This window comes from Pseudomonas sp. TJI-51, from assembly GCF_000190455.2.
GTDB classification, from domain to species: Bacteria; Pseudomonadota; Gammaproteobacteria; order Pseudomonadales; family Pseudomonadaceae; genus Aquipseudomonas; species Aquipseudomonas juntendi.
This window is the reverse complement of record NZ_AEWE02000046.1, coordinates 69456-124019: the sequence shown is the minus strand read 5'-3', so window position 1 is coordinate 124019 and position 54564 is coordinate 69456. Positions and strand designations below refer to the sequence as shown.

General features: G+C 61.8%; 52 protein-coding genes, 1 tRNA gene and 5 pseudogenes (1 of these 58 cut by a window edge). 28 read left to right on the top strand and 30 right to left on the bottom strand.

The genetic code is table 11. The features are described from left to right. The coding region (locus G1E_RS11240) for a DUF4880 domain-containing protein (protein ID WP_256220439.1) at positions 1 to 349 on the top strand (349 nt) is incomplete at its 5' end. 57 nt (positions 350 to 406) lie between these two features. Here the strand turns inward: G1E_RS11240 and G1E_RS11235 are convergent. From G1E_RS11235 to G1E_RS11220, 4 genes are read right to left on the bottom strand one after another with little or no spacing between them, the layout of a single operon-like run. Further along, the gene (locus tag G1E_RS11235; protein WP_009686366.1) at positions 407 to 1138 is read right to left on the bottom strand and encodes an amino acid ABC transporter ATP-binding protein; all 732 of its coding nucleotides are present in this window, start codon (positions 1136 to 1138) and stop codon (positions 407 to 409) included. Next, positions 1125 to 1772, bottom strand: a complete 648-nt coding sequence (locus G1E_RS11230; protein ID WP_009686365.1) for an amino acid ABC transporter permease — start codon at positions 1770 to 1772, stop codon at positions 1125 to 1127. The genes G1E_RS11235 and G1E_RS11230 overlap by 14 nt, the downstream gene beginning before the upstream one ends. Then, positions 1773 to 2438, bottom strand: coding sequence for an amino acid ABC transporter permease (locus tag G1E_RS11225; protein WP_009686364.1), 666 nt, complete (start codon positions 2436 to 2438; stop codon positions 1773 to 1775). A 23-nt stretch (positions 2439 to 2461) separates the two neighbouring features. Continuing rightward, entirely contained in the window at positions 2462 to 3247 is a 786-nt protein-coding gene (locus G1E_RS11220) for a transporter substrate-binding domain-containing protein (protein WP_009686363.1), read from the bottom strand. Between the two features lie 259 nt (positions 3248 to 3506). Between G1E_RS11220 and G1E_RS11215 the strand changes: the two genes are divergently transcribed. After that, a complete protein-coding gene (locus G1E_RS11215) occupies positions 3507 to 4199 on the top strand; it encodes a FadR/GntR family transcriptional regulator (protein ID WP_029887434.1) in 693 nt (230 codons plus the stop codon). Between the two features lie 15 nt (positions 4200 to 4214). Here the strand turns inward: G1E_RS11215 and G1E_RS11210 are convergent, their stop codons facing one another. From G1E_RS11210 to G1E_RS30195, 4 genes and pseudogenes are all read right to left on the bottom strand, one after another. Further along, complete coding sequence (locus G1E_RS11210) at positions 4215 to 4943, bottom strand: PA1136 family autoinducer-binding transcriptional regulator (RefSeq protein ID WP_009686361.1); 729 nt, start codon at positions 4941 to 4943, stop codon at positions 4215 to 4217. Further along, positions 4940 to 5812, bottom strand: coding sequence for a glyoxalase III HchA (gene hchA, locus G1E_RS11205; protein WP_009686360.1), 873 nt, complete (start codon positions 5810 to 5812; stop codon positions 4940 to 4942). Before hchA ends, G1E_RS11210 begins: the two co-directional genes overlap by 4 nt. A gap of 103 nt (positions 5813 to 5915) precedes the next feature. Next, positions 5916 to 6629, bottom strand: a complete 714-nt coding sequence (locus tag G1E_RS30200; protein ID WP_370593751.1) for a methyl-accepting chemotaxis protein — start codon at positions 6627 to 6629, stop codon at positions 5916 to 5918. Between the two features lie 141 nt (positions 6630 to 6770). Then, positions 6771 to 7790 (bottom strand): annotated as a pseudogene (locus G1E_RS30195) (methyl-accepting chemotaxis protein); the annotation flags it as partial. Between the two features lie 369 nt (positions 7791 to 8159). On the opposite strand from G1E_RS30195, the gene G1E_RS11195 reads away from it, so the two are divergent. Continuing rightward, positions 8160 to 9131: a GlxA family transcriptional regulator gene (locus G1E_RS11195; protein WP_256220438.1), complete on the top strand. Its 972-nt coding sequence runs from the start codon at positions 8160 to 8162 to the stop codon at positions 9129 to 9131. 22 nt (positions 9132 to 9153) lie between these two features. Here G1E_RS11195 and G1E_RS11190 read toward each other — a convergent pair whose 3' ends face one another. The 9 genes and pseudogenes from G1E_RS11190 to vasI form a co-directional block, all read right to left on the bottom strand. Continuing rightward, a complete protein-coding gene (locus tag G1E_RS11190) occupies positions 9154 to 10080 on the bottom strand; it encodes a dienelactone hydrolase family protein (protein WP_009686357.1) in 927 nt (308 codons plus the stop codon). 66 nt (positions 10081 to 10146) lie between these two features. After that, positions 10147 to 10374 carry a hypothetical protein gene (locus G1E_RS11185; RefSeq protein WP_009686356.1) on the bottom strand — a complete coding sequence of 76 codons (228 nt, stop codon included), beginning with the start codon at positions 10372 to 10374 and terminating at the stop codon, positions 10147 to 10149. Continuing rightward, complete coding sequence (locus G1E_RS11180) at positions 10367 to 11617, bottom strand: aminotransferase class I/II-fold pyridoxal phosphate-dependent enzyme (protein ID WP_047149823.1); 1251 nt, start codon at positions 11615 to 11617, stop codon at positions 10367 to 10369. Before G1E_RS11180 ends, G1E_RS11185 begins: the two co-directional genes overlap by 8 nt. A 46-nt stretch (positions 11618 to 11663) precedes the next feature. After that, a complete protein-coding gene (locus G1E_RS11175) occupies positions 11664 to 12893 on the bottom strand; it encodes an MFS transporter (protein WP_029887442.1) in 1230 nt (409 codons plus the stop codon). Positions 12894 to 12915: 22 nt separating this feature from the next. After that, a complete protein-coding gene (locus G1E_RS11170; protein ID WP_009686353.1) occupies positions 12916 to 13638 on the bottom strand; it encodes a TenA family transcriptional regulator in 723 nt (240 codons plus the stop codon). A gap of 71 nt (positions 13639 to 13709) precedes the next feature. Further along, positions 13710 to 14288, bottom strand: coding sequence for an N-acetyltransferase (locus G1E_RS11165; protein ID WP_009686352.1), 579 nt, complete (start codon positions 14286 to 14288; stop codon positions 13710 to 13712). 227 nt (positions 14289 to 14515) lie between these two features. Continuing rightward, a complete protein-coding gene (gene tssM, locus G1E_RS11160; protein WP_047149822.1) occupies positions 14516 to 18103 on the bottom strand; it encodes a type VI secretion system membrane subunit TssM in 3588 nt (1195 codons plus the stop codon). A gap of 8 nt (positions 18104 to 18111) precedes the next feature. After that, positions 18112 to 19562 (bottom strand): annotated as a pseudogene (gene tssA / locus G1E_RS11155) (type VI secretion system protein TssA). Next, positions 19550 to 20131 (bottom strand): type VI secretion system-associated protein VasI, encoded by a 582-nt coding sequence (vasI, locus tag G1E_RS11150; RefSeq protein WP_009686348.1) that lies wholly within the window; start codon positions 20129 to 20131, stop codon positions 19550 to 19552. The pseudogene tssA and the gene vasI overlap by 13 nt, the downstream one beginning before the upstream one ends. 369 nt (positions 20132 to 20500) lie before the next feature. Here vasI and tssB point away from each other — a divergent pair, with 369 nt between their 5' ends. The 17 genes and pseudogenes from tssB to G1E_RS29415 form a co-directional block, all read left to right on the top strand. After that, entirely contained in the window at positions 20501 to 21004 is a 504-nt protein-coding gene (gene tssB / locus G1E_RS11145; protein WP_009686347.1) for a type VI secretion system contractile sheath small subunit, read from the top strand. A 16-nt stretch (positions 21005 to 21020) separates the two neighbouring features. Continuing rightward, a complete protein-coding gene (gene tssC / locus G1E_RS11140; RefSeq protein ID WP_033691085.1) occupies positions 21021 to 22511 on the top strand; it encodes a type VI secretion system contractile sheath large subunit in 1491 nt (496 codons plus the stop codon). Then, entirely contained in the window at positions 22508 to 22918 is a 411-nt protein-coding gene (gene tssE / locus G1E_RS11135; RefSeq protein WP_009686345.1) for a type VI secretion system baseplate subunit TssE, read from the top strand. Before tssC ends, tssE begins: the two co-directional genes overlap by 4 nt. Before the next feature lie 3 nt (positions 22919 to 22921). Further along, entirely contained in the window at positions 22922 to 24688 is a 1767-nt protein-coding gene (tssF, locus tag G1E_RS11130) for a type VI secretion system baseplate subunit TssF (protein WP_009686344.1), read from the top strand. Then, entirely contained in the window at positions 24652 to 25668 is a 1017-nt protein-coding gene (gene tssG, locus G1E_RS11125) for a type VI secretion system baseplate subunit TssG (protein WP_009686343.1), read from the top strand. The genes tssF and tssG overlap by 37 nt, the downstream gene beginning before the upstream one ends. After that, positions 25665 to 26219, top strand: coding sequence for an FHA domain-containing protein (locus G1E_RS11120; protein WP_009686342.1), 555 nt, complete (start codon positions 25665 to 25667; stop codon positions 26217 to 26219). Before tssG ends, G1E_RS11120 begins: the two co-directional genes overlap by 4 nt. Next, positions 26216 to 27010, top strand: a complete 795-nt coding sequence (tssJ, locus tag G1E_RS11115) for a type VI secretion system lipoprotein TssJ (protein WP_009686341.1) — start codon at positions 26216 to 26218, stop codon at positions 27008 to 27010. Before G1E_RS11120 ends, tssJ begins: the two co-directional genes overlap by 4 nt. A 52-nt stretch (positions 27011 to 27062) precedes the next feature. Beyond that, positions 27063 to 28400 (top strand): type VI secretion system baseplate subunit TssK, encoded by a 1338-nt coding sequence (gene tssK / locus G1E_RS11110; RefSeq protein WP_009686340.1) that lies wholly within the window; start codon positions 27063 to 27065, stop codon positions 28398 to 28400. A gap of 64 nt (positions 28401 to 28464) precedes the next feature. Next, on the top strand, positions 28465 to 29256 hold the full coding sequence (icmH, locus tag G1E_RS11105; RefSeq protein ID WP_232961630.1) for a type IVB secretion system protein IcmH/DotU: 792 nt from the start codon (positions 28465 to 28467) through the stop codon (positions 29254 to 29256). 132 nt (positions 29257 to 29388) lie between these two features. Further along, entirely contained in the window at positions 29389 to 29910 is a 522-nt protein-coding gene (locus G1E_RS11100; protein ID WP_009686338.1) for an Hcp family type VI secretion system effector, read from the top strand. Positions 29911 to 29981: 71 nt separating this feature from the next. Next, positions 29982 to 32024, top strand: a complete 2043-nt coding sequence (locus G1E_RS11095; protein WP_009686337.1) for a type VI secretion system Vgr family protein — start codon at positions 29982 to 29984, stop codon at positions 32022 to 32024. Positions 32025 to 32038: 14 nt separating this feature from the next. Then, a complete protein-coding gene (locus G1E_RS11090; protein WP_033691084.1) occupies positions 32039 to 33394 on the top strand; it encodes a DUF2169 domain-containing protein in 1356 nt (451 codons plus the stop codon). A 1-nt stretch (position 33395) separates the two neighbouring features. After that, complete coding sequence (locus tag G1E_RS11085; protein WP_009686334.1) at positions 33396 to 33752, top strand: DUF4150 domain-containing protein; 357 nt, start codon at positions 33396 to 33398, stop codon at positions 33750 to 33752. 4 nt (positions 33753 to 33756) lie between these two features. Beyond that, entirely contained in the window at positions 33757 to 34881 is a 1125-nt protein-coding gene (locus G1E_RS11080; RefSeq protein WP_009686333.1) for a hypothetical protein, read from the top strand. Next, positions 34878 to 35267: an SMI1/KNR4 family protein gene (locus G1E_RS11075; RefSeq protein ID WP_009686332.1), complete on the top strand. Its 390-nt coding sequence runs from the start codon at positions 34878 to 34880 to the stop codon at positions 35265 to 35267. Before G1E_RS11080 ends, G1E_RS11075 begins: the two co-directional genes overlap by 4 nt. A 677-nt stretch (positions 35268 to 35944) precedes the next feature. Continuing rightward, positions 35945 to 36462 (top strand): annotated as a pseudogene (locus tag G1E_RS27505) (ParA family protein); the annotation flags it as partial. Then, positions 36458 to 36776: pseudogene (locus tag G1E_RS29415) on the top strand (type VI secretion system tip protein VgrG); the annotation flags it as partial. The pseudogenes G1E_RS27505 and G1E_RS29415, both read left to right, overlap by 5 nt. Here the strand turns inward: G1E_RS29415 and G1E_RS28300 are convergent. Further along, positions 36751 to 36919 (bottom strand): annotated as a pseudogene (locus G1E_RS28300) (IS66 family transposase); the annotation flags it as partial. The pseudogenes G1E_RS29415 and G1E_RS28300 overlap by 26 nt on opposite strands. Before the next feature lie 310 nt (positions 36920 to 37229). Between G1E_RS28300 and G1E_RS11055 the strand changes: the two are divergent. Then, positions 37230 to 37745 carry an autoinducer binding domain-containing protein gene (locus G1E_RS11055; RefSeq protein ID WP_047149821.1) on the top strand — a complete coding sequence of 172 codons (516 nt, stop codon included), beginning with the start codon at positions 37230 to 37232 and terminating at the stop codon, positions 37743 to 37745. Between the two features lie 102 nt (positions 37746 to 37847). On the opposite strand, the gene G1E_RS11050 is transcribed toward G1E_RS11055, so the two are convergent. From G1E_RS11050 to G1E_RS11005, 10 genes are all read right to left on the bottom strand, one after another. Then, positions 37848 to 37923 (bottom strand) — tRNA-Gly (locus G1E_RS11050). A gap of 64 nt (positions 37924 to 37987) precedes the next feature. Then, positions 37988 to 38548 carry a CDP-diacylglycerol--glycerol-3-phosphate 3-phosphatidyltransferase gene (gene pgsA / locus G1E_RS11045; RefSeq protein WP_029885978.1) on the bottom strand — a complete coding sequence of 187 codons (561 nt, stop codon included), beginning with the start codon at positions 38546 to 38548 and terminating at the stop codon, positions 37988 to 37990. A gap of 32 nt (positions 38549 to 38580) precedes the next feature. Next, the gene (gene uvrC / locus G1E_RS11040; protein WP_009686324.1) at positions 38581 to 40404 is read right to left on the bottom strand and encodes an excinuclease ABC subunit UvrC; all 1824 of its coding nucleotides are present in this window, start codon (positions 40402 to 40404) and stop codon (positions 38581 to 38583) included. A gap of 5 nt (positions 40405 to 40409) precedes the next feature. Then, a complete protein-coding gene (gene uvrY / locus G1E_RS11035; RefSeq protein ID WP_003251380.1) occupies positions 40410 to 41048 on the bottom strand; it encodes a UvrY/SirA/GacA family response regulator transcription factor in 639 nt (212 codons plus the stop codon). 239 nt (positions 41049 to 41287) lie between these two features. After that, the gene (locus G1E_RS11030) at positions 41288 to 41719 is read right to left on the bottom strand and encodes a GNAT family N-acetyltransferase (RefSeq protein ID WP_009686323.1); all 432 of its coding nucleotides are present in this window, start codon (positions 41717 to 41719) and stop codon (positions 41288 to 41290) included. A 117-nt stretch (positions 41720 to 41836) separates the two neighbouring features. Next, on the bottom strand, positions 41837 to 42346 hold the full coding sequence (locus G1E_RS11025; RefSeq protein ID WP_009686322.1) for a ProQ/FinO family protein: 510 nt from the start codon (positions 42344 to 42346) through the stop codon (positions 41837 to 41839). Positions 42347 to 42429: 83 nt separating this feature from the next. Further along, a complete protein-coding gene (locus tag G1E_RS11020) occupies positions 42430 to 42984 on the bottom strand; it encodes a helix-turn-helix domain-containing protein (protein ID WP_009686321.1) in 555 nt (184 codons plus the stop codon). 144 nt (positions 42985 to 43128) lie between these two features. Next, entirely contained in the window at positions 43129 to 44487 is a 1359-nt protein-coding gene (locus G1E_RS11015) for an aspartate aminotransferase family protein (protein WP_009686320.1), read from the bottom strand. A 13-nt stretch (positions 44488 to 44500) separates the two neighbouring features. Then, complete coding sequence (locus G1E_RS11010) at positions 44501 to 45295, bottom strand: gamma-glutamyl-gamma-aminobutyrate hydrolase family protein (RefSeq protein WP_009686319.1); 795 nt, start codon at positions 45293 to 45295, stop codon at positions 44501 to 44503. A gap of 67 nt (positions 45296 to 45362) precedes the next feature. Continuing rightward, on the bottom strand, positions 45363 to 46709 hold the full coding sequence (locus G1E_RS11005; RefSeq protein WP_009686318.1) for a glutamine synthetase family protein: 1347 nt from the start codon (positions 46707 to 46709) through the stop codon (positions 45363 to 45365). Positions 46710 to 47048: 339 nt separating this feature from the next. On the opposite strand from G1E_RS11005, the gene G1E_RS11000 reads away from it, so the two are divergent. Beyond that, on the top strand, positions 47049 to 47753 hold the full coding sequence (locus G1E_RS11000; protein WP_009686317.1) for an SDR family oxidoreductase: 705 nt from the start codon (positions 47049 to 47051) through the stop codon (positions 47751 to 47753). 27 nt (positions 47754 to 47780) lie between these two features. Here G1E_RS11000 and G1E_RS10995 read toward each other — a convergent pair whose 3' ends face one another. Continuing rightward, positions 47781 to 48488, bottom strand: a complete 708-nt coding sequence (locus G1E_RS10995; protein WP_009686316.1) for a murein L,D-transpeptidase catalytic domain family protein — start codon at positions 48486 to 48488, stop codon at positions 47781 to 47783. A 335-nt stretch (positions 48489 to 48823) separates the two neighbouring features. Between G1E_RS10995 and G1E_RS10990 the strand changes: the two genes are divergently transcribed. The 5 genes from G1E_RS10990 (at position 48824) to G1E_RS10970 (ending at position 52954) form a co-directional block, all read left to right on the top strand. After that, positions 48824 to 50344, top strand: a complete 1521-nt coding sequence (locus G1E_RS10990) for an NCS1 family nucleobase:cation symporter-1 (protein ID WP_009686315.1) — start codon at positions 48824 to 48826, stop codon at positions 50342 to 50344. Positions 50345 to 50582: 238 nt separating this feature from the next. Further along, a complete protein-coding gene (locus tag G1E_RS10985) occupies positions 50583 to 51110 on the top strand; it encodes a DUF3455 domain-containing protein (protein WP_009686314.1) in 528 nt (175 codons plus the stop codon). Positions 51111 to 51213: 103 nt separating this feature from the next. Continuing rightward, positions 51214 to 51762, top strand: a complete 549-nt coding sequence (locus G1E_RS10980; RefSeq protein WP_009686313.1) for a sigma-70 family RNA polymerase sigma factor — start codon at positions 51214 to 51216, stop codon at positions 51760 to 51762. Next, on the top strand, positions 51759 to 52457 hold the full coding sequence (locus G1E_RS10975; protein ID WP_009686312.1) for an anti-sigma factor domain-containing protein: 699 nt from the start codon (positions 51759 to 51761) through the stop codon (positions 52455 to 52457). Before G1E_RS10980 ends, G1E_RS10975 begins: the two co-directional genes overlap by 4 nt. 188 nt (positions 52458 to 52645) lie before the next feature. Continuing rightward, complete coding sequence (locus G1E_RS10970; RefSeq protein WP_009686311.1) at positions 52646 to 52954, top strand: chorismate mutase; 309 nt, start codon at positions 52646 to 52648, stop codon at positions 52952 to 52954. 24 nt (positions 52955 to 52978) lie between these two features. Here G1E_RS10970 and G1E_RS10965 read toward each other — a convergent pair whose 3' ends face one another. Next, entirely contained in the window at positions 52979 to 53167 is a 189-nt protein-coding gene (locus G1E_RS10965) for a DUF1737 domain-containing protein (RefSeq protein ID WP_009686310.1), read from the bottom strand. A gap of 435 nt (positions 53168 to 53602) precedes the next feature. On the opposite strand from G1E_RS10965, the gene dusA reads away from it, so the two are divergent. Next, positions 53603 to 54564 carry the 5' portion of a tRNA dihydrouridine(20/20a) synthase DusA gene (gene dusA / locus G1E_RS10955; RefSeq protein ID WP_009686308.1) on the top strand. Its footprint extends 49 nt past the window's final position, so 962 of the gene's 1011 nt are visible here — the first part of the coding sequence; its start codon is at positions 53603 to 53605; its stop codon lies off the right edge, out of view.

Here is a 54564-nt window from a genome sequence, read left to right as displayed (position 1 = left end):
CCTGCCACTGGCCACTGTCGAACGCAACATGGACCAGGCCCTGATGGCCGGGCGCCCGCGCCGGGACGTGCTGGCAAGCGTGGCCAGCCAATGGTACGTGCGCTTGCAGAGCCCCCAGGTGACCGCATGCGAGCGCATCGACTTCCGCCGCTGGCTGGACGCAGATGCCGCGAACTTGCAGGCGTTTCACCAAACGGAATTACGCTGGCGCAGCCTGCTGGGGCCGGCGCGCCAGCTTGGCCAGGATGGTTGGTACCGGCAAGGCCGGGCGGCGCTGTCGCTAGGCGGCTGCTCGGTAGCGGTCGGGGCTGGGCTGGCGGCGTTACTGGTGTGGGCATGGTGCAGCTGATGCCCGCTGCCGGTTCACTTCAGGCCCGCCGCCGCAGCCCCTCTGAAGCCTGCCCCCTCAGCCCATTACGCTGCCAATGAAATTCGCCAGCTCCGCCGTACGCGGCGCGGCGAATACATCACGTGGGTGACCGGTTTCGTGAACCTTGCCGTGGTGCATGAACACCAGCTTGTCACCCACTTCCCGGGCAAAGCGCATTTCATGGGTCACCATGATCAAGGTCATGCCTTCCTTGGCCAATTGCCGCACAACGCCGAGCACTTCGTTGACCAGTTCCGGGTCGAGCGCCGAGGTGATCTCGTCGCACAGCAAAACCTTGGGCGACATCGCCAGGGCGCGGGCGATAGCCACCCGTTGCTGCTGCCCGCCAGAAAGGCGGTCCGGGTAGGCGTCGAACTTGTCGCCCAGGCCAACCCTGGCCAGCATTTGCTCAGCCAGTTGGCGGGCCTGGGCCTTGCTCGTCTTCTTCACCACCTGCGGCGCGAGCATGACGTTCTCGCCGACCGTCAGGTGCGGGAACAGGTTGAACTGCTGGAACACCATGCCGACTTTCTGCCGCAGCGTGCGCAGGTCGGCGCGCGCGGCATCCAGGTACTCGCCATCCACTTCGATCACGCCGTCACTGATCGACTCCAGGCCGTTGAGCGTACGCAGAAAGGTACTTTTGCCGGAACCGCTACGGCCGATGATGGCGACCACTTCACCCTCTTCGATGCTCAGGTCTACGCCCTTGAGCACGTGGTTGTCGCCATAGTACTTGTGCAACGCGGACACTCTAAGCAGGGGCATGCAGCCTCCTTTCCAGGTAACGGGCGCTCAGCGAGAGCGGGTAGCAGAGCATGAAATAACCCACGGCCACCAAGCCGTAGATCAGGAAGGGCTCGAAGGTGGCGTTGGCGAGCATGCCGCCGGTCTTGGTCAGCTCGGTAAAGCCGATGATCGAAGTCACCGCCGTGCCTTTGACCACCTGCACCGAGAAGCCAACGGTAGGTGCCACGGCAATCCGCAGCGCCTGGGGCAGGATCACGTAACGCATCTGCTCCAGCCGGGTCATGGCCAGGCTGCCGGAGGCTTCCCACTGGCCACGTGGAATAGCCTCGACGCAGCCGCGCCAGGTTTCGGCGAGAAAGGCACTGGTGAACAACGTCAAGGCGATGGCCGCCGCCATCCAGGCCGAAATATCGACGCCGAACAGGGCAATGCCGAAAAACACCATGAACAACTGCATCAGCAGTGGCGTGCCCTGAAACAGCTCGATATAGCCCTTGGCGGCCCCGCGCAGCACGAAGTTGTCAGAGAGGCGCGCCAGCAGCACCAGCAGGCCGGCGACGCCACCGCAGATGAACGCCACCAGCGACAGCAGCAGGGTCCACTGCATGCCAACCAGCAAGTTGCGGACGATGTCCCATAAGGTGAACTCCATTCATCGTCTCCCCATCAGAAAGCGCTGCCCGAACCACAGCAGCAGCTGGCGCACCGCGATGGCCATGATCAGGTACAGGCCCGTGGTCAGCAGGTAAGTCTCGAACGCCCGGAAATTGCGCGACTGAATGAAATTGGCTGCAAACGACAACTCTTCGGTGGCAATCTGCGAACAAACCGCCGAGCCCAGCATGACGATCACGATCTGGCTCGACAGGGCCGGCCAAACTTTGGCCAGCGCCGGTTGCAGGACCACATGGCGAAACGCCTCGGCGCGGCTCATGGCCAGTGCCGCCGCAGCCTCCAGTTGCCCTTTGGGAATGGCCTGGATACCGGCGCGGATGATTTCGGTGGAATAGGCCCCCAGGTTGATCACCATGGCCAGCACCGCGGCTTGCCATTCCGTCAGGCGCACCCCCAACGCGGGCAAGCCAAAGAAGATGAAGAACAGCTGCACGATGAAGGGCGTGTTACGGATCAGTTCCACGTACACGCCGAACAGCACATCGAACGGTTTGAGCCGCCAGGCACGCGCCACAGCGCCAAGTACGCCCAGGGCTACCCCGAACAGGGTGCCCACTGCGGTCAGCTGGAGCGTGAACAACGCCCCCTTGAGCAGCAGGTCGCCTTGGGCCAACACGGGCGCGAAATCGAATTGATAGGCCATCAGTCAGCGAATCCAGGGGCAGTTCAGAGGTCGGCCGGCAATGGTTGCTTCAACCATTTTTCAGCATTGCGGTTGAGGCTGCCGTCTGCCTTGGCGGCATCGAGGGTGGCATTGACCTTGGCCAGCAAGGCAGGCTCCTGCTTGGCCAGCCCGACGTACACGGGCGAGTCCTTGAGCTTGACCTTCATCACCGGCACCTTGGCCGGGTTCTTCTCGGCGATGACAGCCATCACCACGCTGCCGCTGGCAATCAGTTCAACCTGGCCAGACAGGTACGCTGCGATGGTGGAGTTATTGTCCTCGAACCGCTTGATGACCGCGCCTTTGGGGGCAACCGCTGTCAGTTCCATGTCCTCGATCGAGCCGCGGGTCACACTGATGGTCTTGCCGGCAATGGCACCGATGTCGCTGATCGACGTCTGCTCCGGGCCGAACACGGCCAGGTAGAACGGCGCATAAGGGCGGGAGAAATCTATCACGGCTTCGCGCTCGGCATTCTTGCCCAGGCTGGAGATCACCAGGTCGACCTTGCCCGTGGTGAGGAACGGGATGCGGTTGGTGCTGTTGACGGGCGTGAGGGCCAGCTTGACGCCCAGCTTGTCCGCCAACAACTGCGCCGTGTCGATGTCCAGGCCGCGGGGCTTGAGGTCGGGGCCGACCGAGCCGAACGGTGGAAAGTCCTGAGGCACGGCCACTTTGAGCACACCACGGGCAGTGATGTCGGCCAGGGCGTCGGCCTGGGCCTGGGCAGCGCCCAGTGCGCCACCACACAGCAGCGTCGCCAGCAACAGGGAGCGGATGTTTTTCATGGGAAAGCCTCGGGGTATGCAGAAGGTCGTTAGCGCTCAAACTGCACAGCCCGTGCCAGCATTGGCGCCTGGCCCCGGAAAAGCCCGGGGCATGCGGCTGTTCGCGGTCTTACTGGTCTGAACAGTCAGCCCACCAGCGATGGCCGTGCCCCGCTTTCGTGCAGCCTGCCCTGCACTTGCGCCAGCACGGAGCGAGGCTTGCCAGACACCCGGTAAAGCCTTTACAAAGCGCAGACCGCTTCCCAACTGGTCTGAACAGATGCTAGACACGCTCCCCCGCGCCGTTCCGGAAATAGCCTTGCAGGCCATTCGCAAGCTGATCGAGGCAGGCGACTATCAACCCGGCGATGCCCTACCCTCGCAACGCGACCTGGCCGAGCAGTTGGGCATCAGCCGTGCGTCACTGCGCGAAGCACTGTCGTCGTTGAGTGCGCTGGGGCTGGTGAGCGTGCAACCGGGCAAGGGCGTTTTCGTGCAGGCGCCCTCCGCCCCCCCGGCGGCCACGTTCTCATGGCCATACGCCGAACAGGTATCGGCGGTGGACACCTTCCAGTTGCGCTATGCCTTGGAGGGGTTCGCGGCAGGCCTGGCTGCCCTGTACCTGACCGGTGCGGATATCGATGCGCTGGAGGCGAATGTCGAGGCGATGCGCCAGGAGCTGCGTGCCGGCCGTTTCGACGCCGCCGCCCGCCTCGACTACGCCTTCCACCGGCGCCTGCTGGAGGCCAGCGGCAACCTGGCGATGCTGCAGGTGATCACCGCCAGCCAGGACATTTTCCTGGAAAGCCAGAAACTGCCCTTCATTCGCCCCGAGCGGGCCATGGAAACCTGGCAAGAACACCGCAAGATCCTGCGCCAGCTGGCCCGTGGCAACCAGGCCGGTGCACAGCGTGCCATGCAGGAGCATATCCGCAATGCGGCTGCCCGTACCGGTGTGGTATTTGCGGCCTGAAACCCGGCCACTGCCCTATTCCGGGCGGCTGCCCAACTCGCCATTGTGCAGGGCGATCTTGATCGCCTGAGCCGTGGTTGCCACACCCAGCCGCCGCCGCGCCGCACGCAGGTGGTTCTCGACGGTGCGTTCCGACAAGCCAAGGGTTGCAGCTATATCGGCTTGCCGGCTTCCGGCAGCGGTCCAGCGCAGTACTTCCCGCTCCCGCGCCGAAAGTTGCGTGGCACTCGCCGCCAGGGGCGGTTGGAGCAAACGGCGGGCGGTATGGAAGGCGGCGGTAGCGACCATGGCCAGCATCAGGCGCGCCTCAGGGCTGCTATCGATGCGCGCCCCGCCCAGGCTCATCGCACCTTCCAGCCCCTGCGGCCCGAATACCGGCAACTGTAAACCGTGGACACCCGCGCCTGCCGGCCGCCGCACCACCCGGTAACGCTCGCCCTTTTCATCACAGGTCTTGGTCCAGAAAAACGGCGCCCGCGCTTCGAGGACATGCCGGGTGACCGGGCAACGCGTGAGGTAGGTCCTGGCGTCGATCGCTTGCCCATCTCCCCACCAGTCGCCCTCCACCCAGTACACCCGGTCGATCAGCGCATCTGCGACTGCGCGCACCGAAAAGAGCACGAAGCGGTCGTAGCCCAAGCGCATGGCAAAGGGGCGCAGCGCATCCTGGACACCCGCCAGCGTCGTGGCACGTTCCACCGCCAGGGCCACCTGCATCGCCACTTCGGCTACGCCGCAGGTCATCGCCCAGACGTTTCTTTCAACAAGGCGGCCGCGGCCAGCTTGCCAAGGTTGTTGCCCGCAAGCGGGCTGTCGCCGGTGAGCAACTTGCGGTCTTGGTACACCTTGCCAGTAATGTCCTGGTTGATGATCTCTACCCCCAAGGCCTGCAGCTTCTCACCAAACTTCCAGGTCAGGTGCCCCGGCATGTAGCCGATATCCGGGGTTTGCGCATCCAGCGCGTCAGGGAACGCACAGATCTTGTAGCCGCTGAACCTGTAGTTTTCCGCCGTTTTACCCATGCCCGCGGCCAACAGTGCCGCGGGGCCATGGCACAGCGAAATGATGAATTTATCGTGGTCGGCCGCCCACTCCAGCACCTGTTTGACCTCGCTGCTTTCCGGCAAGCCGATCAGCGCACCGTGCCCCCCGGGAATGAACACGCCGATGTAGTCGGAGTCATCACCCAAGCCCTTGACGACCTCTGCCAGCTTCAGCGGCTGCCTGAATGACGCCTGGTACTTGCGGTAAAACGCTTGTACCTCCTGGTCTTCCGAGGGCATGGCCCAGAATTCGAACTTGACCGGGTTGCCCGACACCGTGGCGATATCGAAAGCGAAGCCCGCCTTGTCCATGTGGTACATGGGCAACAAGGTTTCTACCGGGTGGTTGCCTGTCGAGAAGAGGGTGCCATTGGCAGTTTGCAGGTAGCGCTCATCGGCACCGATGACCAGAACCTTCCAGCGGCCACCTTTGTACGCACCAGGGTACTCGGCATCGCTCAGGTCAGAGGTGGGCGAAGTGTATTGGTTCAACGAATACGGTGAGGGGAAAAACGCGCCCACCTCAGCAGGGTCTGGGGTTGGGCGTTTGTCTTCGGCTGCAGTGGTCATCGCGTACTCCTCGATAAAGGTTGACGTCGATGACCATCCTAGGCCCCGCCCCACGTTCCAGCAATGCGGGTTTTCCCTTAATGGCGCGCTACCTCAGGCCGGGTCAGAGCTGAAACCGGCGTACCTGCCCCTGCAGTGAATTGCCCAAACCGGCCAACTCCAGGCTGGCCGTGCTGGTCTGTTCGCTGGCGGTTTGCGCCTGTTCGGTAATGTCGCGTACGTTCAGCACATTACGATTGATTTCTTCGGCGACGGCACCCTGCTGTTCGGCAGCCGCCGCGATTTGCTGGGTCATGCCCTGAATGCCGCCGATGCTGTGGGTGATGTTCTCCAGCGCAATACCTGCATCGCGGGCCAGTTGCACGCTCTCGCCGGTCAGGCCGCGGCTGGTTTCCATGCGCTGCACGGCTTGCAGCGTGCCCGCGCGCAGGGCTGCGATCAGTTGTTCGATGTCTTCGGTTGAGCGCTGGGTGCGCTGCGCCAGGGCACGCACTTCGTCCGCTACCACGGCAAAGCCACGGCCGGCCTCGCCTGCACGCGCGGCCTCGATCGCCGCGTTCAATGCCAGCAGGTTGGTTTGTTCGGCCACCGCCTTGATCACGTCGAGCATACTGCCAATGCGCCCGCTTTCTTCAGCCAGCGTGCTCACCGCTGCGCTGGTCAGCTCCACCTCGGCAGACAGGTTTTCGATGCGCGCAATTGCGCTTTTGACGATGTCGCCGCCACTGACAGCATCCTGCGCCGCCTGGTTGACCGAGCGCGCGGTTTCGACCGCGTTGCGGGCCACATCCTGCACCGAGGTGGTCATTTCGTGCATGGCCGCAGCCACCTGCTCGGTTTCCTGCATCTGCTCGGTAGCGCCTGCCTGCGTCTGCCGGGTAATCGCCGACAGCTCTTCGGTGGCGCTGGCGATCTGCGTCGCCCCATCACCGATATGCCCAACCAGTTGTCGCAAGCTGCCGGTCATGTGCTGCAAGCCATCTTGCAACTCGCCGATTTCGTCTTTGCGCGAGCCCGTGGGGAAGACGCTGAGGTCACCCTCGGCAATGCGCCGCACCCGGGCCAACGCTTCGCGCAGGGGTGGCACGATCTGCCGCGTGATCAACACGGCCGCCAGCCCGCCCAGCAGCAGCGCCAGCACCAGGCAACTGATCAGCGTCCACGCCGCATCACGGGTATCGTCCTGGCGCATCTGCATCTGCTGGTCGTACAGGTCCTGGCTGGTCTGCAGCAATGCATCACCCTGCTTCTGGATGTCCTTGAGCAGGGTGTCGATGCGGGTCAACGCCGCGCGGTGAGTGTCCAGCGAGGCCCGGTAGGCGGTAACGGATTGCGTCAGCTCATTGAGCAGGCTTGCACGCGAGCCCTGCAGAACATCCCCCAGGGTTTGCAACGCGGTCAGTGTCGCGTCAACGGCCTTGGCCGCAGCAGCGTACTGCTTGCCATTGCCACCGTAGGTGTAGCCACGGGTTTCAAAGCGCGCATACAGAAATTGCATCTGCAGGTCGTTGACCGCCTTGTAGAGTGCCTGGTCACGCAAGCCGTTCTGTTCACCCGCCAGTCTGTCGAGCTCATCCAGGCGCTTGAGTGCGCTGTCGCCGCTGCTGCGGCGTACCGCCCGCGACTGCTCGATCTGCTCATAGGCCTGGCCCAAGGATTCAATACCCCGCTGGTAGGTGGCCAGGTATTCCGCCAGCGAGGCAATCCGCCGTGCATTCTCGGCATTGGCAAAAAACCCTTGCAGCTCGACCAGGTGCTGCCCAACTTCGACGATCTTGTCCTGCAAAACCTTGGCAGCCTGGGCGTCGCCTTCACTTTGCAGGTAAGCCGAACGGTCCAGGCGCATCTTGGATATGTCGTCCATCAGCCGGTTGACCGCACTCATGCGGTCCATCCGGTAGGACAAGCTGCTGATGGCGCTCCAGCCTGCGCCAATGCTCAAAACCACCAACAGCAATAGCAGGCCGAAGCCGGTCATCAGCTTCTTGGCGACAGTGAGGTGGGTTAGCCAGTTATTCATATCATTGCATCCTTGAACGATGTCGCTGCCAGGTCGCGATGAAATGAATGCGAATGGGCAGCTGGGCGCGCCGCCCAGGCGATAAAGCGGACCGGGCTGGGCTCAGGCGATATTTGAGGCAGCTCGAGAGCGTGACAGGGCCACATAAATCAATCAAATGCAAATATCGAAGCAATTGTTGCGAATGGGGAATTAATAGCGGCTATTTACAGCGTTTCCCTAGTGCCTGCATCCGATCAGGGCAGGCTTTCACTGCATGGCCTTTTGACGCTATTTTGCTGAGGTGCCGCTTTACGTCAGGCGCTTGAACATCATAGGAATACCGTCATGCGCACCATTTGGTTCTTGTTACTCCCGGGCACACACATTCTGGACCTCGGCGGTCCGTTGCAGATCATGGCCAGCCTGGAAGAGCTGCGGTTGGCGCCGGTCAGCGTCCGTTGCATCGCAGCCAGACACCAGATGAGCAGCTATCAAGGTGTGACCTTGAGCGGCTTGCATCCCCTGCCCGAACAGCTTTCGCCCGAAGATTTGCTGTTCGTGGTCGGCAACAAGCTGTCTACCAGCCCCAGCGACGCTGCGACCTTGGCCGCAACCGCGCAGTGGCTGGCGAACGTGATAGGGCAAACCCCAGACGTGCAACTGTGTTCCATCTGCACCGGCGCGTTCCTGCTGGGCGAAGCCGGGCTGCTGAACGGCCGTGAATGCACCACCCATCACCGCTATGTCGGCTTGCTGCAGGCACGCTACCCAAAAGCCAAGGTGCTGGAAAATCGCCTGTTCGTGGAGGACGACGGTGTGTTCACCTCGGCGGGCGTGTCCAGCGGCACCGACCTGGCCTTGCATATCGTGTCGCTGCACTTCGGCAAAGCCGTGGCCAACCAGGTGGCCCAGGAACTGGTGATCTACCGTCGCCGTGCTGGCGAAGATGTGCAACTGCGCGCGGCCGACCTGGCACGCAACCACATCCACCCGCTGGTACACGCGGCCCAGGACTATATCGACACGCACCTGGGCAGCAGTTTCAGCTTCGAACAACTGGCCAGCCAGTTCAATGTCAGCTACCGGCACCTGGCACGCCTGTTTCGCGAGAACACGGGGCAAACCCTGCAGGACTACCTGCGCGCCCAACGCATCGACCTGGCCCGTGACCTTTTACGCGGCAGCCGCCTGAATGTGGAACAGATCGCCGAACGTTGCGGTTACGGCAGGGGGCCCACCCTTTTNNCAGCAGCCATACCTTTCGCCTGGCCTGGCGGCGGGAAATGCCGCAACCGCCGCTGCAGTTTCGCAGCGTGATCACCCAGGAAAACACCTAGTATCAGCGACCACTCACGGTGGGGGTGGCGAAACTGTCTGTGAAAAACGCTACCACAGCCTTGCGCGACGCCTCCCGGGCTGCTGGGTCCGGTGCCGAACGCCCCAAGCCGCCCTGGCCACGGTGCAGGAACGGATCCTTGTATTCCTGCGCGGCTTCCAGGCCATTGAAGCCATGCTCGGCACCGGGGTAGACCAGCACCTTTGCCCGTGCCTGGTCTTCGGCAGGCAGGCTTGCAACCAGTTTGGTACAAGCCTTGGGGTCATCATCGTACTGGTCCTTTTCACCGACCAGCACCAGCAGGCGGGCCGGCGCCAGGTGCTTCAAGTCATAGCCTGGCACACGGTTGTATCCCCAGCACACGGGATAGAACGCTGCCAAGGCTACGGGGCGCACCCCAGAGGCCTGTTGCAACTCATCGTCGATGGACGCAGACGCGGCGAGCATGGCCTGGGCGCCACCCCATGAAAACCCGAGCACCCCTACCCGCTCGCTATCGACCCCTGGCTGATTGGCCAGGTAAGACAAGGCGCCCGCCAGGTCCGGCAAGGTATCGTGAACCCGGGGCGGCCGCCCCTGTGCGCCGCCAGCCAGCCGGCGCGCGCCCCACATGTCCAGTTCCAGCGTGGCGATGCCGCGGGCATTGAGGTCGGCCGCGTGCAACGGCCCGCGTGAGTCCATCCCCGCCGAGCCGTGCAATATCACCACAGCCGGTGCTGGCCCGGCCTGGTTGGCCGGCATAGAGAGCACCGCTGGCACCCTGATCGGTTTCAGTTTGCCGGCAGAAGGCAGGGGCTGGCTGTAGAACGAAACCAGCCGCTTGCTGACGCTGGCCACAGTCTCGCCAGCGTCGGATGCAACCTCAGCCTGGGCCGCTGCCAACGGCAGCGCACACCCCAATAACAGGCTGATGGCCAATTTTTTATACATTTAACAACTCCTGAACGCCCCTACGGGCTTTTATTGCTGCTGTTTCACAAAGAACGGACGCCCGTCTCAGCCGCACATCGTCATCGCTGCCACACCCTCTATGGGCCAGCGGCCAAGCGCCAACGGGTCCAGTACCACCATTGCGATCAGCACACAGCACCCCAAGCCGAACGCCACGGCATAACCGCGCACTTGCCGGGCAGTGCACGCGCCATGCACCGCGACCAGGGCGAGCAATTGCATGCCCACGGCAAACACCCCAATGGAGAACCCGGAAGCGAGCAGTTCAGCCATTGGCGACCACACTGCGGGGGCGGCCCTGCGCTGCCTGGACCGTGGGTTGGTAGGCCACGGCATCGAAGGCCTGTTGCAGGTCGGCCTTGATATCGCTCACCCGCTCCAGGCCGACGCACAGCCTGATCAACCCGTCGGAAATGCCGGCGTGGCGCCGTGCTTGCGCATCCAGGCGGCCATGGGTGGTGCTGGCCGGGTGCGTGACCATGCTGCGGGTATCACCAATATTGGTGCAGCGCGCCACGCACTGCAGTTGATCGATCCATTGCCAGGCCGCTGCCTGGCCGCCGAAGATCTCGAAACTCAGCAAGCCGCCATGGCCGTCCTGTTGCCTGCACGCCAAGGCATGCTGAGGGTGTTGCGCCAGGCCGGTGTAATGCACAGCGCTCACCAGGGGTTGTTCGCCAAGCCACTGGGCCAGCTCCAGGGCGCCCTGTTGCACCCGCAGCATGCGGATTTCGAGGGTTTCCAGGCTTTTGAGCAACAACCAGGCATTGAACGGGCTGCAGGAAATACCCAACGTGCGCAACACGCCCCTCAACACCTGCATCAGGCTCTTGGAACCGGTCACTACACCGGCCAGCGCACGCCCCTGGCCGTCCATGTACTTACCCGCCGAATGGATGACCAAGTCCGCACCCAGGCTGTGCGGGCGCTGGAGCACCGGCGTCAACAGGGTGTTGTCCACCACGACCAGCGCATCCTTGGCGTGCGCCAGAAGGCTGATGGCACGGATGTCACCAATTTTCAGCAGCGGGTTGGAGGGGGATTCCAGCACCACCAGGCGGGTCTTGTCGTCGATCGCCTGCTGCCACTGGCCCAGGTCGGTAAGGTCGACGAACCGCGCCTCGATCCCGAACCGCGCCATGTAAACGCTGAAGGCACTGGCGGTGGTACCGAACACATCGCGGCTGCAGACAATGTTGTCACCCTGCTGCAGGAACCCATGGCACAGCGCGGTAAACGCGCCCATCCCGGAAGCGAACGCCACCGCGTCTTCGGCTTGTTCGAGCGCCGCCACGCGGCCTTCGAAGGCTTGCACCGTGGGGTTGGTGAAGCGGCTGTACACATTACCCTGCTGTTGCCCGCTGAAACGTTCTGCAGCCTCTTGCGCCGACGCAAAGGTATAAGCAGACGTCATGGCCAATGGCTCGCAGAAAACATCGGACAAATCGCTGACCCGATTGCTGTGCAGCGCCGAAGTTGCGTCAAAGCCGTCCAGGCCAATCGCAGACGATTGCATGGTGCATCTCCTTGTTTGCATTGAACAATGCGCAGTTGATCGGGGGCTATTCCGCTTCAGCCACTGGCGGGGCCGAGGCTTCTGCGGCCACGCGTGCCGAAACCAGCCACAGGGAAGCCAGTGCAGCCATCACGGTGGCCGTCGCCAGGCCAACCAGGGTCAACTGGTAGCTTTGATGCCGGTCGAAATCCAGGGCGCCGAGCTGTGTGGCCAGCAACGCACCCAGTTGGTGTACGAGGAACAGCAGGCCAAACACCTTGCCTTTGATTTCGGCGCCATACAGGGCAAAGCAGAATGCTGACGTGAGCACCACCGTACCCAGGTAACTGGCACCGAACAGCACCGCAAACAGGTAGGTACCCAGCGGCCCAGGTGTGGTCAGCAGGACGATCACCGCCGCCGTACGCAGCAGGTAGAACATCATCAGCAGAAGCCCTTTGTTGTAGCGGGTAGCCAGCCACCCAGCCATCAGGCCACTGACCAGTTCCAGCACACCCAGCAAGCTCAGGCCGCTGGCCTGTACCGAGCTAGGCAGCCCCTCGCCCTGCCAGAACGACACCAGGTGCACGTCGATGAACGCCATGGTGGCCCCACAGCTGGCGAAGCTGAGGGCCAATACGAAGAACCGCGAATCACGCAACAGAAACGCGACCGAGTGCTTGACCAGCGCCGCCTGCGGGTCGGGCTTGAGCGGAACGGTGCGCGCCACCCAGTACAGCGCCAGGCTCAACGGCACCAGGAAGATCAGGCCGACCCAGGAGAACACCGGCTGCCAGCCCACGCGCTGCTGCAGCATGATCCACAGCGGCGAAAGCACGATGAAGCCGATCGACGTACCATTGGTCACGAAAGCGAAGGCGAAGGCCTTGAAACGCTCTGCGACCAGGCGATCGACCAGAATGCCCATGGGTACGTAGGTCATCGCGGCAAGGGCGAAGGCACCCAGCAGGCCATACAACAGGGTGAACAGCATCAGCTGGCTGCCGACCAAGGTCACCCCCAGCAGCACCACCCCTGCACTTACGCTGCCCAGGGCAACCGTGCTCAGCGGCCCAACCCGGTCGCTCAGCCAACCCACCACCGGCGACACCAGGCCAATGGTCAGCACGAACAAAGAACCTGCCGTGGCCAAGGCTGCACGCCCGCCACCAAAGTGCGTGGCCAGGTCGACGAAGTACACTTGGTACAGCCCTTTCAGGGCGCTGGACAGGAACATCACCACGAAGCCGACTACCAGCACCGAGACGATCAGGGTTGAGCTGAATTTCTGTTTCATGGCCAATCCTCTGCGCGGGGTATTACACCGCTTCGGCCTGGGGAGCCCGGCAATACACCTGGTACATGTTTTCGTACATCGCGTAGAACAGCTGGCAGGTGTGATCTACCGCTTGCAACGCCTCTTGTTGCATCTGGGCCGTGGTGCACAGCTGCGAAACCAGATCCAGGCCTTCGTTGACGTGGCCAACGTCTTCCTTCTGGTGCACGGAGAAGAACAGCAAGTCGTGCTCGGTCAGGCCGTACGCCCGGCCGAGCAGCACGTGACGAGCATCACCGGCAACGGTCTCGAGGTTTTGCCCCTCGCTGGCGATCATCACCGCGGCAGCCCCCACGTGGTAACGCGCCGGGTCACGTACCGCCTGCAGGCGGTAGTCGATTAGCTCCCAGGTGGCCGGCAGCGGTTGCTCGGCATCACGCTCGGCATCGCTGATGCCCAGTGCACGCAAGAAATTCTGCATGAGCACCACATGGTTATCGGTACGCGAGAGCCGCCCGGTCTCCTCCTCGAAGCAGTTGGTGATCAGCGCGCGCTTGTGGGCAGGCAGCGGGCAATGGAAGAACAGGTGCTCGACATAAGTCAGGAAGTACTTGGTGAGTTGGTAACCTTGCAGCGCGACCTTGCGCAGCAGCGGCTTGTTGCCTTCAGGTGAAAGCAGGGCTTCGAAGATCGGGTGAGACAGCGTCAGGTGGTGGTGCAGTTTCTGCTCCAGCTGATCGCGAAAGGCTGCAGTCGACAAGGCCATGGTGGCGTTCCTTGAATGATGGAAAAGGGGGGCCCTTGGCGGCGATGGCTGCAGGCGAAGGATTAGGCGCTTCAGCTCAGGTTGAGTCGCTGGGCCAGGCTTTGTACTGACTGGGCCATGTAGTGGCCGCGGTGCTTCACACCGTTGACCCGCGCGTAGTCGTCGAGCACGCCGTAGGTCTGAAACCCGAAGCGTTGCCATAGGCGGTGGGCACGGGTGCCTTCGCGTACGTCCAGGGTCAGCAGTTCGATACCCTTCGCCTGGCACAGCCGCACGATTTCCGCGAAGGCCCGGGCCACCAGCCCGGAGCCCCGGTAGTCTGGGTGTACCACGCCTTTGCTCAGGTCAGCGATGTGGCGGCAGTTGGGCATGCTGCTACGGGACAGGATGACCAGGCACGCCGCGCCGGCAGGTGCACGGCCGAGCAAAGCGTAGGTATGCCCGCCCTCGATACGCGCCTGCAACGCCGCGGCGAAATCGACACCCTGGTCGACCGACATCGCCTGCTCGTAGCCCAGCACCCCGCCATCCTCAACCGTGCTGTTGATGAGCGTCATGATGTCCAGTGCAACAGTACGGTCAGCCCGTTGTAGCCATTGCAACTGCGCCTCGCTGGAAACTTGTGGCGCCAAGGAGAGGGAGGTGTTCATGGTGAAATCCCGTGTACGTTCAGGCAGGGATTTAACCGTTTAGGTGTAACGTGGAGTAAGCAGGCAATCGGACAGAAAACGGAAAGATAGTGACAACCCTCAACCTGGCCGGGAACCGCGGCGCAGACGCTGTGCTGCACCGCGCCGCCTGCTCGGCGGGCAGGGTCGCGCACCCGCTTGGTGCCGTGGCATTTTTCAAACGATCCCTGCGCCCCTGCGAACCCGCCTTACAGCCGGGCCTCAAGCGGCTGCTGCAGCAACCCACGGGGTAACTGGAAGCCCTCGAACGGTTCCTGGGTAATGGGGTTGAACGCTTTTTCAGCGCTGAGCCGGTAGCGCATCACGCCATCACCGGTGCTGAAGCTCAGGTCCACGCTGGTTGCGGTTCGCCCATTGAGCGAACCGCGGCTGAGCAAGCGGAACATCGACCAGGGGCCGCGGTACTCCAGGCGGCTGCTAGTGCCGTTCTGCCTGAGCAGGGTCAGGTTACTGCGCACGTGCCGGCCAAGCGTGTTCGGCCAGATGATGCCGGTGAGCTGCCGCGGGCCATGGGTGTAGGCAATCAACTGGCCGTCAAGGTCCAGCAGGCTGGTGCGCTGGTTAGCGCTGAGCCCCAGCGGCTCGATGCTGAACTGCACGCTCAGGTTGCCACGCTGGTCGAAGAAGGTTTCGCGAATGCGGTTGGCCAGCGCCAACTGCTCGATCACATCGCTGCGGATCAGCGACTGCCCTTGCGGGCCGGCGCGCAGCGCCTCGAGGTTGTCGTGCAGGAATGCGTTCAGGTATTGATCACTGAAGCGCTGCAACCGCCCCTGGGGCCCGAAGAACGACTCGAAGTCATCCAGCGACGCATCCGGCGCCTTGGCCACGAAAGGGTAACGCCCGGCAAGGCGCTGCTGGAAGAAGCTGTAGACCTCGGTGTCCCAGCGCCGCTCCAGCTCGCGCAGGGCTTCGATGTGCAGCACCCGGGCGGTTTCATCGGCCACCTTCTTGGCGTGGTGATTGAGCGGTTCAGGCAAACCGGTGGCCACCCGTTGCAGGGTGCTGATCGGGTCTGGGCCGGTCATCGCAAAACGCTGCTGCACCGCTTGCAGGGCGGCCTTGCCCCGGTCTGGGCTGCCCTGCACGGCCTTGGCGTAGTCGTGCACGGCCACCATGGCCGCCAGCACTTCATCGTAGTAGCTTGGCTTGTCTTGCGTTGCATGCAGCATCCCGCTCAGCCCCGCAAAAGCCCGCTGGATGGCCCAGGCCTGCTGGCGCTCGGGCTCGCTGCCCTTGGGCATGAGCGTGTCGCTGGCGCTGCCCGTGTCGAGTACCTCAGCCGATGACAGCGAAGTGTTGTCTTTCACCGTAGCCAGCAGCCGGTGCCACGGCGCCGCGGGCCCGGTCAGCTGCTGCAGGACCATTACGCCGTGTTCGAGGTCGTGAAAATCCGCCACCGAAACGGCATTCAATGCACGCCGCCAGCTGTTTATGTAGTCGGTGCTATACAGGTTGCGCAGACGCTCGCTCAACACCACCCGGTCAGCGTCCGAGTACTCCAGCTGGCTGCGCTCACCCAGCGCCCACTGGTCGATCATCGCCATGTCGGCGAAGCTTTGGCTGCGGGGCTCGAAGTACTCTTTGAAACCCTTGGCGGTGTGTATCGGCGCCAGTCGCACATCCTCGCCGCTGGCCCCAGCCGAGCGCTGGTACACCACGTCGAACGCGGGGCCGACCTGCTGACGCAAATCCAGGCCCGTGAGCAGGTGTTCCTGAGCCTGCTGCTTGAGCCCGGCATATACCCGCTCCGGTAACGGCACCTTGCGCAACGCCGCCTGCACCACGGCGATACGCTGGCGGTACTGCGGCAACTCGGTGTCGGCATAGGCCAAGGCGTACTTCAGGTGGCGCATGAGGTCGCGCTGCAGCTGCCCTTGGCCAGGAAACTGTTGCTGCCACTGGCGGGCCATCCATGTCTCGACCCACTCAGGCCGCCGGTTCTGGCGGTCTTCCAGCATACGGTAAACCCGCAGGGCAGCCATTTGCCGTTCACTGCCAGGCGTAGCGGCATCCATGGCGTCGAGCACGCCACTGGCCAAGGCCGGCAGGAATCGCCTGGAGAGCAAGCTGAGGTAAGCCTCATCGACACGCGGGCCAATGATACGCCCCTGGTAGAGGCCTAGATCGGAAACACCCGGCCAGGCGGCACGGTAGTCGCCAAACACTGAAACCGCATCGCGGATCTGGTCCAGCGGCTCCAGCAGGTTGCGCCCGGTCGGGTCCAGGCGCTGATCCACCTGGTGGTGGCTGTACTCCCGGCTTTTGGCGAGCACGTTGGCGGCCTTGGCGCCATTGATGTCGAAAAAGCGCTGCCAGCTGGCTACGGCAACACAGAAAGCCAGCATGCCTACACCCGAGCCGACCCATAACAACCGGCGCTTGCTGCGCGCCACCTTGATGTTGTCTCCGGCAAGCCCCGCCTCCTTGTAGATGACACGCCGGAACGCATGCTGGATGAAGTAGGCAAACGCTTTGCCTTGCGCCTTGCCCTCTAGCAACGGAAGCGCTGTGTTGTAGGGCTGGGCTGACTCGCGCACGAAGGCGTTGAGCACGTCCCCTTGCTGAATGACCGAAGACCAGTACACCCCCCGCACCAGGGCGGGTGTGGTGTAACGGTCACTCGCCAGCGTTTCTTTCAGGAGACCCAGCAGTATCGGGCGCAAGCCGATCAACTGGGCATGCAACGAGAACAGCCGCGCGCGCTGCGGCGCACTGGCCAAGGTATCGAGTCGATCCACCACCTGCTCGAACAGCCGATTGAGCAACTGCTGGTAATGGTCGCCATACTCCTGCAGCCAGGCATCGAAGGAGCCGACCGTATCCAGCTTGAAGGTGAAGCCCAGCATGTTTTCCCGCAGGTCGACGGGAAGGCCCCCATAGAGCTGGTCGAAGCCGTCCAGCAGATCGAATTTGCTCAGTACCACATACAACGGCAGGCGCGAGCCCAACTGGCTGCTGACTTCGTACAGCCGCGTGCGCAGCCTGTGGGCCAAGGCAACACGCTGCTCGGGCGTACCCTGCAATAACGCAGGCAGGTCCACGACCAGCACCATGCCATTGAGTGCCCGCTGGCTGCGATTTCGTACGAGCCACCCCAGCAGGTGCTGCCAGAGCCTGGCGGGTGTAGCCGGTGGCACTTGCGGGGCACCTGGCGCCCCGGCGAGCGAGCCTGCCGGCGAGTCCTGCCTGATAAAGGCCCCGGGCGGATCGATGATGACCGCCTCGTTGCTGACCCACCAGCCTATCGGGAAGGCCAGGGCCTGCGCCTGTGTATCCCGCGCCTGCACCGTGTCGATCCGGGTCAGGGAAAAGCTTTGCTCCGTACGGTCGATGAAACTGGACTTGCCCGCATGCTGGTCGCCTATCACCAGGTACCAGGGCAATCGGTACAGGGCACGCCGCCCTCCCGCACTGCCGAGCAATCGCGCCAGCCCTTGGTCCAAGGCGTTTTCCTGGGCCCGAAGCAACGGCAATACGCTGTCCAGCTCTGCGGCCGCCGCCTCGTTGCGCTCTGCCTGAAGGCGCACGTAGCGCCTGCGCAGCACCAACAGCCAGCACAGCAGCGGCACCAGCACGAGCACCAGGCTGGCCAGACTGCGGTGCGCAATGCTGGCCAGCGGATGCTGTTCACGCCATGCCCACTGTGGGCCTAGCCACCAGATGGCGGCCAGCATCAGCACGCTGCCCAGCACAAGCAGCACAGGCATGACCAGGCCGACTCGAGTCGCCAGGGGCAAAAGCCAACGTTTCAATAGCGTCCATCGTTGATTCATGGCGGGTCCTAGTCCTTGTTCTGATCGGCCAACGCATCAGGGGCGGCATGCTGTTGCAGGCGTTTGAACACCTCCGGCTCCCAGGCACTGGCCATGGTTTGCTGCATGGTTCGGGCAACACTGGCGCACAGGTCCTGAGCCAGCCACGAGACGCCGCGCGCGGCCAGCAGATCGGCCGCGATCACGGTGGTGTGGCAGCGCTCACGCGGCGCGCGAATATCTGCCTGCATGGCCTGGAGCCTGAGCAAAACCGGCTCTACCCCACCGCTTTCCAACTGGCTGACAAGTTCTTCGCGCAGGCCCACGAACTCTTGCGCCGTTTCAGCTTGCGGTTGCTGGCCTGCGCCTTTGAGCCAGGCCATGCACTGGTCGTCCAGAAACGCCGTGCCGTCGCTGAAGCACAACTGCTGCAGGGCGGGGATACGCTGGACGAACCGGGCAGTCGCTGCGCGGATGGCTTCGGCCACCTCAGGCATTGCCAACCGTGTGGCGGTGGTGGCCGCAAGCAAGCTGCCGCGCATCCAGAAGGGGCAAGCCGACACGCTTTTTTCGATCCGCTGCAGCAGCGCCGCGTCGAACACGCTGCCGGCAATGGCCTCTTCATAATCGCCGGCGATCTCCAGCGGCACCGCCATCAGCTCGGTGCGGTGACCTTGCCCCGCCTGAGGCGCGGCCTGGATGTGAGCCCACAAGCCGAAGCGACGCAACTGATACCCCGCTGGGTCGTAGGGGTCCTGCTGGTTGATCAGCTCAGCCATGCTCAGCACCGCCCTTCGTGATTCACGCTCGTTGCCTAGCGACACGCGGGGCATGGGTGTGGCGATGACTTCGGCCAGTGGCGCGGGCTTGATGACGGGCGCCGAAGCCCTGGCCGCAGCAGGCTCGCCTGCGCCACTCGCCCGTTCCGAGTGCTTGCGTAGCAGCCGCGCCATATCATCGAGCATGGCGTCGTCCAGCAGGGCCACGGCTTGCAGCTGTTGCAGCCGCAGCAGCGCCTGTTGCGCCCCGGCCGCATGCGCAGGGCTATAGGTGAAACGGTCCAGGCGCGGCAGGGCTTCGTTCAAGCGGTTGAGCACCAAGCCAACCAGCTTGCGCTTACCCAGGTAACCCTTGGGCCCTGGCTTGGGATAAGCCGTCTCCCAGTAGCGCTCGACCATGCCGGCCAGCAAGGTCAACGTGAGCGCCCAGCGTTCCCAACAAGCACTGCGAAGCCATGCGGCACTCAGGTGTGCCACGATGCGCAGATGCTTGCACTGTTGCCCCAGGTACTGGCGCGACGCTTCCTCGATGAGACCCAATCGATCGTGCCCTCCTGCAGGCCACCCAGCTTGACCATTTCCTGGTCGATGGCCTGGTAGGTCTCATCCTCCACATCGAACAGGCCGGCCGGTGCTTGCGCGTCGATGGCTTTGAGCAACCGGGCGATTTCCTGTGCATTGACCTCGGCTACCAGCGACATGCCTTGCGCACCTCGCCGATAAGCGGGTCAAGCCCCTGAGCGTCGAAGACCAACCCGCCAACGGCAGGGTTTTCGCTGTGAACCTGGATGCGCCGGGCCCCGATCAGCTGCCTGATCTGTTCGATTCCGGGCAGGCCGCGGCCGGCATCGAGCACCTGACCGTTCTCCGTCACCTGCCAGGGCGTCGCGGCGGTGGCGCCACGCTCCCCCTGCAAGCGCACCGTCAGCCGGCTGGCATCCACGGGGTGTGCGGCGATCAGTTGCAACCGCGAGATGTTCTGCAAACAGCTGATTACCAGGTAGGGGTGCGGTGCAGCCGAAGCGATTGCGGGTGCAGAAATCGTCAGCCCCTCGTCTTCACGCGTGAGCCGGAACGTCAAATCGTCGGGATTTCGGCCTGTTTCATAGGCCAGCACCCGACGCACCGTGGGGGAGTCCTGCTCCGGTGCCGACCACTGCGCGGCCACGCGGTGCGCAGGTGTTCCGGCGGATTGATCGAAACAGGCCAGGCGCTCAACGTTGGATACGATGCGCGAGCAATTCTGATCGGCATGCACTGGCAGTGGCATGCAATTGATTATCAGAAAAAGACCTGCGCCAGAGGTATGTTTCGCCAGGCATCGCAATTAAATTCCCTCTCGATAGTACATATGCCCTGTATCAGCTCCGCTGATATTTAAACGCAATCACGGGCACTCCGGCCCGCGAGTGGCAAGAGACTAGCTCATAAAAAATCGCAAATACAAACAAATATTTTTTTACACTTTGACCCTCGACTGAATAACAATTTCAGGCGCAAGGTTTTTACGCAAGAGGCAATGACTACCTCGCTCTTGTTTATATCGTAATCAAGTCTGAAGGAAATTTCCTACAAACTAAATCAGAACTCACGAACAACTATCAGGGACTTCCCACACAAACCAAGGAGAGATTCTGCGATGGCAAAGCCCACAGGATCGGTTGCACCCAAAGAACGAATCAACATCCGATACGTGCCCGCCACAGGTGATGAACAGGCCGAAGTAGAGCTGCCGCACAAGATGCTGGTGATGGGCGATTTCGGCCTGGATGACGCCCGCGCGCTGGAAGACCGAACGGTCATGCGCATCGATAAACACACCTTCAACAATGTGTTGAATGACGCCGACGTCCGTCTGGCCATGTCGGTGCCCTCCATGCTCACCACGGCTGCCGACGCGGAGCTGGCGGTTCATCTGCAGTTCAGGTCGCTCAATGACTTCGCACCAGACGGTATCGCCCGCCAGGTACCGGAGCTGAGCAAGCTGCTGGAGCTTCGCGAAGCGCTGGTGGCGCTGAAAGGCCCACTGGGCAACGTGCCCGCGTTCCGCAAGCAACTGCAGCACCTGCTGAGCAACGAGCAGGCCCGCAAGCAACTCGCCGAAGAGTTGAACCTGGTGCTTGAGGCGCCAAAAGAAGACTGAGACAACGGAGCGTCCCATGGCAAAATCAACCAGCACTCCCCTCGCCGCTGAACGGTCGGGCGAAACATTGAGCAACGCCACGTTGCTCGACCAGATCATGGCCGAAACCAAACTGGTGCCCGCACAAGAGGGCTATCAAGTCGCTCGCCAAGGTGTATCGGCCTTTATTGCCGAAATACTCAAAAGCAATGATCCAGATCAACTCATCAACAAACACCGCGTCGACCAGATGATTGCAGAACTGGACCGGGTGCTCAGCCGGCAGATGGATGCCATCCTCCATCAGCCGGTATTCCAGGAACTTGAGTCTTCATGGCGCAGCCTCAAACTTCTTGTCGACCGCACGGACTTCCGCGAGAACATCAAGCTTGAAGTATTGCATGTCAGCAAAGAAGACCTGCTCGATGACTTTGAGAATGCGGCCGATATTACCTGCAGCGGTATGTACAAACACGTTTACACCGCAGGTTATGGGCAATTCGGTGGTGAGCCGGTGGCGGCCATGTTGGGCAACTACCACTTCGGCCCCGCTGCCACAGACATCAAACTGTTGAGTTACATGGCGTCTGTCGGTGCCATGGCGCACGCCCCCTTCCTTGCCGCCCCCGCACCCGATTTCTTCAATTTGAGCAGCTTTGAAGAGCTGCCCAACCTGAAGGAGATCAAAGACATCTTCGCAGGGCCACGGCATGCCAAGTGGCGCGCCTTCCGCGAAAGCGAAGACGCTCGGCACGTTGCGCTGACCGGGCCACGTTTCATGCTCCGCTCGGCCTACCACCCTCAGGAACAGCCGATCAAAACCTTCAACTACGAAGAAAACATCGACGGGAGACACGACAACTACCTGTGGGGCAACTCCGCTTTCCTGCTGGCCAGCTGCATCAACGACAGCTTTGCCCGCTACCGGTGGTGCCCGAACATCATTGGCCCGCAGTCCGGTGGCGCCGTCGAGGACCTGCCCGTGCATCTGTATGAGGCGCTGGGGCAACTGCAAGCGAAAATTCCAACCGAGGTGCTGATATCCGACCGCAAGGAATTCGAGCTGGCCGAAGAAGGCTTCATCGCCTTGACCATGCGCAAGGACAGCGACAACGCCGCGTTCTTCTCGGCCAATTCGGTCCAGAAACCGAAGCAGTTCCCCAAGACGCCGGAAGGCCTGCAGGCCCAAACCAACTACAAGCTGGGCACGCAACTGCCCTATTTGTTCATCGTCAATCGCCTGGCCCATTACATCAAGGTGCTGCAACGCGAGCAGATCGGCAGCTGGAAGGAACGCCGCGATCTTGAGTCCGAGCTGAACAAATGGATCAGGCAGTACGTCGCCGACCAGGAAAACCCTTCGGCCGATGTGCGCAGCCGTCGCCCATTGCGGGCCGCGAAGGTCGTGGTTTCGGACGTTGCCGGGGATCCGGGCTGGTACCAGGTCTCGCTCGCCGTGCGACCGCACTTCAAATACATGGGCGCAAATTTCGAGATCTCGCTGGTTGGCCGGCTTGATACCGAATGAGTGGTTTTTTCAATCGCTTGGTGACGGACCCGTCTGTTACCCGCACGCCTTCCCGGCAAGAAAACGCTGCCGAAAAGATTGCCGCCATCAAGCGCCACCTGGAAACGCTACTCAATGCACGTCAGGGCTGCTCACAAAGCAGCCCTGAACTGGGCCTGCATGACTTCAACGGGCATGCCACAAGCAGTGGCGACCTGTTGAAGCAAGTGAGTGCCGACATACGCCGCACCATTCAGCGCTTCGAGCCGCGCGTGCACGTGCGCGCGCTCAAGGCCATGCCCGCGTGTCACGCCCCGCTGGAGCTGCATTTCAGGCTGGACTGCCAGGTGCAGGTCAACAACCACCACGAGCAGCTGCAACTGGAGCTGCTGGTCAACGGCCATAGCCGCCATACCCGAGTGAGGTGACCGATGTCACTCAAGGATCGATTCAGCGAAGAGTTGCGTTACCTGCATGAACTGGGCAACGACTTCGCTACCGACAACCCACAACTTGCCCGGCTGCTGGGCAAAGGTGGCAGCGACCCGGACGTCGAACGGCTGATGGAGGCTTTTGCCTTCCTCACCGCCAAGTTGCGCCTCAAGCTGGAGGATGACCTGCCAGAGCTGACGCACCCCATGCTGCAGTTGCTGTGGCCCAATTACCTGCGGCCCCTGCCGAGCGCCACGATCATCCAGTTCACGCCACTCAAGCAAGCGCTCAGCCAATCACACTGCATTCCCAAGGGCTCACCGTTGTTCTCCAGGCCCGTGGATGGCGTGCCTTGTGAATTTCGTACGTGCACGGCCGTGGACATCCACCCGTTCGAGATCCAATCGGTCAGCGCTACCCAGACGCTCGACAGTTCGGTAGCACGCATCGAACTGCGCACCCTGGTCGAGCGCCCCTTGAACACCCTCGGCTGCGACAGCCTGGATTTCCACTTGAGCGGTGATGACAAGACAGCCCGCACGCTCTACCTGTGGCTTGCTCAATACCTCAAGCATGTCGCGGTAACGATCGATGGCCAAGTGCACCGGTTGCCGGCCAGCAGCATCATCTTTCCGGGCTTCAGCGCGAACGAGGGGCTGCTGCCGTATCCGCAGAACGTCTTCGATGGCTATCGGATCCTGCAGGAATACTTCGTTTTCGCGAAGCGCTTCCACTTCTTCAGCGTTAGCGCACTGCAGAAAGTCTGGCCCGATCAAGCGACTCGGCAGGTGGGCATCGAACTTCACTTCACCCGCCAGCTCCCTGCCTCGTTGCGTATCGGCATGGCGGATTTGCGCCTGTTCTGCACGCCGGCGGTCAACCTGTTCAGCTACAGCGCCGAACCTATCGACCTCTCCAATCGGCAGGCCCCTGCCGAGCTGACCCCCAGAGGGAAAGAACGGCATGCGTATGAGATTTTCAGTGTCGACAAGGTGGTCAGCACCCGCACCACAACAGACGGCAGCACCGGCGAACACCTACGCACGTTTCGCCCGTTCGAATCGTTCGCCCATGAGATCGAGCATGCTCAAGGGCGCACGGCGTTGTACTACCGCTACACCCTCGAGGAGTCGTTGCGCGGCGAGGGCGTCACACATCGCATCGCCTTCGTGCGTGCCGATGCCAACGCTTACACCGGTGAGCTGGAAACGGCGTCCATCGACCTGACCTGCACCAACCGCGATCTGCCCCTGGCGCTGGGCGTTGACGACATCGATGTGATTTCCGAAGCCACGCCGGCGCTGACCACCTACACCAACATCTGCAAACCCACCCGCCCCTACCGACCAGTGCTGGATGGCCAGTTGCAGTGGGCGCTGGTTTCCAACATGTCGCTCAACTACCTGTCGCTGCTGTCTGCCGAGCCGCTGAAGGCGGTGATTCGTGCCTATGACTTCGTGGCCTTGCACGACCTGCAGCAGACACGCACGACCCATAAGCGCCTGGAAGGCATTCGCGATGTTCAGACCGAGCCTCTGGATTGGCTGATCAAGGGCCAGCCCATTCGCGGGCTACGCACACGGCTGAAGCTGGACCAGGCCGCCTTCCTGTGCGAAGGCGACCTGTACCTGTTCGGCTGCGTGCTGGCGCACTTCTTCGCCCTGTACGCCAGCATCAATTCCTTCCATCAACTGGAAGTGATCAACATCACCAACAACGAGCACTACACATGGCCCATCCAGACCGGCAAACAACCGCTGATCTAGCCGACAGGCTGCTCGCCGAGGCACACCAGTACAACTTCTACCAGTTGCTGGAGCGCCTGCACGGCTTGCATGGGGATGACCTGGAACCGCGCTGGCCGGACCAGGCCACCCGGCTGCGCGTGCGGCTGGCCTGTGACCCACGGCTGACGTTTCCGGTTTCCGACGTGTACAAAGCCGAACGCATGCCCGGGGCAGAAGACCGCTACCGCGTGTGCGCCACCTTCATGGGCCTGCATGGCACTGACTCACCCTTGCCTGCCTACTACCTGGAGCAGGTGGCCTACGAGCATGCGCAGGGTATCGGTGTGCGGCCGGCCTTTTTCGACTTCTTCAACCACTACCTGCTCAGCCTGCTGCACCGCGTGTGGCGCAAGTACCGCTACTACATTCGCTTCCAGCCAGGTGCCAGCGATGGCTTCTCCCAGTACATCTTTGCCCTGCTGGGGTTGAATGACAAACAACTGCGCGGCGACACGCCGTTGCCCTGGAGCCGACTGCTCAGCTTCGCCGGTGTCATCGCCAGCCGCAGCCGCGCACCGGGCACCGTCGCGGGCATCATCGCCCACTGCTTCGACCTGAAACAGGTGCACATCAGGGAGTTCGAGACCCGCTCGGTGCCTACGACAACCCGGCAACTGGTAAGCCTTGGCTGCAGCAACGGCGAGCTGGGCACTTCGTTCCTGGTCGGCAGCCGCACGCGAACGCGCAGCAGCAAGTTCACCATCGTGATCAGCGAGCTGGACCAAACCCAACTGCGCGGCTTGCTGCCCAGCGGCATCAACTTCAATCGCTTGCGCGCCTTGATCGACTTCCTGCTGCGCGATGGGTTGGCCTACGACCTGGAATTGCGGCTGCAGCAGAACGCGCTGTCGCCCTTCTGCCTGCACCCGAGCCAGGGCGCCCACCTGGGCTGGACCAGCTTCACCGATGACCGCCATGGCCAGATCAGCCCCGTGGCGCGCTTTCGGGGGCGCTCATGAGCACATTGACCTTGAACATCACCAACCTCGACCAGTTGCAGCACAACGTCACGGCCCGGCACACATTCGATCGCGCAGGCGGCACCATCGGCAGCGTAGGGGCCGCGTGGCTGATCAATGACGGTGCACAGAGCGTGGCACCGATCCACTGCGAGATCCGCTGGCTGGAAGGTAGCTTCTGCGTCATCGACCGCTGCGGGCGCACCTACCTGAACAACAACCTGGGCAGCCTGGGCACGCGCTCAGCCAGACGGCTGCTTGAGGGCGACCGGCTTCGGGTCGGCGCTTATCGGCTGTTGGTCCAGCTGTCGCCAGCGGATGCCCGTTCGCTGGAAGCGTTATTCAACCCCGACTCACGGGTGCTCGACCAATTCATCCTGGATGCACCTGCAGAGCGTTGGCCTGCCCAGCCCGCAACGGCCCCGGTCGCCGAGATTTGCTCGGTATTCGCCCAAGGTATGGGCAACGATCCCTTGGCAGCACTGGACGCGGTGACGCAAGCCACGGCGCAGGACCCGCTGGACCGCCTGGTTGCAGGAGAACACCCATGACGCGTCATTCACTGGTGGCCGGGCTTCTGGCAACCCTGATCGGGCTCTCGGGCTGCACCGCCCTGGGCAAAATGGGCCAAGTGGCGCTGAACCCTTCGATACCCGTCGGGCCGCCCAAGGATCACCCTACCGAAATTGCTTTCAGCATCAACGCCAGCCCGACACTCAACAGCAACCCCAGCAGTGTGGACGTGCTGGCCGAGCAAGAAAGCAGCCTGGCCCCCAGCCCCTACGCAGTCACCTTGAGCGCGGGCGACCCCTACGCCCTGGCCGAGAAGGTCGGCACCCTGTTCGAGTTTCTGCAGGAGCAGTACCCGGCCGCCTCGCCTGTCGAGTTACCAGAGGAGGAGGCCGATCTCCCGCTTCGCTCGCCCTTCGAGCACAGCACACCCGGCCGCTACGAAGACGCGAACATGGTGCTGACCTTACCGCGCAGCACCACGCCGGCCACCGAAGCGGTGGCTACGCCCATGGCTATCAAGATCCTGCAACTGCGCGACGACTCATTGCTGCGCAACAGCCTTTATGAGCTGCTGGACAAAGACCCCGCCAAGGCGCTGCGCAGTACCTATATTCGCGATGACGATTATCTGCTGCACCCTGGGCAGTTCAAGTTCATTCCCTTTACCGCCATCGAGCCCGAGACCCGCTTCGTTGCCGTGATCGCCGATTACCGCAACCAGGACGATGCCACCTGGAACCAGGTACTGCGCATTCCACCGCGGGGCCACCAGATCATCCTGTCGGTGTTGCTCAACGACACGCAGGTTTTGCTCAAGGAGCAAGACTGATGGCGCCTGCAACCCTGCCCTTCTCGCTCACTCACGCTGACACGGAGCGCTCATGAGTTCACGTAATCCCGTCCTGTGGCCTGAAGGCCTGTTCGTCAAACCGCAGCATTTCCAGCAGGCTACCCGCGCCGCTGAAGCAGCCCAGCACCAACGTCTGGCCAGCCTGAACGCGGCCTTCTATGGCTTCAGCGAGCTGCAACTGAACGAGGAATACCTGAGCCTGGGCAAGGTCGCGATCACCCGCGCCCGCGGCATCATGCCGGACGGTACGGTGTTCGACATTCCGGCAGACCTGCCGCCGCCGCCGCCGCTGGAAATCGACGACGACGGCGCAAAGGACAGCGAGGTTTACCTGTGCCTGCCGCTGCGCACCGAGGGCGGTCGAGAGGTGAGTTGGCCCGACAACGCCGCGAATTTCCGCTACAGCGCTCAGCCCCAGGAAATCAAGGACACCCACAGCGCCGATGGCGACCTGGCCCAGGTCGATCTGGCAGTGCCCAACCTGCAACTCAAGCGCAAGGCTGACGACAGCAGCGCCTACACCCGCCTGGCACTGGCACGTATCCTGGAGCGGCGACCCGATGGCAGCCTGCAACTCGACGAAGGGTTCTACCCGACCAGCGTCTCGGTACGGGCTGTGCCCGCACTGCAGCGTTACCTCGAAGAAATCACCAACACCCTGCGCGAGCGCTCACGCAACCTGGCCAGCCGAATCGGTGCTGCTGGCCAATCCGGCATCGCCGATATCCGCGACTTCAACCTGTTGCAAGCCATGAACCGCTGGTGGCCGTGCTTCCAGCACCTGGCCAGGCAGGGGCAGACACACCCTGAGCAGCTGTACCTGCACATGAGCCAGGCGTGCGGCGAGTTCGTGACCTTCACCGACGAAAGCCGGCTGCCTGCCGAGTACCCCGCCTACCAGCACAGCGCATTGCGTGCGTCATTCAAACCCCTGCAGGACACGTTGCGCCGCGCCCTGGGTACGGTCCTGCAGCCGCGGGCGGTCTCCCTACCGCTGGACGCGCTGGATTACGGGGTAATGACGACGACGCTCGAAGACCGCCGCCTGATCGATAACGCGGACTTCATCCTCGCCGTGGGTGCAGACATGCCGCCGCCGACCTTGCGCCAACTGTTCATGCAGAAGGCCAAGGTCACGTCCCTGGAAACCTTGAGTGACCTGGTGCACAAGCAACTGCCCGGTATTGCGCTACAACCGCTGCCGGTGGCGCCGCGCGAGCTGCCCTTCCATGCGGGCTTCAGCTATTTCGGGCTCGACCGCCGCGACCCGGCCTGGGCCTGCATGAACACGGCCAACGGTTTCGGGATTCATATCGCCGGGGAATTCCCCGGGCTCGAGTTGCAGTTCTGGGCAATCAGGAGTGAGTGAAATGCACGCGAACGACCACCCGGGCGATGGCAGCGCACCTGCGAAAGTCGAGCAGCTGCGCTGGATGCTTGAAAACACTTCAGGCACAAAGGGGGCAGGATGCTCGACACCCACGCCAGAACCCGATCCAGCGGGTGAAGGCTACCCAGCCGATCCGGATTTCCAACTGCGAGGCGGCTACAGCAACGTGATGCTGGACGCCGCCGCCCCTTTGCTCGGCTTGGTCATGCGCATCCGCACGCTCGATACACTGCCCAACCTCGAACAAGTGCACCGGCAGGTGCGCAACCAGATCGAAAATATTCAGCAAGAGCTGCGTCAGCATGGCTACGAGGCCACGCAACTTCTGGCCTATTCCTATGGCCTGTGCCTGTTCATCGATGAAGCCGTGATGGAGAGGCCCTGGGGCCAGGCAAGCCTCTGGAGCCAGGAGCCCCTGCTCAGCATCTACCACAGCGAAACCTTTGGCGGCGAAAAGATCTTCACCGTGATCTCGCGCCTGATGCAAGAACCCCAGCGGTACCAGGACGTGCTGGAGTTCATGTACTTCATTCTGTGCCTGGGGCTCAAAGGCAAGTATGGCCTCGCCCCCAAAGGCGACGAAACGCTGAACACCCTCATTCACCAGCTCCACGCAATCATCCGGGAGCTACGTGGGCCTACGCCGACAACGGTCTGCGACCCTTACAGCAACGTTGCCCCGCGCAACTTCCGCATGAACCGGCAATGGCCTTGGTGGAGCCCTCTGGTGCTTTCCGCCCTTGCGATGGCCACGGCCTATGGCATCTACAGCTACCGGCTGCACCTGATCACCCATGAGGTGCTGCAGTCACTCGACAGCATCTTGCAGCAGTAGCCGCCGGCAGTCGGCACGAACGTATTCAACGAATTGACGGGGCATTTGCCCCGTTGAACAAGCCCATCGATTCCGATGGCCACGTAGCCGCTTGTGCGCGTGCTTTTCCACATGGACGCAGGAGAAACTGCCATGCCAACACCCGCTTACATCAAGATCGAAGGCCAGACCCAGGGCAACATCACCGCGGGCGCCTTCACCGCCGAATCAGTTGGCAACATCTTCGTCGAGGGGCACGAAGATCAAATGCTGGTACAGGCACTCAAACACAAGATAACCGTGCCCACCGACCCCCAAAGCGGTCAGCCTGCTGGGCAGCGTGTTCACGGGCCTCTGATAATCACGTGCTCTCTTAATAAAGCGGTGCCCCTTCTGTACAGCGCACTGTCCAGTGGAGAGCTGCTACCTAATGTGGAAATCAGCTGGTACCGCACATCTATTGAGGGCAAGCAAGAATGCTTCTTCAGCACGAAGTTGATCGATGCCGTCATCGTCGACATCGACTTGGAGATGCCCCATGTTCAAAAGCAGGAGAACAAAGATTTCACTCAGTTCGTCGAGGTTTCGATGAGCTATCGCGGCATTGAGTGGGAGCACATCACCGCCAGCACGGCGGGTTCCGATGACTGGCGTAGACCCATAGAGGCTGTCTGATTCAACGACACCAGCCCGGGCAGGAATACTGCCCGGGCTGCAAAGACCAGGTCAGCGAAACAGGACTTCCCATGCCTCGTCAATCCAACCTCCGTTACAGCCTTCAGCCACTGGTTGGCAATGCCAAATTTGAAGTAGTGTCGTTCGAACTCAAGGAAGCGATCAGCACGCCTTTCACCCTCGAACTGAAATTGATCAGCTTCGAACCGGACATCGATTTCGGCCAGTTGCTGGATAAGCCGATTGTCTTCACGATCTGGGACGGTGAACGACCCGTACGGTACGTACATGGGTTGGTCAGTAGTCTTAGCCAAGGGGAAAGTGGCTTCCATCGCACTTACTACCATGCGTTAGTCGAACCTGTTCTGGCTCGCGCCGGACTGCGTTCGAACTGGCGCATCTTCCAACAAAAAACCGTGCCGCAGATTCTTGAGCTGATGCTCGAGCGTCAGGGCATCGTTCAATACGAGCTTCGCGCGAACAGGGATCACCACGTGCGCGAGTTCTGCGTGCAAGCGGGCGAGACTGACCTTGCCTTCATCGCCCGCCTGGCGGCTGAAGAGGGCTTTGTCTATCGCTTCGAGCACAGTGAAACCCTGCATAAGCTGATCATCACGGATCAGCTGCTATCCCTCGGGCTGATCAGCCATGGGGCGCTCAAGACCGACAACGGTGACGAAGGCTTCTTCGACGGCGAAGACGTTATCGACCCCGACACCGTGCTGTATCAGTCCGACAGTGGCGGCGATCAGGCCAGGCCTTGCCTATGGCGCTTGCGCTACAGCGAGCACGTCAGAACCTCGCGACAGGTACAGCGCGACTACACCTTCACCAACCCGGCGTATCGCCAGGAACACCGTGCTTCAGGCGCTTTCCTGGAACACCAGTCCAGCGACTACGAGCGCTTCGACTACCCCGGCCGCTACAAGCGCGATGCCGTGGGCAAGCCGTTCACCGAAAACCGGATCACCGCCCTGCGCCATGATGTGCGCATCGCGCAGGTGCAGGGGGATGACGTCAGGCTGCAGCCTGGCCTGAGCTTCACACTCACAGGCCACCCTCGCGACGACCTAAATGTGCATTGGCGCGTGAACAGCGTGGCTCACAAGGGCAGCCAGTTCACCAGCCTCCAGGAAGAAGCAGCCGGCATCGATCAAAGCACACGCTATGAGCAAACCGCCCAACTGGTACCCGGCAGAACCGAGTGGCGCCCCCCTCCGCTGGACAAGCCTCGAGTCGATGGCCCGCACATGGCAACCGTGGTCGGCCCTCCGGGCGAGGAGATCTACTGCGACGAATGGGGCCGGGTCAAGGTCAGCTTCCCCTGGGACCGGGAGAGCAACAACGACGAGTTCAGCTCCTGCTGGGTGCGTGTATCCCAAGGGTGGGCAGGTGGCAGTTGGGGCTCGATGGCCATCCCGCGCATCGGGCAGGACGTGGTCATCCAGTACGTCAACGGCGACCCGGACCAGCCGATGATCACCGGGCGCACCTATTGCGGTAACCAGCTGCCGCCCTACGACCTGCCCGACCACAAAACCCGCATGACCATCAAGAGCCAGACCCACAAGGGTGATGGTTTCAACGAGCTGCGGTTCGAGGACGAGCTGGGTCGACAGGAAGTGTTTATCCATGCGGAGAAGGACCAGAACAACGTCGTCAGACACAACGAAACCACCTTGGTCGGCAATGACCGCAGCGAGCGGGTGGACCATAACGAAACCATCTCCATCGGCGACCACCGCACCGAAGACGTTGGCAAGAACGAAACCATCAGCATTGGCGCCAACCGTAGGGTGACCATCGGTGCCAACAAGACCGAGACCATCGCATTGGCCAAGGCGTTGACCATTGGCGCGGGCTACCAGGTCAGTGTCGGTGCGGCAATGAACACGACAGTTGGTCTTAGCCAAAGCGAGCAGGTAGGCATTCACAAGTCCGTGATCGTTGGCAACCGCTTCAACATCACAGCAGGCGACGAACTCAGCATCACGGTTGGGAAAGCGTCGTTGGTCATGAAGTCCGACGGAACCGTGCTGATCAACGGCAGCAACTTTGACTTCAGTGCCACAGGGCCTGTGCAAATCAACGGCAAGGATGTCGATCTTAACTGAAGGGGTAACCCAGGATGGAATTTCGCAACCTGACGCCGTTTGACGTCATGTGCTTCAGTGCGCTCGCGCTCGACGGTCAGGATCATCCTGTCATAGCCATGAAGGTCGGTTATCGACTCGAACCGCTTGAGGGCTGTCCTGGCAAACTCCGAGCCGTCGTCATTGATGAGGAACCAGTGCAGCTTTGCATGGCCGATATCTATTATGCAGAGATCGGCAGCAGTTCCGTAGTCGAAGAGAGCGACTTGGCGCCATTCAAGCCACGCTGCGATGTCATCGTCGTCGGCCATGCGCACGCGCCGGCAGGACAACCTGCAACTTCGTGGGAAGCCAGTGTCCGTGTTACTTCGACCCGTCCCAAGCAAGTAATCCCTGATCCACCACCCCCGAAGCGCGCACCGAATGTTTATCTGACCGCCGATGAACTGCAGGCACACCAAGCAGAAGTACTAGAAGTTCGGCGTCGCAACAGGGAACAGCTCACGCCAATCGTGTTACTGGACAAGACGCTGCGCTTCACCGGTCCACGAAAATTTCATCACAACTTCTTCGGCTGGCATCTCTCCGACCCAGAGCCTGTCACACGCGTTCCTCTGCGTTGGGAACATGCTTTTGGTGGCGCCAGCCAGTTCGCCAATCCCAAATATGGGCATAACCCCGATGCCCCCGAGTTCCTGCTCAACGAAGTGTGCTTCAGTAATCCGCTGGGCTGTGGCTGGCTGGAGTATCGCCATGAAAAGCTGCACTACGAGCAGAGCGGCGACAAGCTCGCCAGCCTGCCAGCGCCTCAGATCGAACATTTGGACGCCCCCATCGAGCGCCTGTTGCGCTCGCGGCATCCAGCTGGCCCGCTGAATGCCGCTGCTATGGCTGAGGTAGCTGCCTCCTATGGCTGCAGGCCAGCCGGCTTCGGCAGCGTTGGTCGCGCGTGGGCACCGCGCTTGGCACTTGCTGCCACTTATGACGAAAGTTGGGAAGACAATCACTGGCCGGGATTGCCACAGGACTTCGATTTCGGCTACTGGAATGGAGCTCCGGTTGACCAGCAAGTTGCTTTTCCTACACCAGATGCACGCGTTGCCCTGTTCAACTTGATTAATCCATCCCTGAGCCAGGATGGGCATTGTGAAGTCCAGCTTCCAGGCCACCGCCCCTTCGTGCTAATGCGCATGACCAACGGCGGAATACTGCCGCTGCCAATGCTCACCGACACATTGCGCATCGACACCGATGCCATGACTCTGTCGATGACGCACCGCATCAGCCTCTCCAATTCGCTTGATATCCGCGTGCTCGAGGCGCGTTTCGAAACCAATCCCGACGCTCCCATCATTCGGCGCGCCCCACACCGCGGCAGGGAGCACGTCTGATATGGCCGATACCGTAATGGCCCGTCAGCAGACTAAATGGACGGTCATCAGCATCGCGCCAGACGTTTGCAAAACACCGATGGGCAGCAGCGTTCCACCCGTGCCCTATCCGGTCACGGCAGAGCTGAATACAAGCACCGGTGTGGCGAAAAGCGTGCGCGCCAATGGCCATCCGGTGGTTGTCTACAAGCGCAGTTTCACTCCCAAGACCATCGGTGACGCCGCTGGCCAAGCCAAAGGCGTCAAGAGCGGTACCGTCGAAGGCAAATGCCACCCGTTGGAGCACAGTAGTTCCGTGCGTGCGGAAGGGTGTCACTTGGTTCGCCATGGGGACCTGTTCTGGATGAATGGAAGTTGATGCCATGAGTGAGCAGCCCATTCAACTGGACACGCTGCATGTCCAGGTACAGGAAGTATCGCAACGTAAGCTGCCAAACGGCCCAGACAGGATGTTTGTGCAGACTGATGGCGCCGGCAAAGTGCTGGTGGACTTTGCCGATGGGCTCAACGAGTGGGGCAAAGCCCTGGAACTCAACGAGGAACAATACGAAGCGTTGCGTCAAGAGGCGTTTCATAGAGAACTGGCAGACCTACAAGACATACCCACCTACGCTGAGCTCTACCCATACGCAGGTAACGGTGGCGCCATCACGTCGCCCAACGGCAACACGCTGGGGCGCGTAAACGGGGAAACACCCGCGATGGGTAAAGCTGCTGACGACTCAAATGCTGACGTGGAGATCGAGACACCGGAAGAAGGCATAACGGGCGAGCAGATGCTGGACGGCCTTCAGCTGGGGCTGGATATTGTTGGCCTAATTCCAGTGATAGGTGAGTTTGCCGATGTTGCCAACGCGGGCATCAGCCTTTCACGGGGTGATTATGCGGGCGCTGCCTTGGCATTGCTTTCAGCTATTCCGTTCGTGGGTTACCTGGGTACGGCAGGTAAAGTCGGACGATATGGCACGAAAGCGGTCGCGGAAGCGTCGGCCAAGGCCGCCAATGAGATGGCAAACCGAGCCGCTAAGGAAGCCGCTGAGAAGACAGCCAAGGAAGGCTCCGAGCGTGCTATAAAACGCGCAGAAGGCGTGGCATCCAATAGCAAGGATGGTGCAAAAGCAACTGCTACCCGTGCTGCTGAAGATGCCACGTCTCGTATTTCTAACGATACACCGGACGGAAGTTTTTCAATTTCAGATTGGACAGGCTATCCAGCGGGCGTTCCCGTACCGCAAGGGCCATTCAGATTACTGGAGGGTGCGGAGTACAATTCCGCCAGAGAGGCTGCCAATAAGGCCAATAGAGCTCTCCGTCGAGAACAAGGACTTGCAGGTAAACCTGTGGACGTGCATGAAATAAATCCAGTAAAATTTGGTGGAAGTCCAACCGAACCCGCCAATAAAGTTATCCTACCTCGGGATGTTCATCGGCAGCAGGTAACTCCTTGGTGGAATCAATTGCAGAAAGACTTAGGAGACAAACCATGAAATACGACCTAACAGAGGGACAACTCAATGGTCCAGCTGAAATGTCGACCATTGACAATCTATCAAAAAACTTGGCAGCGACACTTCCCGAGAGTTATATTGAATTCCTTAAAGAGCACGATGGTGGCGAAGGATTCATTGGTGACAATTACATAATTTTCTGGAAAGCAGAAGAAGTCGTCGACTTCAATCGCGAATATGAGGTCGAGACGTATGCACCAGGCATATTTTTGTTCGCCTCTAACGGCGGAGGCGAAGGATATGGATTTGACACATTGAATGCAGCACTGCCGATAGTTCGGATTCCATTTATAGGAATGGATCGTCAGTATGCCATCTCGGTAGCGAGTGATCTTCCCGATCTGTTTGCTCAATTGGCGGACTAAAATGATTGACAAGAATAAGCACTCACGGCCTAAAGGCATGGAGCTATTCGAGATTAAACCCGCTATCATTGGTGGTGATCCGATAAGCCCTGAAAACAAAATCTGGTTAACGAGACAGCAGCACTTTGAGGCTGTGCGCTACTGGAATCGAATTATCACTAGCCTGCGTAACAAGCTAGAGTAAAGAAATCCCCCATTCAACTTGTCGCTGCATGACGACAAGTTGATATTCCCCGCGCACTTACATTGTCATTAGGTAAAAAAGTTGACCAAACAGATAATGTGCGGTAGATCCGACTAACTCTGCTCGCTACGGGCGAACGTTACCCATACCCACAAACAAAAGCCAAACGCCTTTCTTCTTGCCGCGATCTGCCCGGGGGGCGCTGGATAGGGCATTCGTTGCTGGATAGCGGCGCATCGATGCCAGATGACAACGGGATAAGTTGTAGGGGATTTCTCCTTAACGTCTTGTGAGCGCGGCGCGGTCATCTATCCGGTGAGTGCGTGTTCCGCATTTTTTGCTGCGTGATGGCTGCGGCAGGCGCTGAATGCGGGCACATCCTCAATCGACGTCAACGAACGTCCAGGAGAGTCAAAGATGACCCGGCCCATCCAAGCACAGGTGCTCGACACCGAACACCGTATCCTCCGCCGCCCCGACGTGGAGCGTAAGGCTGGCTTCAAGCGTGCACACAACTACGCAAGGCGGGGTGGGTAAGACGACCGCCGCTGCCAACCTGGGCGGCTTGGCCGCCGACGCCGGGTTACGGGTGCTGTTGTTGGACTTGAGTGTGCAGCCTACCCTGTCCAGCTACTACACCTTGCCCCATCGGGCACCGGCTGGGTGTTACGAACTGCTGGCCTACAACGAATCCAGCCGCTCGCAACTGATCTGCCGCGCCGCCATCGAGGGCCTGGACCTGGTGGTGTCGAATGACGTGCAAGGCCAGTTGAACACCCTACTTTTGCATGCACCGGATGGCCGCCTGCGGCTGCGTAACCTGCGGTCACTGGTCCGGCCACACTACCACCTGTTGTTATCGATACACAGGGCGCACGCAACGTACTGCTGGAGATGGCGATTCTGGCGTCCGACCTGGTGCTGTCGCCGGTCACGCCGGATATCCTCGCGGCCCGCGGACTGAGCCGGGGCACCCTGCAGTGCTCAGGAACCTGGCGTCCATTAAGGCACGCGCTATGAGCAAACCGCCCAACTTGTTCCCGCCAAAACCCAGTGGTCCCCCCATCCGCTCGAAAAGCCCCGTGTGGACGGCCCGCACATGGCGACCGTCCTCGGGCCGCCTGGTGAGGAGATCTATTGCGATGAATGGGGCCGGGTCATGGTCAGCTTCCCCTAGGACCGGGAAAGCAACAAACAACAAACTCAGCTCTAGCTGGGTGCGGGTATCCCAGGGTTGGGCCGGTGGCAATTGGGGAGCGGTGGCCATCCCGGGTATCGGCCAGGACGTAATCCAGTTCCAGGCAGAAGGGCATAGTCAGCGACCAACGACGCATAAGGCAGGCGCTCAGGTACGTAGTGTAGGCGCATAGAGCTCCTGGCCGTTGACCTTGGCGGCCTTGGGCGCAGCGATGAACAGCCGTGCCCTGCGCCCGATGACAAATGGCTCGATCGCACGCTCCGCACCGTTGTACAGCCAGCGTTTCAATTGGCCCAGAATCATTGGCGCGTGAGCCGTGTCTTCCACAAAGGCAGCCAGTTCACCCGCTTGCAGGAGGAAGCCGCTGGCACCGATCAAAACACTCCGAGGCAAAAACCGCCTCTGCGCGATCTCAGCGTTATGTGCCCTGTTCAACAGTCTGGCGCTTTGCTTGATCGCGGCGGTGGCGCTACAGTTGACCAATTGAGTAGGATTTAACGCTCATACTCGTTTTACGGTTAGTTTCGTCCTGGATACGACACCTCCAGATCACGTCGGGGCTGCCTTGAACGGAGGTGCGATGATTAACCGAACAGCGGCGGACTGGCAGCGCCTGCAAGACCTGCCAGCGCTGCTCGAGCAGCTGCCTACCCTCGTTGCAGAACTGGCGTTCCCCTTCTACAGCTTTACCTACAGCAGCCAGAACCATCAGCTCAGCGCAGGCAACCTTCCGCCACAGGGCACGCAATTGGTCCAGGCAGCACTGGACTTGCGGCCAGACACTCGCCAGTACTCGAACATGCCCGTGATGTGGAGCGAAAACGCATTCCAGTCTGCCGCCGGCTCATGGGCGACGGCCTATGCTCTGGGCCTGCGTTACGGCTGGGTCCAGCCGCTACACGACGGTAGCGGCCACAGCAGCCTGACGCTGCTGCGCCCTCACGTCAGGCTGTCGATCACCGAGCATTACGAAAAAGCCGCGTGGGTCATGTGGCTGGGTGAGCGCCTGCATCTGGCAGCCGCCAGGGAGGCAAGACTGGCTGAACGCGAACATGAGCCGGCGTTTAACCCAGCTCAACGAAATCGCTGTAATTGAAAATGTACTTGGAATTTCGTGGCTGACAGAAACGAAAAAAGACGCCTAAGCGTCTATTTTCGATGATTTACAGACCTCAATTCAAACCTGTAAATCCATATTTGGAGCGGGAAACGAGACTCGAACTCGCGACCCCGACCTTGGCAAGGTCGTGCTCTACCAACTGAGCTATTCCCGCGTCGTGATGGGTGCCATTCTAGCGATTTCAAAAACCGCGTCAACCCCTTGATTCAAAAAAACTTTTACTTCTGCTCCGAACCTTCGCGCAGGTGCGGCCAGGCCGCCAGCAGATAGTGCGCCATCGACCACAGTGTGAGCCCCGCCGCCACCAACAGCAATGCATAGCCGAGAATCACCCAGAAGGTCACCGCTGGCGGGTTGCCCAGCAGGATCACCAGCGCCAGCATCTGCGCTGCGGTTTTCCACTTGCCCAGGTTGGACACGGCCACGTGCGCCCGCGCGCCCAGCTCAGCCATCCACTCGCGCAGTGCCGAAACCACGATTTCACGGCCGATGATCACCGCCGCCGGCAGGGTGAGCCAGAAATTCGCGTGGGTCTGTACCAGCAGCACCAGGGCCACCGCCACCATCAGCTTGTCGGCCACCGGGTCGAGGAAGGCACCGAACGGCGTGCTTTGCTGCAGGCGACGCGCCAGGTAGCCGTCCAGCCAGTCGGTGGCAGCGGCAACCGCGAACACGCTGCTGGCGGCCATGTAACTCCACTGGTACGGCATGTAGAACAGTAGAATGAAGCACGGGATGAGCAGGACGCGTAGAACGGTGAGCAAGTTTGGAATATTCATCGGTACGACTGGCCGCAAGTTGAGCCGGCATTCTACTCGCTATGCAGGCTGGCATAAATTGATTCGGCAAGCTTTTTGCTGATGCCGGGCGCTTTGGCAATTTCATCGATACTGGCGCGGTTGAGCTCCTGCAGGCCGCCGAAATGTTTCAGCAGGTCGCGGCGGCGCTTTGGCCCTACCCCGGCAACATCTTCCAGGCTGGACACCCGCCGCGCCTTGCCACGCCGGGCGCGATGGCCGGTGATAGCAAAGCGGTGGGCTTCGTCACGGATCTGCTGGATCAGGTGCAAGGCCGCAGAATCCCCCTTGAGGGTGAATTCGTGGTGCACGTCGTTCAGGTACAGGGTTTCGAAACCGGCCTTGCGCGTGACGCCCTTGGCGACACCCAGCAGGGTCAGTTCGCTGAAACCCAGCTCCTGCATCACATCGCGGGCCATGTTCAGCTGGCCCTTGCCACCGTCCACCAGCAGCACGTCGGGCAGTTTGCCCTCGCCGTCCTTGATACGCCCATAGCGGCGGGTCAGGGCCTGGTGCATGGCGGCGTAATCGTCGCCAGCGGTGATGCCTTCGATATTGAAGCGGCGGTAGTCGGACTTGATCGGCCCCTCGGGGCCGAACACCACGCAGCTGGCTACGGTGGCTTCGCCACTGGAGTGGCTGATGTCGTAGCACTCCAGGCGCTGCGGCACTTCGTCCAGGCCCAGGACCTCAGCCAGGGCCTCGAAGCGGGCCGCCATGTGCTGACGGTTGGCCAGCCGAGCGTTGAGCGCCTGCTCGGCGTTGGTCACGGCCAGTTGCTGCCAGCGGGCACGGGTGCCCCTTACCCGATGGCTGATGGTCAGCTCGCGCCCACGCAACGTGTGCAGGGCCTCGGTAATGGCGGCGAAGTCTTCGTGGACAACGTTGACGATCAACTCGCCTGGCAATTCGCGCTCTGCATTGCCCAGGTAGTACTGGGAAAGAAAAGCGGCCATGACCTCGGCCAGGTCTTCCTCGATGCCCACCTGCGGGAAAAAGTTCTTACTGCCCAGTACCCGCCCACCGCGCACGCTGATCAGGTGCACGCAGGCGCCACCCGGGTTGACGAAGGCAGCGATGACATCGACATCACCTGTGCCACCTTCGATGTACTGCTGGTCCTGCACGCGGCGCAGCAGGCTGATCTGGTCGCGCAGTTCGGCGGCCTTTTCGAAATCGAGGGCCATGGCGGCTTTCTCCATTTCGGCATTCAATTCATTGCCCAACTGCTGGCTGCGCCCTTCCAGAAACATCACCGAATGGCGCACGTCCTCGGCATATTCCTGGGCGCTTACCAAGTCGGTGCACGGCCCTTTGCAGCGCTTGATCTGGTACTGCAGGCAGGGCCGGGTGCGGTTGGCGTAATAGCTGTCTTCGCACTGGCGCACGGAAAAGGCCTTCTGCAACAGGCTGAGGCTTTCACGTATGGCGCCGGCGCTGGGGTATGGGCCGAAGTAACGGCCCTTGGCCTTTTTCGCGCCCCGATGAATACCCAGGCGGGGAAACTCCCCGTCAGACAAGAACACGTAGGGGTACGACTTATCGTCGCGCAGCAGGATGTTGTAAGGCGGCCGCCATTCCTTGATCAGGTTCTGCTCCAGCAGCAACGCCTCAGTTTCATTGGCGGTGATGGTGGTCTCGACCTGGGCGATGCGCGCAACCAGCGCGGCGGTCTTGGGGGCCAGGCCGGTCTTGCGGAAATAGCTGGCCAGGCGCTTTTTCAGGTTCTTGGCCTTGCCCACATACAGCAGGCGGGCGTCGACGTCAAACATCCGATAAACGCCGGGGCGACCACTGCAGGTCGCCAGGAATGCGCTGGCATCAAAAACTTGGGACATGAGGTTTACAGGCTTGCGTCAACCATACCGTGGCGAACGGCCAGCAAGGTCAATTCGACGTCGCTGGTGACCGAGAGTTTTTCAAAGATCCGATAACGGTAAGTATTGACGGTCTTGGGCGAGAGGCACAACTTGTCGGAGATGATCTGCACTTTCTGGCAACCGACGATCATCAGGGCGATCTGGATTTCCCGCTCGGACAAGGCGTCGAAGGGCGAGCCTTGTGGCTGGAACGGCTTGAGCGCCAACTGCTGGGCGATCTGCGGGCTGATGTAGCGCTGGCCGGCAAATGCCAGGCGGATGGCCTGGACCATTTCATCGAGCCCTGCGCCCTTGGTCAGGTAACCGGCAGCGCCGGCCTGCAGCAAGCGCGTGGGGAACGGGTCTTCCTCGCACACGGTGACTGCAACCACTTTGATGTCCGGGTGGCTGCGCAACAGTTTGCGAGTGGCTTCCAGGCCGCCGATGCCGGGCATTTTCACGTCCATCAGCACCACGTCTGGCTTCAGCTCACGGGCCAGCTTGAGCGCCGACTCGCCCGAGTCCCCCTCACCCACCACCTGCAGGCCGTCAATGTCGGCCAACATGCGCGTAATACCGGTTCGTACCAGATCGTGATCATCGACGACTAAGACCCTAATCAAGCACACACCTCATCAGCAGGGCGATTGGATCCCGCCACCTTAACAAAATTTTTCACAGTGGGCCTAACGCATTACTTCCGTCAGAAACGTCCCACGCTCGGCTGTGAGAATCCATACTGTTTACCGGGGTTTAACATGACCCGTCAAGCGCGCGAGCAGGTGGGCAACGCGCCGGCTGATCGTCGATATGGATCCTTAATGCCTACGCCGTTCGCGCTGGACACGCCAGCGCCTGACGATCACTCGATAGCGCGCTGCATACGCACGAAGCAATCGTCTTCGCCCATCTCGATAAACCCATGGCGCTGGTAAAGGCGGCGTGCCGGATTGCTGCGAAACACCATCAGCCTGAGCAGCGGCAACTGCCGCTGCCTGGCCCACAGTGCCAACTGCTCCAGCACCCAACTGCCAACACCGCGCCCGCGGTGCTCGGGGAGCAAATGCAACTCGCGGATGAACAGGGCCTGGCGGTCCTGGCTGAGGCTGCAGTAACCCAGCACCGCGGTGCCATCTGCCACCAGCCACTGCTCGCGCCAGCCCCAGGCCTGGTCGAAGGCGTCTTCCACCCAAAGCAGACCGTATTGGCCGTAATAAGGCAGCATGGCGCGGCGAGTCAGGTCGCGGGCGAAGGTGCAGTGGCTGGTAGTGGCAGGAATCAGTTGCAGGCCCATGTCAATCAACGCTCACGGTCGCGGTTGACGTTGTGCCCGGGGCTGGCCAGCAGGGCAGCCCCGGGCACCGATGCACGGAGGCGATCAGTAGGTTCGCCAGGTTGGCGAGGGGCTGGGTCAGGCCTCAGGCTGCTCGCCAGCAGGCTCGGCGGCAGGGGCGGCAGCTTGTGCCTTGGCCTTCGCCCGGTTACGGCGTTCCTGGCTGCGGTGCCGCGCAGCCTGCTGCTTGGCATGCAGTGCCTGTGCAGCAGTCACAGTACCCGCTGCTTGGCCACTGAGGTCCAGGCGCGGTGCATTTTCCACCATGCTGGCCCAGTACCGGGCGCCGCGGCACCAGGTGGAAATACCCAGCTTCAGCTGTTCACGGGTAAGCCCGAGCAGCTCCAGGTGTTGCTCGGCATCCTTGAAGATGCCTTCTTTGAGCGGCACCTTGGGGGCCGGGTTGACCGGGAAGGCCAGGGGAAAATGCTTCTGCAAAGGCCAGATCGCAGCGACCGCCGGATCCTGTTCGCGCGGCTTCGCCTGCGGGGACGGCTTGCGCTTTGGCTGTTTCGCGCTTTCGGCCTTTACCTGCTGTTTCTCCGCCCGCAGGCGGTCGCGTAGCTCTGCTAGTTGTTCAAAACCCATCGTTCAATTCACTGCTTGTGGTTGATTGCGGGGTGCAAGGATAACCCATGCAGCCACCCCAGTGTTTGCAGGTCATCTTTCCATCAGCTGAATACCCACAACACCCGCGTTGGTTTGCCGGTCAGGTTGGCATAACGAAAGCTGGCATGTGGCTGCAGTTGGAAACTGTCATTGGCGCGCAGGGTAACGGGCTCACCGCCGTCGAGCCACACGGTCAATTCGCCTTCGAGCACGAAACACCCCTGCTCTGAACTGTCGTCCAGGTACTCCTCGCCACTGCTCGCCCCAGGTTCAAGGTGGCTATCGAGCATGGAGAAGGCGCCACTGATGCTGGGGGATGCCAGCACGTCGGTGATGCCACCGGCCAGGTGCAAGGTGCGGCGCTCGTGCGGGCGGGTAACCCAGCCGAGCTCGCGGGGCTTGGCCAGCTTGTAGAAGTAGGCAGTCGACACACCGAGCTCTTCGCTGATGGCCGTCAGGTCGGCGACGGTCGGGCGCGAAACACCGCGCTCAACCTGGGACAGGAACCCCACCGAGCGGCCGATACGCTGGGCCAGCTCGCCAAGGGTCAGGCCCTTGAACTTACGCAGGTCGCGAATCAGTACTGCCAGGCCTTCGATTTCTTCGTGCACTTTCATAGTTGAATCGCGACGTTCGGACGGAAAAACAATGCCCTGAAAAGTACAGGATTCAACCTGCAAAGCAAAATGCTTCCAGGCCTTGCTGCGTGCCAGCCAGGCAAACCGGGGCCGCTTTGCAGCCCCGCTGATGCCACCTGCCGCTCAGCGAACAGCCTCATACGTGAGGTCGAGGCATTTGCGCGCCTTTGCCACCAGCTCGTCGATCTCGGCAAGGCTGATCACCAAAGGCGGTGCGATGATCATGGTGTCGCCCACCGCGCGCATGATCAGGCCGTTGTCGAAGCAGTGCTGGCGGCAGATCATGCCCACGCCTTTGCCTGGGTAGCGGGTGCGGCTGGCCTTGTCTTTTACCAGCTCGATCGCGCCCAGCATGCCCAGGCCGCGCACCTCACCGACCAATGGGTGGTCGGCCAGCTCACGCAGGCGCTGCTGCAGGTAAGGCGCAGTCTTATCCTGCACCTGCGTGATGATCTGCTCGTCGCGCAGGATGCGCAGGTTCTCCAGCGCCACCGCCGCGGCCACCGGGTGGCCGGAATAGGTAAAGCCGTGGTTGAAATCGCCACCTTCGCTGACGACCCGCGCCACCTCGTCACGCACGATCACACCGCCCATCGGTATGTAGCCCGAAGTCAGGCCCTTGGCGATGGTCATCAGGTCGGGCTCAAGGTCATAGTAGTCAGTACCGAACCACTGCCCGGTGCGGCCAAAGCCGCAGATCACTTCATCGGCCACGAACAGGATGTCGTACTTGGCAAGGATCTGCTTGACCTTCGGCCAGTAAGTGTCCGGCGCAATGATCACGCCCCCGGCACCCTGGATCGGCTCGGCGATGAAGGCTGCGACGTTGTTTTCGCCCACCTCCAGAATCTTGCGCTCCAGTTGCTCGGCGGCCCACACGCCGAAGTCGGCCTCGGTCATGTCGCCGCCTTCGCCGAACCAGTACGGCTGCGGGATATGCACGATATCCGGGATCACCCCGCCCTGCTGGTGCATGCCGCTCATGCCCCCCAGGGCAGCGCCTGCCACGGTAGAGCCGTGGTAGCCGTTGATGCGGCCGATGATCACCTTCTTGTCGGGCTGGCCTTTCAGCGCCCAGTAGTGGCGCACCATGCGCAGCACGGTGTCATTGCCTTCGGAACCGGAGCCGGTGAAGAACACATGGTTCATGCCGGCCGGGGCCAGGTCGGCGATCGCCTTGGCCAGCTCCAGCGCCGGTGGATGCGCGGTCTGGAAGAACAGGTTGTAGTACGGCAGCTGCTTCATCTGCCGGCTGGCGACCTCGGCCAGCTCATCGCGGCCATAGCCGACCGCCACGCACCACAGGCCAGCCATGGCATCGAGGATCTTGTTGCCCTCGCTATCCCACAGGTATACGCCCTTGGCCTGGGTGATGATGCGCGGGCCTTTCTCGGCCAACTGTTTAACATCGCTGAACGGCGCCAGGTGGTGGTCGCGGCTAAGCGCTTGCCAGGCCTGGGTCTGCGAATTCTGTGCACTCATTGTCTTCACTCCGTCAGGTCGCGCAGGCGCGCTGCGCGGTGGGTTGCTTGCGGTTCTGGCGCAGCAGCGAGCGCTGGCGGCATGCCGCGCCAAACGCCTGGAACAGGGTCAGGTACTGCGGGTTGTCCATGACCTGGTACTCGGGGTGCCATTGCACGGCCAGGCTGAAGCCCTGGCCGTTGTCCAGCGAGATCGCCTCCACCAGGCCGTCAGGCGCCAGCGCCTCCACCCTCAGCCCAGGCGCCAGTGCATCGATGCCCTGGCCGTGGATGGAGTTGACCTCGAACACTGCCGGCAAGCCCAGGCGTTCGAGCAAACCACCTGGCTGCACATGCATGGTGTGGCGCGGGCCGTATTGCTTGTCGATCGGCTCGCCCGCGCCTTCGCGGTGGTCCATGAATGCGCCAGCCTCATGCACGTTCTGGTGCAGGGTGCCGCCCAGTGCCACGTTCATTTCCTGAAAACCACGGCAGATGCCCAGCACCGGCACGCCGGCGGCGATCGCCGCGCGCATCAGCGGTAACGTGGTGGCGTCCCGCAGCGGGTCGTGCAGGGTGCCCTCGGCACTGGCCGCGCCGTGGTAGTGAAACGGCTCGATATTGGTCGGCGAACCGGTAAAGATCAGCCCGTCCACCACCGCGAGGATGTCGGCGCTGTCGAGCAGCTCGCCCAGGCTGGGTATCACGATGGGCAGGCCGCACGCCGCCTTGGCTGCCGCACGTGCATACTTCTCGGCAATGGTCTGGGTGGCATGCTGCCCGCTCATGGTGGTGCAAGCGGTGATGCCGATCACGGGCACACGTGGCATAGCGTCCTCCGGCAATGGGTATTGCGCGTGGTTTAGGTTGGCAAGGGATGAGGGCGAACCGCAGGCGCTACAGGAACCAGCGATACTCGCGGGCATCGATGTGGCGCATGAAGTCCAGTTGCTCCTGGTACTTGTTTTCGCAGTAGACCATCACGAACTCGCTGCCCAGGCCTTGCTCCAGCACCGGGTGATGACGCATGGCGGCCAGGCCGCTGAGCGGGTCCTTGGGGAAGTCGATGCCGCTCTGGCGGTCGTCATTCAGCGGGGCGATGGGCTCGACGCCCCGCTCCAGGCCGTACTCCATGCCGGTGAGAATGGCCGCCAGCACCAGGTACGGGTTGGCATCTGCGCCTGCCAGGCGGTGCTCGATGCGCAGGTTGCGCGGGTCGGATTCGGGGATGCGAATGCACGCATCACGGTCTTCGAAGCCCCAGCTGGCCTTGCTCGCGGCGTTGACCATGGCACCGTAACGGCGGTAGGCGTTGTGGTTGGAGGCAAAAATCGGCATACAGTGCGGCAGCAGTTCCAGGCACCCCGCCACCGCATGGCGCAGCTTGCGCTGTTCGGCAGCGGCGAGCAGGTTGTTGCCGTCGTTGTCGTACAGGCTGACGTGCACGTGCATGCCGCTGCCTGGCGCATCCAGGTAGGGCTTGCTCATGAAACTGGCGCGGTAGCCGTGCTTCAGCGCAATGCCCCGGGTACTGCGGCAGAACAGTGCCGACCAGTCAGCCGCGGCAAGGGCATCGTCGCTGTGCGAGAAGTTGATTTCGAACTGGCCTGGGCCCAGCTCGGCAGTGATCACGTTCGCCGGCACGCCTTGCTCATTGGCGCCATCGACCATTTCATGCAATACCGAGGAAAAGCGCGAGAGGCGCTCAATGTGCATGTTCGGCTGGTCGTCTGCGTCGCCGGTGGCAGTGTCACGCGGGTAACGGGGCAAGCCGTTGTCCAGCGCGTGATCGAACAGGTAGAACTCCAGTTCGAACGCCACCACCGGGCGTATCCCACGCCTGGCCAGGCGCTGCAGCACGCGGGCCAGCACTTCCCGTGGCTCGAACTCGATCGGCCTGGCGGTGCCGTCGGAGGTGATCAGCATCTGGGCGATCGGTTCTTTTTCCCAGCGCACCGGCTTCAGCGTACCTGGCACCAGCCGCCGTACAGCATCCGGGTCGCCGTCGGCAAAGCAGTAGTCACCTATGGGGTAAAGGCCGCCCTGGGTACCCAGCAGCACGCAGTTCTGCGGCAGCTTCAGCGGTGCCCCAGCTGCAACCTTTTCCAGCATGTCGATGGGGTAGCGCTTGCCGTAGAAATGCCCGGGAATGTCCAGCGCAATCAGGTCGACATAACGTATGGCCGGGTGCTGCGCCCGAAACGCACGCACTTCAAGCAGCAAATCCGCAGAGGGGGCACTCATGTTCTTGTCCTTGTGAGGTGAACCAACTCAAGTGAAGACTCGCCCTTGAATGCCGCCCGCATTTGCAAGGGCTTCAACCTCTGGCACGGCTTCAATAGCCTGGGTGCTCGTGAAATTTTCGTAGATATTTTTCATGAAAAAATACATTAAAAATTTCACGCGTCAAGATCATCTGCGTGCCGCCGGTCTGCGTCTGCGCGACTTGGCCCCTGCCACGCGCAAAAAGCCAGTAGCTTAACTACTGGCTCAGAGAAGCTGGACTGTCTCACTTGCCACCCGAGGGCGCTGCTATGGTGGAAGCACTTACGCAATCAAATGAACGCCAACCTGGGAGGCAGCATGACAGTAGACAAAGTTGCAATCATCACGGCCGGTGGCAGCGGCATGGGTGCCGCCGCAGCCCGGCGCCTGGCCGCGGATGGTTTTAACGTGGGCATCCTTTCTTCATCGGGCAAGGGCGAGGCCCTGGCGGCGGAGCTTGGCGGCATCGGCGTTACCGGTAGCAACCAGTCGGTTGAAGACCTGCAGCGCCTGGTAGACGCTGTGGTCGGCAAATGGGGCCGCATCGATGTGCTGGTCAACAGCGCGGGGCACGGCCCACGTGCGCCCATCCTGGAGATCAGCGACGAGGACTGGCACAAAGGCATGGACACTTACCTGCTCAATGTCATTCGCCCGACACGCCTGGTGACGCCCTATATGCAGCGGCAAAAGGGTGGCGTGATCATCAACATCTCTACCGCCTGGGCATTCGAGCCGAGCGACCTGTTCCCCACTTCCGCGGTGTTCCGCTCGGGGCTGGCGGCCTTCAGCAAGATCTTCGCCGACACCTACGCCGCCGATAACGTGCGCATCAACAACGTGCTGCCCGGCTGGATAGACAGCTTGCCGGCCACAGAGCAACGCCGCGACAGCGTACCGCTCAAGCGTTACGGCACCCCCGAAGAAATTGCCGCCACCATCGCGTTCCTTGCCAGCGAGGGTGCTGCCTACATGACTGGGCAGAACATCAAGGTCGACGGCGGCCTGACGCGTAGCGTGTGAGGCTGCTGACGAGGTAAGCGCGCCTCGTCACTTGCCGGCGATCGATGGGCTTGCCACGCAACGTTGGGCGTCCAAGTAACGCGAGTGCTTCAGCCACGCCTGCTGCGGGTAGTAGGCGAACACGTAGCTGCCGCGTTGCAGCGTGTGGATCAATTTCTCGGCAATCGCCGGGCGCACGGCAGGGCAACCCTGGCTGCGCCCGAGGCGGCCGAGGCTAGGCACCACGCTGGGGTCGGCGCACGCTGCGGCGTGCATGACGATCGCCCGCGCCATGCTGTTGTCATTGAACCCTGGCTCCAGCCCCTGCAGGCGCAACGAGCGCCCATGCTTGCCATTGTAGGCCTGGCCGGTTTGATAAAGGCCGACGGAGGACTGGTAACTGTTCGGCGCGTTGGAAAACGCGTTCGGCAGATCGGCGCCGCTGTTCTTGCCATGGGTGACCCACTCTTCGAACAACAGCTGCCTGGCGCGCAGGTCGAACACCCACAAGCGCTTGTCACGCGAGGCCCTGGAATAATCGATAACGGTCAGCAATTTGTCCCCTCCCCCCTGGCTCGCACAGTGATAGGCGGTAAGCGCCAGGGCCAAGGTCGCCAGACTGGCGGCGGGTGCCAACCGCTGCAGCTCGGCAGCACTGGGCAGCGACTGCGCCTGAGCGCTGTGCCAGGCACCGAGAATGAACAGGCCGGCAATGGCCATCGCAAGCCGCACAGCGCGGCGCACTGAGGTGAACATCGATACGGATCCCTGTTGGAAAACGGGCCTGTCCAGCCGTTGCTTGCAGCCAAATGCGGCTACTGTGTTCGCTTTCAGGCCATTTGCCGATCATTTGCTGACCAATGGCCTGAGTGTATCTGCGTTGTTCACAGCAAGCGCCTCGGCTTGGCGCGCGGGGTAACAAATGCGCACCTGAAATGTGCACAAAATTCCCAACTCAAATACGCGCCCGCTAGGCAATGATCGGCTAGAGACCGGCAACCCGCTGTAATTACCTGCGCCTGACCGATTGGTACGAATCTTGTTTGTATACAAATCCAAAAACAAAAGTACACAACCATCATGGAGTCCCGATGGCGTCGATTTCGCGTTCCGATGTTAGCCAGCTTGATGCACGCCCCACCGCCACGGCGGACCCCGGCCAGGTGACATTGAGCCCGCGCCTGTACAGTGCCGACCTGGCCCCGACCCGTGCCGCCAAGCGCACTTGGGGTCGCTACAGCCTGTTCGCGCTGTGGACCAACGACGTGCACAACATGGCCAACTACTCGTTCGCCATCGGGCTGTTCGCCCTGGGCATGAGCGGGGCGCAGATCCTGGCCGCCTTCGCCCTCGGTGCCTTGGTGATCTACGGCTTGATGAACCTTTCCGGCTACATGGGTCAGAAAACCGGCCTGCCCTACCCGGTCATGTGCCGCATCAGCTTCGGCATCCATGGTGCCCAGATTCCGGCACTGATCCGCGCAGTGATCGCCATTGCCTGGTTCGGCATCCAGACCTACCTGGCTTCGGTGGTGCTGCGTGTACTGCTCACCGCCATCGCCCCAGACCTCAAGGCCTACGACCAGAACAGCATCCTCGGGCTGTCGAGCCTGGGCTGGGTCACCTTCCTCGGCATCTGGTGCGTGCAGGTGGCGATCTTCGCCTACGGCATGGAAATGGTGCGCCGCTTCGAGTCGTTGGCCGGGCCGATCATTCTGGTCGCCTTCGCCAGCCTGGCCGGCTGGATGTACTGGCGCAGCGGCTTGTCGATCGCCTGGTCCAGCGGCAATGCCCCGACCGGTTCGGCCATGTGGCTGAAAGTGCTCGGCGCTGCTGCGCTGTGGGTCTCGCTGTACGGCACCATGATTCTCAACTTCTGTGACTTCACGCGCAATTGCCCGGACCGGCGCACCATCAGCGTAGGCAACTTCTGGGGCCTGCCGGTGAACATGCTTGGCTTTGCCCTGATTGCGGTGGTACTGGCCGGTGCGCAGTTCAGCATCGATGGCAAGCTGGTGCAGAGCCCGACCGAAATCGTTGCGGCCATCCCCAACACCGCCGGCCTGGTATTGGCTTGCCTGGCTTTCCTGATCGTGACCGTGGCAGTGAACATCATGGCCAACTTCGTCGCCCCGGCCTACGTGCTGACCAACCTGGCACCCAACCTGCTGAATTTCCGCCGCGCAGGCCTGCTCAGTGCCGCCATTGCGGTCGTGATCCTGCCCTGGCACCTCTACAACAGCCCCTCAGTGATCGTGTACTTCCTCGGTGGCCTGGGCGCCCTGCTCGGCCCGCTGTACGGCATCATCGTCACCGACTACTACCTGGTACGCCGCAGCCGGGTGAACCTGCCGCAGCTCTACAGCGAAAGCAGGCAGGCGGCCTACCACTACAGCGGCGGGGTCAACCTGCGTGCCGTTGCGGCATTCGTGCCGGCGGCACTGATCGCCATCGTGCTGGCGCTGGTCCCAGCCTTCGAGACCTTGTCGCAGTTCTCCTGGTTCTTCGGCGCCGGCCTGGGTGGGCTGATCCACTACGCCCTCGCCAACCGCAACGCCAGCTACCTCGCGGTGAGCGGCGAGAGCATTGCGGTGGATAGCGCGCATCACTGACCGGGGCACGATCAGCCGACTGATGAGGGCCAGTGATGCTGGCCCTTAGCCCGCAGGGCCACCCACGTAACCGCGCCAGACGACACCACCCTACTCCCGGGCTTTGGTTGCCCGCTGCCGGCCGGCCATTTGCAGGCAACTATTTTTTTGTCCCCGTGCATCCAATAGACCCCGTGGTGGGTATTGCTGATGGGTGGACCATGACCGCCCAGCCAAATGACCTGTCAGGAGCATTACCATGAGCCATACCTACTCCGCTTGCCTGCTCGCCTGCAGCCTTGCCCTGGCGCTGCAGACCGCCCACGCGCAAACCGCCGTGCCCACAGCAGTCCAGGTGCCCGAGGGGCATCGCGTTATGCTGGAGACCGTCGGGGTCGGCGAGATCACCTATGAGTGCCGCGACAAAGCCGATGCGGCCGGCCAGACCGAATGGACCTTCGTTGGGCCCAAGGCCGTGCTCAATGACCGTAGCGGCAAACAAGTGGGCGACTACTTTGGTCCTCCCGCCACCTGGCAAGCGAAGGATGGCTCGAAAGTCACCGGCAACCAGTTGGCGCTGGCCCCGGCAGACAAAGGCGCCATTCCTTATCAACTGGTCAAGGCCAACCCGGCCGAAGGTAAAGGCGCCATGCAAGGGGTCAGCTACATCCAGCGCCTGGCCACCCGCGGCGGCGTGGCCCCTACCAGCGACTGCACGGCCCAGAACAAGGGGGCCAGGCAGGTCGTCCAGTACCAGGCCGACTATGTGTTCTGGACAGCCAGGTAACGCGCGCCGGCGCCAACATCCAGCAGCGGATGATCTAAGCTCGATGGCAAGCCCCCGGCTGGATGGCCGGGGTACCTCGCCAGACACAAGGAAGCCGTACACCTTGAATTCGCCTGTCACCCCATTCGACTTCCACCACTGCCTGGAGGCCTGCGCACAGGGTGACCGGCGAGCCCTGCAAGCGCTGTACGATCACGAAGGGCCACGCCTGCTGGGCGTAGCTCGGCGTATCGCGCGTGACAACGCCACGGCCGAAGACATCGTCCACGATGCGTTCATTCGCATCTGGACTGGCGCTGCCAGCTACGACCCCGCGCGCGGCTCGGCCCGCGGCTGGATCTACAGCATCACACGCCATCTGGCATTGAATTCGATACGCGATACCCGGCGCGAAACTGTGCTGGACGATGCCGACATGGCTGCCGTGCCCACCTTGCCGGGCAGGCTGGATGACCTGGCCCTGTGGTCAGGCTCGGCAAAGATTTACCGTTGCCTGGAACAATTGCAGCCCGGCCCGCAGCACTGCATCCTGCATGCTTATGTGGACGGCTGCAGCCACGCCGAAATCGCCACTCTGCTGGGCGCCCCCCTTGGCACCGTCAAGGCTTGGATCAAGCGCAGCCTGAAAGCACTGCGGGAGTGCCTGGAATGAAGCCGGAGACTGACGAAGCGCTGGACACCCTCGCCGGCGAGTTCGTATTGGGCACCTTGCCGCCGGAGCAACACACGGCAGTGGCTGAGCGCCTGCGTACCGACTCAGCCCTGCGCGCCGCAGTGGATGCCTGGGAGTCGCGCCTGCTGGAACTGGCCGCGCTGGCCGCGCCGCAGCCACCGAGCCTGCGCCTGTGGGGCCGTATTCAACGCAGCCTGAACGAGCTGGAGCCCCCGGCAAGCGAGCGGCGAGCCAAGTGGTGGCAACGCCTGGGCCTGTGGCAAGCACTGACGGCCGCCGGGTTGGCGGCCAGTGTAGTGCTGGCGTTCACCTTGCTGACAACGCCCCCACCCGCGACGCAATTCGTTGTGGTGCTGGTGGCACCGAGCAGCCAGGCCCCGGGTTGGGTGGTGCAGACCAGCGACAGCCGCACCATCGAGCTTCTCCCGCTCGGCAAGGATGCGCTCCCTGAAGGCATGGCCTTGCAGTTCTGGACCAAGGGTCCGCAGTGGGGGGCGCCAGTATCACTGGGCCTGGTCAAACCCGGCGAACCCTACAGGGTCCCCTTGCAGAGCCTGCCACCGCTGGAAGCCGACCAGTTGTTCGAGCTGACACTGGAGAAAGCCGGCGGCTCGCCTACCGGCCTACCAACGGGGCCGGTTAAGTTCATAGGCCGGGCGGTGAAAGTGATTTGACCCGTTTGCGTGCCGGCCGGGGAGAAACAGAGACGGGCGTACGCCACAGAAAGCCTGGGAATCATGGGCCGTAGCTAGTCTAATGATGGCCCTTGCTCAATTGCCGTAGCCGGCAGAGCTGGCCGGCCCGGGTAAGCGCAAGTGATACCCCCAACCAACCGCAGTCTCATGAAAAGGAACTCGCGCAAATGGAAGTACGTTGCACCTCACTGGAAGAAGTCCGCCAAGGGATCGATGCAATTGACCGCAGCCTGGTTTCGCTTCTCGCCCAACGTGGCCGACTCGTGGCGCAAGCGGCCGCCTTCAAGAAGACGACCGATGACGTGCGGGCGCCTGCGCGGGTCGAGCAGGTGATAACGAAGGTTCGCGAAATGGCGGAGCAAACCGGCGCTTCAGCCGAGGTGGTGGAGCAGGTTTACCGGGCGATGATCGCGGCCTTCATCAATGAAGAACTGACCACCCACGCTAAGCTGGCCACTGCACCTTCGGGGGATTGAAGAGGCATGCAAGGCGGCCGATGATCAGTCACCGGTTCTAGGCCAGAGCACGGCCTGCGCCACGATCACATCGCTGCCATTGAAGGTGACTGCAGGTGAGCCATGTAACTGGTACCCCATTTCCAAGGCCTCGCTGACCCGCCGGCAGAAGGCGGCGTTGTCGGGACCGGTCAGCACGCGGTAAATGGGCAGATCATTGGGGGGTTGGCTCATCGCTTTCTTCCTTGGTTCACGCGGGGCGCGTTGTGGCTGTTGATCCTGCTGGTGAGTCGGTAACCGTTGCATCGATCATCGGTGCTCTACTGTATGCGGGCCAACAGGGCTTGGCTACCGGTGGATCGCGCCAGCGTTTTAGCCTTCCTGGTCGAGGCGCGTTACCGGGGCAGCCCCCCGATAGCCCTCGCCTCTTTCAACTCGGCGTACCGTCGCTTCGCCCAGGCCATCGCGACGTGTTTGCAGGCGAACACCCGGCTCTCTTGGTAGACTGTCGCCTTGTCGCGATCAGTGCGGGACTGGACGGGGTAGCGGGTGCTGCCATCGACCCTTTTCCACGATTGGTACATGTCGTATGTCGGTTGGTACTTTGTACCAAACGCCTGGGTAAAAACGCCTCAAACCCCGAAACCGGTACAGAACACGTTGAACGAAATGACTGCAACATCAGGCTCCCAGCCACAAACCACGCGCCCTGAGCCGTCACGCCGCTTCAGCGTTGCCCCCATGATGGACTGGACAGATCGCCATTGCCGCTTCTTCCTGCGCCTGCTGTCCAAGCAAACCTTGCTCTACACCGAAATGGTCACCACCGGCGCCCTGCTGCACAACGACGCCGACCGTTTCCTGCGGCATGACGTTTCCGAGCATCCGCTGGCCCTGCAGCTGGGCGGCAGCGTGCCTGCCGACCTGGCGGCCTGTGCCCGCCTTGCCGAGCAAGCCGGCTACGACGAGGTCAACCTCAATGTCGGCTGCCCGAGCGACCGGGTGCAGAACAACATGATCGGTGCCTGCCTGATGGCCCACCCGGCGCTGGTGGCTGATTGCGTGAAGGCCATGCGCGATGCGGTAGCCACCCCGGTGACGGTCAAGCACCGCATCGGCATCAATGGGCGCGACAGCTACGCCGAGCTGTGCGACTTCGTTGGCCAAGTGCGCGAAGCGGGCTGCCGCAGCTTTACCGTGCATGCGCGCATCGCGATTCTGGAAGGGCTTTCGCCGAAGGAAAACCGCGAGATCCCACCGCTGCGCTACGACGTGGCAGCGCAATTGAAGGCCGACTTCCCGGACCTGGAGATTGTGCTGAACGGCGGAATCAAAACCCTCGGCGAGTGCCAGGCGCACCTGCAAACCTTCGACGGGGTGATGCTGGGGCGTGAGGCCTATCACAACCCGTACCTGCTGGCGGAGGTGGATCAGCAACTGTTCGGCAGCGAAGCTGCCGTGATCAGCCGCAGCGAGGCGTTGGCGCAGCTACGGCCGTACATCGTGGCGCACATGGAAAGTGGTGGCGCGATGCACCATGTTACCCGGCACATCCTGGGGCTGGCCCAGGGGTTCAAGGGCGCCCGGCGCTTCCGTCAGCTGCTGTCGGCGGATATTCACAAGGCGGCGCA

Excerpts from the sequence above, each read along its gene's own strand:
- G1E_RS11235 (WP_009686366.1), bottom strand. The coding sequence starts at position 1,138 with ATGCCCCTGCTTAGAGTGTCCGCGTTGCACAAGTACTATGGCGACAAC.
- G1E_RS11230 (WP_009686365.1), bottom strand. The coding sequence starts at position 1,772 with ATGGAGTTCACCTTATGGGACATCGTCCGCAACTTGCTGGTTGGCATG.
- G1E_RS11225 (WP_009686364.1), bottom strand. The coding sequence starts at position 2,438 with ATGGCCTATCAATTCGATTTCGCGCCCGTGTTGGCCCAAGGCGACCTG.
- G1E_RS11220 (WP_009686363.1), bottom strand. The coding sequence starts at position 3,247 with ATGAAAAACATCCGCTCCCTGTTGCTGGCGACGCTGCTGTGTGGTGGC.
- G1E_RS11215 (WP_029887434.1), top strand. The coding sequence starts at position 3,507 with ATGCTAGACACGCTCCCCCGCGCCGTTCCGGAAATAGCCTTGCAGGCC.
- G1E_RS11210 (WP_009686361.1), bottom strand. The coding sequence starts at position 4,943 with ATGACCTGCGGCGTAGCCGAAGTGGCGATGCAGGTGGCCCTGGCGGTG.
- hchA (WP_009686360.1), bottom strand. The coding sequence starts at position 5,812 with ATGACCACTGCAGCCGAAGACAAACGCCCAACCCCAGACCCTGCTGAG.
- G1E_RS30200 (WP_370593751.1), bottom strand. The coding sequence starts at position 6,629 with ATGCACGAAATGACCACCTCGGTGCAGGATGTGGCCCGCAACGCGGTC.
- G1E_RS11190 (WP_009686357.1), bottom strand. The coding sequence starts at position 10,080 with ATGTATAAAAAATTGGCCATCAGCCTGTTATTGGGGTGTGCGCTGCCG.
- G1E_RS11185 (WP_009686356.1), bottom strand. The coding sequence starts at position 10,374 with ATGGCTGAACTGCTCGCTTCCGGGTTCTCCATTGGGGTGTTTGCCGTG.
- G1E_RS11180 (WP_047149823.1), bottom strand. The coding sequence starts at position 11,617 with ATGCAATCGTCTGCGATTGGCCTGGACGGCTTTGACGCAACTTCGGCG.
- G1E_RS11175 (WP_029887442.1), bottom strand. The coding sequence starts at position 12,893 with ATGAAACAGAAATTCAGCTCAACCCTGATCGTCTCGGTGCTGGTAGTC.
- G1E_RS11170 (WP_009686353.1), bottom strand. The coding sequence starts at position 13,638 with ATGGCCTTGTCGACTGCAGCCTTTCGCGATCAGCTGGAGCAGAAACTG.
- G1E_RS11165 (WP_009686352.1), bottom strand. The coding sequence starts at position 14,288 with ATGAACACCTCCCTCTCCTTGGCGCCACAAGTTTCCAGCGAGGCGCAG.
- tssM (WP_047149822.1), bottom strand. The coding sequence starts at position 18,103 with ATGAATCAACGATGGACGCTATTGAAACGTTGGCTTTTGCCCCTGGCG.
- vasI (WP_009686348.1), bottom strand. The coding sequence starts at position 20,131 with ATGCCACTGCCAGTGCATGCCGATCAGAATTGCTCGCGCATCGTATCC.
- tssB (WP_009686347.1), top strand. The coding sequence starts at position 20,501 with ATGGCAAAGCCCACAGGATCGGTTGCACCCAAAGAACGAATCAACATC.
- tssC (WP_033691085.1), top strand. The coding sequence starts at position 21,021 with ATGGCAAAATCAACCAGCACTCCCCTCGCCGCTGAACGGTCGGGCGAA.
- tssE (WP_009686345.1), top strand. The coding sequence starts at position 22,508 with ATGAGTGGTTTTTTCAATCGCTTGGTGACGGACCCGTCTGTTACCCGC.
- tssF (WP_009686344.1), top strand. The coding sequence starts at position 22,922 with ATGTCACTCAAGGATCGATTCAGCGAAGAGTTGCGTTACCTGCATGAA.
- tssG (WP_009686343.1), top strand. The coding sequence starts at position 24,652 with ATGGCCCATCCAGACCGGCAAACAACCGCTGATCTAGCCGACAGGCTG.
- G1E_RS11120 (WP_009686342.1), top strand. The coding sequence starts at position 25,665 with ATGAGCACATTGACCTTGAACATCACCAACCTCGACCAGTTGCAGCAC.
- tssJ (WP_009686341.1), top strand. The coding sequence starts at position 26,216 with ATGACGCGTCATTCACTGGTGGCCGGGCTTCTGGCAACCCTGATCGGG.
- tssK (WP_009686340.1), top strand. The coding sequence starts at position 27,063 with ATGAGTTCACGTAATCCCGTCCTGTGGCCTGAAGGCCTGTTCGTCAAA.
- icmH (WP_232961630.1), top strand. The coding sequence starts at position 28,465 with ATGCTTGAAAACACTTCAGGCACAAAGGGGGCAGGATGCTCGACACCC.
- G1E_RS11100 (WP_009686338.1), top strand. The coding sequence starts at position 29,389 with ATGCCAACACCCGCTTACATCAAGATCGAAGGCCAGACCCAGGGCAAC.
- G1E_RS11095 (WP_009686337.1), top strand. The coding sequence starts at position 29,982 with ATGCCTCGTCAATCCAACCTCCGTTACAGCCTTCAGCCACTGGTTGGC.
- G1E_RS11090 (WP_033691084.1), top strand. The coding sequence starts at position 32,039 with ATGGAATTTCGCAACCTGACGCCGTTTGACGTCATGTGCTTCAGTGCG.
- G1E_RS11085 (WP_009686334.1), top strand. The coding sequence starts at position 33,396 with ATGGCCGATACCGTAATGGCCCGTCAGCAGACTAAATGGACGGTCATC.
- G1E_RS11080 (WP_009686333.1), top strand. The coding sequence starts at position 33,757 with ATGAGTGAGCAGCCCATTCAACTGGACACGCTGCATGTCCAGGTACAG.
- G1E_RS11075 (WP_009686332.1), top strand. The coding sequence starts at position 34,878 with ATGAAATACGACCTAACAGAGGGACAACTCAATGGTCCAGCTGAAATG.
- G1E_RS11055 (WP_047149821.1), top strand. The coding sequence starts at position 37,230 with ATGATTAACCGAACAGCGGCGGACTGGCAGCGCCTGCAAGACCTGCCA.
- pgsA (WP_029885978.1), bottom strand. The coding sequence starts at position 38,548 with ATGAATATTCCAAACTTGCTCACCGTTCTACGCGTCCTGCTCATCCCG.
- uvrC (WP_009686324.1), bottom strand. The coding sequence starts at position 40,404 with ATGTCCCAAGTTTTTGATGCCAGCGCATTCCTGGCGACCTGCAGTGGT.
- G1E_RS11030 (WP_009686323.1), bottom strand. The coding sequence starts at position 41,719 with ATGGGCCTGCAACTGATTCCTGCCACTACCAGCCACTGCACCTTCGCC.
- G1E_RS11025 (WP_009686322.1), bottom strand. The coding sequence starts at position 42,346 with ATGGGTTTTGAACAACTAGCAGAGCTACGCGACCGCCTGCGGGCGGAG.
- G1E_RS11020 (WP_009686321.1), bottom strand. The coding sequence starts at position 42,984 with ATGAAAGTGCACGAAGAAATCGAAGGCCTGGCAGTACTGATTCGCGAC.
- G1E_RS11015 (WP_009686320.1), bottom strand. The coding sequence starts at position 44,487 with ATGAGTGCACAGAATTCGCAGACCCAGGCCTGGCAAGCGCTTAGCCGC.
- G1E_RS11010 (WP_009686319.1), bottom strand. The coding sequence starts at position 45,295 with ATGCCACGTGTGCCCGTGATCGGCATCACCGCTTGCACCACCATGAGC.
- G1E_RS11005 (WP_009686318.1), bottom strand. The coding sequence starts at position 46,709 with ATGAGTGCCCCCTCTGCGGATTTGCTGCTTGAAGTGCGTGCGTTTCGG.
- G1E_RS11000 (WP_009686317.1), top strand. The coding sequence starts at position 47,049 with ATGACAGTAGACAAAGTTGCAATCATCACGGCCGGTGGCAGCGGCATG.
- G1E_RS10995 (WP_009686316.1), bottom strand. The coding sequence starts at position 48,488 with ATGTTCACCTCAGTGCGCCGCGCTGTGCGGCTTGCGATGGCCATTGCC.
- G1E_RS10990 (WP_009686315.1), top strand. The coding sequence starts at position 48,824 with ATGGCGTCGATTTCGCGTTCCGATGTTAGCCAGCTTGATGCACGCCCC.
- G1E_RS10985 (WP_009686314.1), top strand. The coding sequence starts at position 50,583 with ATGAGCCATACCTACTCCGCTTGCCTGCTCGCCTGCAGCCTTGCCCTG.
- G1E_RS10975 (WP_009686312.1), top strand. The coding sequence starts at position 51,759 with ATGAAGCCGGAGACTGACGAAGCGCTGGACACCCTCGCCGGCGAGTTC.
- G1E_RS10970 (WP_009686311.1), top strand. The coding sequence starts at position 52,646 with ATGGAAGTACGTTGCACCTCACTGGAAGAAGTCCGCCAAGGGATCGAT.
- G1E_RS10965 (WP_009686310.1), bottom strand. The coding sequence starts at position 53,167 with ATGAGCCAACCCCCCAATGATCTGCCCATTTACCGCGTGCTGACCGGT.